Annotated in this window: 35 protein-coding genes and 1 pseudogene; 11 read left to right on the top strand and 25 right to left on the bottom strand. The window is 72.9% G+C overall.

What is annotated here, in order from left to right; translation table 11 throughout:
- Positions 1-171 precede the first annotated feature (171 nt).
- The 4 genes and pseudogenes from ACFYO8_RS28765 to ACFYO8_RS28750 all read right to left on the bottom strand — a co-directional run.
- Positions 172-438 carry a hypothetical protein gene (locus ACFYO8_RS28765; protein ID WP_357707618.1) on the bottom strand — a complete coding sequence of 89 codons (267 nt, stop codon included), beginning with the start codon at positions 436-438 and terminating at the stop codon, positions 172-174.
- Positions 439-560: 122 nt separating this feature from the next.
- Complete coding sequence (pglX, locus tag ACFYO8_RS28760) at positions 561-4052, bottom strand: BREX-2 system adenine-specific DNA-methyltransferase PglX (protein WP_357707616.1); 3492 nt, start codon at positions 4050-4052, stop codon at positions 561-563.
- Positions 4049-8158: a BREX system serine/threonine kinase PglW gene (pglW, locus tag ACFYO8_RS28755; protein ID WP_357707614.1), complete on the bottom strand. Its 4110-nt coding sequence runs from the start codon at positions 8156-8158 to the stop codon at positions 4049-4051. Before pglW ends, pglX begins: the two co-directional genes overlap by 4 nt.
- A 344-nt stretch (positions 8159-8502) precedes the next feature.
- Positions 8503-8646 (bottom strand): annotated as a pseudogene (locus ACFYO8_RS28750) (hypothetical protein); the annotation flags it as partial.
- Between ACFYO8_RS28750 and ACFYO8_RS28745 the strand changes: the two are divergent.
- A protein-coding gene (locus tag ACFYO8_RS28745; RefSeq protein WP_387189103.1) for an IS3 family transposase occupies positions 8634-9838 on the top strand; the annotation gives its coding sequence in 2 pieces (ribosomal slippage) (positions 8634-8868 and positions 8868-9838; 1206 coding nt in all). The pseudogene ACFYO8_RS28750 and the gene ACFYO8_RS28745 overlap by 13 nt on opposite strands.
- Here ACFYO8_RS28745 and ACFYO8_RS28740 read toward each other — a convergent pair.
- The gene (locus ACFYO8_RS28740) at positions 9813-11600 is read right to left on the bottom strand and encodes a DUF2075 domain-containing protein (protein ID WP_357711683.1); all 1788 of its coding nucleotides are present in this window, start codon (positions 11598-11600) and stop codon (positions 9813-9815) included. The genes ACFYO8_RS28745 and ACFYO8_RS28740 overlap by 26 nt on opposite strands.
- Positions 11601-11685: 85 nt before the next feature.
- Here ACFYO8_RS28740 and ACFYO8_RS28735 point away from each other — a divergent pair, with 85 nt between their 5' ends.
- The gene (locus tag ACFYO8_RS28735) at positions 11686-12408 is read left to right on the top strand and encodes a hypothetical protein (protein ID WP_387189056.1); all 723 of its coding nucleotides are present in this window, start codon (positions 11686-11688) and stop codon (positions 12406-12408) included.
- 116 nt (positions 12409-12524) lie between these two features.
- Here ACFYO8_RS28735 and ACFYO8_RS28730 read toward each other — a convergent pair whose 3' ends face one another.
- Complete coding sequence (locus tag ACFYO8_RS28730; RefSeq protein WP_355096751.1) at positions 12525-13226, bottom strand: TetR/AcrR family transcriptional regulator C-terminal domain-containing protein; 702 nt, start codon at positions 13224-13226, stop codon at positions 12525-12527.
- Positions 13227-13310: 84 nt separating this feature from the next.
- Here ACFYO8_RS28730 and ACFYO8_RS28725 point away from each other — a divergent pair, with 84 nt between their 5' ends.
- Positions 13311-13985, top strand: a complete 675-nt coding sequence (locus ACFYO8_RS28725; protein WP_355096749.1) for a DUF4386 domain-containing protein — start codon at positions 13311-13313, stop codon at positions 13983-13985.
- Here the strand turns inward: ACFYO8_RS28725 and ACFYO8_RS28720 are convergent.
- Genes ACFYO8_RS28720 through ACFYO8_RS28710 form a run of 3 tightly spaced genes read right to left on the bottom strand, consistent with a single transcriptional unit; the run spans position 13982 to position 18539 of the window.
- Entirely contained in the window at positions 13982-15682 is a 1701-nt protein-coding gene (locus tag ACFYO8_RS28720) for a SulP family inorganic anion transporter (protein ID WP_387187378.1), read from the bottom strand. The two genes, ACFYO8_RS28725 and ACFYO8_RS28720, sit on opposite strands and share 4 nt — an antisense overlap.
- Entirely contained in the window at positions 15679-16017 is a 339-nt protein-coding gene (locus tag ACFYO8_RS28715; RefSeq protein WP_184682872.1) for a helix-turn-helix transcriptional regulator, read from the bottom strand. The genes ACFYO8_RS28720 and ACFYO8_RS28715 overlap by 4 nt, the downstream gene beginning before the upstream one ends.
- A gap of 29 nt (positions 16018-16046) precedes the next feature.
- Positions 16047-18539, bottom strand: a complete 2493-nt coding sequence (locus tag ACFYO8_RS28710) for a glycoside hydrolase family 2 protein (RefSeq protein WP_355094414.1) — start codon at positions 18537-18539, stop codon at positions 16047-16049.
- A 262-nt stretch (positions 18540-18801) separates the two neighbouring features.
- Between ACFYO8_RS28710 and ACFYO8_RS28705 the strand changes: the two genes are divergently transcribed.
- The gene (locus ACFYO8_RS28705; RefSeq protein WP_354865937.1) at positions 18802-19827 is read left to right on the top strand and encodes a LacI family DNA-binding transcriptional regulator; all 1026 of its coding nucleotides are present in this window, start codon (positions 18802-18804) and stop codon (positions 19825-19827) included.
- A gap of 11 nt (positions 19828-19838) precedes the next feature.
- Here ACFYO8_RS28705 and ACFYO8_RS28700 read toward each other — a convergent pair whose 3' ends face one another.
- Complete coding sequence (locus tag ACFYO8_RS28700) at positions 19839-22055, bottom strand: EAL domain-containing protein (RefSeq protein WP_387189113.1); 2217 nt, start codon at positions 22053-22055, stop codon at positions 19839-19841.
- Positions 22056-22394: 339 nt separating this feature from the next.
- Here ACFYO8_RS28700 and ACFYO8_RS28695 point away from each other — a divergent pair, with 339 nt between their 5' ends.
- Positions 22395-22778, top strand: coding sequence for a PH domain-containing protein (locus ACFYO8_RS28695; protein WP_355094418.1), 384 nt, complete (start codon positions 22395-22397; stop codon positions 22776-22778).
- 7 nt (positions 22779-22785) lie between these two features.
- Here ACFYO8_RS28695 and ACFYO8_RS28690 read toward each other — a convergent pair whose 3' ends face one another.
- Positions 22786-23712, bottom strand: coding sequence for a 2-hydroxyacid dehydrogenase (locus tag ACFYO8_RS28690; protein ID WP_355094420.1), 927 nt, complete (start codon positions 23710-23712; stop codon positions 22786-22788).
- A 145-nt stretch (positions 23713-23857) separates the two neighbouring features.
- Here ACFYO8_RS28690 and ACFYO8_RS28685 point away from each other — a divergent pair, with 145 nt between their 5' ends.
- The 3 genes from ACFYO8_RS28685 (at position 23858) to ACFYO8_RS28675 (ending at position 28593) form a co-directional block, all read left to right on the top strand.
- Positions 23858-25663: a GAF domain-containing SpoIIE family protein phosphatase gene (locus ACFYO8_RS28685; protein WP_355094422.1), complete on the top strand. Its 1806-nt coding sequence runs from the start codon at positions 23858-23860 to the stop codon at positions 25661-25663.
- Between the two features lie 87 nt (positions 25664-25750).
- Complete coding sequence (locus ACFYO8_RS28680) at positions 25751-26926, top strand: PQQ-dependent sugar dehydrogenase (RefSeq protein ID WP_354865946.1); 1176 nt, start codon at positions 25751-25753, stop codon at positions 26924-26926.
- Positions 26927-26979: 53 nt separating this feature from the next.
- Positions 26980-28593 carry a metallophosphoesterase gene (locus tag ACFYO8_RS28675; RefSeq protein WP_355094423.1) on the top strand — a complete coding sequence of 538 codons (1614 nt, stop codon included), beginning with the start codon at positions 26980-26982 and terminating at the stop codon, positions 28591-28593.
- A gap of 515 nt (positions 28594-29108) precedes the next feature.
- On the opposite strand, the gene ACFYO8_RS28670 is transcribed toward ACFYO8_RS28675, so the two are convergent.
- The 7 genes from ACFYO8_RS28670 to ligA form a co-directional block, all read right to left on the bottom strand.
- On the bottom strand, positions 29109-31466 hold the full coding sequence (locus tag ACFYO8_RS28670; protein WP_354865950.1) for a pyruvate dehydrogenase: 2358 nt from the start codon (positions 31464-31466) through the stop codon (positions 29109-29111).
- Positions 31467-31562: 96 nt separating this feature from the next.
- A complete protein-coding gene (gatB, locus tag ACFYO8_RS28665; protein WP_355015004.1) occupies positions 31563-33056 on the bottom strand; it encodes an Asp-tRNA(Asn)/Glu-tRNA(Gln) amidotransferase subunit GatB in 1494 nt (497 codons plus the stop codon).
- A 123-nt stretch (positions 33057-33179) separates the two neighbouring features.
- Entirely contained in the window at positions 33180-34334 is a 1155-nt protein-coding gene (locus tag ACFYO8_RS28660) for a putative Ig domain-containing protein (RefSeq protein ID WP_387187373.1), read from the bottom strand.
- Positions 34335-34590: 256 nt separating this feature from the next.
- Complete coding sequence (gene gatA / locus ACFYO8_RS28655; protein ID WP_355015002.1) at positions 34591-36066, bottom strand: Asp-tRNA(Asn)/Glu-tRNA(Gln) amidotransferase subunit GatA; 1476 nt, start codon at positions 36064-36066, stop codon at positions 34591-34593.
- Positions 36063-36368: an Asp-tRNA(Asn)/Glu-tRNA(Gln) amidotransferase subunit GatC gene (gene gatC, locus ACFYO8_RS28650; protein ID WP_355015001.1), complete on the bottom strand. Its 306-nt coding sequence runs from the start codon at positions 36366-36368 to the stop codon at positions 36063-36065. Before gatC ends, gatA begins: the two co-directional genes overlap by 4 nt.
- Positions 36369-36473: 105 nt before the next feature.
- A complete protein-coding gene (locus tag ACFYO8_RS28645) occupies positions 36474-39074 on the bottom strand; it encodes a bifunctional diguanylate cyclase/phosphodiesterase (protein WP_354865960.1) in 2601 nt (866 codons plus the stop codon).
- Between the two features lie 152 nt (positions 39075-39226).
- Positions 39227-41362, bottom strand: a complete 2136-nt coding sequence (ligA, locus tag ACFYO8_RS28640) for an NAD-dependent DNA ligase LigA (RefSeq protein ID WP_354865962.1) — start codon at positions 41360-41362, stop codon at positions 39227-39229.
- 201 nt (positions 41363-41563) lie between these two features.
- On the opposite strand from ligA, the gene ACFYO8_RS28635 reads away from it, so the two are divergent.
- Positions 41564-42109 (top strand): type II toxin-antitoxin system PemK/MazF family toxin, encoded by a 546-nt coding sequence (locus ACFYO8_RS28635; protein ID WP_355015000.1) that lies wholly within the window; start codon positions 41564-41566, stop codon positions 42107-42109.
- Positions 42110-42121: 12 nt separating this feature from the next.
- On the opposite strand, the gene ACFYO8_RS28630 is transcribed toward ACFYO8_RS28635, so the two are convergent.
- The 7 genes from ACFYO8_RS28630 to ACFYO8_RS28600 form a co-directional block, all read right to left on the bottom strand.
- A complete protein-coding gene (locus ACFYO8_RS28630; protein WP_354865966.1) occupies positions 42122-43174 on the bottom strand; it encodes an ADP-ribosylglycohydrolase family protein in 1053 nt (350 codons plus the stop codon).
- 26 nt (positions 43175-43200) lie between these two features.
- Positions 43201-43569: a VOC family protein gene (locus ACFYO8_RS28625; RefSeq protein ID WP_216932406.1), complete on the bottom strand. Its 369-nt coding sequence runs from the start codon at positions 43567-43569 to the stop codon at positions 43201-43203.
- 36 nt (positions 43570-43605) lie between these two features.
- Positions 43606-44610: a methionine synthase gene (locus ACFYO8_RS28620; protein WP_354865968.1), complete on the bottom strand. Its 1005-nt coding sequence runs from the start codon at positions 44608-44610 to the stop codon at positions 43606-43608.
- Positions 44611-44640: 30 nt separating this feature from the next.
- Positions 44641-45717 carry a tRNA 2-thiouridine(34) synthase MnmA gene (gene mnmA, locus ACFYO8_RS28615; RefSeq protein WP_354865970.1) on the bottom strand — a complete coding sequence of 359 codons (1077 nt, stop codon included), beginning with the start codon at positions 45715-45717 and terminating at the stop codon, positions 44641-44643.
- A 37-nt stretch (positions 45718-45754) separates the two neighbouring features.
- Positions 45755-46930, bottom strand: coding sequence for a cysteine desulfurase family protein (locus ACFYO8_RS28610; protein WP_354865972.1), 1176 nt, complete (start codon positions 46928-46930; stop codon positions 45755-45757).
- A gap of 98 nt (positions 46931-47028) precedes the next feature.
- Positions 47029-47700 carry a class F sortase gene (locus ACFYO8_RS28605; protein ID WP_354865974.1) on the bottom strand — a complete coding sequence of 224 codons (672 nt, stop codon included), beginning with the start codon at positions 47698-47700 and terminating at the stop codon, positions 47029-47031.
- Entirely contained in the window at positions 47697-48530 is an 834-nt protein-coding gene (locus ACFYO8_RS28600; RefSeq protein ID WP_354865976.1) for a DUF4397 domain-containing protein, read from the bottom strand. The genes ACFYO8_RS28605 and ACFYO8_RS28600 overlap by 4 nt, the downstream gene beginning before the upstream one ends.
- 239 nt (positions 48531-48769) lie before the next feature.
- Between ACFYO8_RS28600 and ACFYO8_RS28595 the strand changes: the two genes are divergently transcribed.
- Both ACFYO8_RS28595 and ACFYO8_RS28590 read left to right on the top strand, forming a co-directional pair.
- Positions 48770-49375, top strand: coding sequence for a sigma-70 family RNA polymerase sigma factor (locus tag ACFYO8_RS28595; RefSeq protein WP_354865978.1), 606 nt, complete (start codon positions 48770-48772; stop codon positions 49373-49375).
- Positions 49329-50108: an anti-sigma factor gene (locus ACFYO8_RS28590; RefSeq protein ID WP_354865980.1), complete on the top strand. Its 780-nt coding sequence runs from the start codon at positions 49329-49331 to the stop codon at positions 50106-50108. Before ACFYO8_RS28595 ends, ACFYO8_RS28590 begins: the two co-directional genes overlap by 47 nt.
- The last annotated feature ends 193 nt before the right edge of the window (positions 50109-50301 follow it).

Below are 50301 nucleotides of genomic sequence, written 5' to 3'. Positions count from 1 at the left end.
ATCGATGGCTCCACGCCTGTTTCCACTGCCGCCCGACTCGCCGCCTTCGTCCGTGTCGCACCAATCAACCCTTACGCGTTGCTGAGATCACCTCAATCACTCGAGGATTTTAGCCAATGTCTCAGCGTGACTGAAGCAAGCGAGGTCCATGTTTCGCCGATTCTCTTCATCTCACTCGGCGTCAGAGAATCCGCCCACTTCATCGAGCTCCGCGCGGGACAGTCCTGTCAGAAGTGCGACAGAGCTTGCGACGGACCCATCTAGCTGACGAAGCGCATCAGTCACTGCGGATCGGATTTCCGTGCGGTGGTTCTCGATGTATTCACGCACTGCAGCATCTACGACATCCTTCTTAGAACGGCCGAGAAAGTGCGCTGCGTGCGAGATTAGCTGGTCAGTTTGCGTGTCCACCTTGATCGGCGTGGCGGCGGCAGCCATGACTCCCCTCCCGGTGGTCAGGTACCCGAGTACCAAAGTACCAGTGATCCGTACGCGTGGCATCCCTTACACGTCGGCGTCCCGAGGATCTCCCAAAAGGCTCGATCAGGCCGAAAAGTTCGCTACCGCTCATCCTTTCTGGCCAGAGCTTGGCGGTCCTTGCCGAGCTGGGCAACCTCGGCGTCGATGAGGTCGGTGAAGAACTGGGCTGGCGAGCCGGGGAAGTCGGGCCGCTCCTCGGTGTGCCACTGGTGCAGCCACGGCTCCAGCTCCGCGATGCCCGCCAGCAACGGCAGCAGGCGTTCCGCAGGCCACGCAGCCTGCAGCTTGCGATCCAAATAAACGGTCGCCAGCGCCTGGGCCTGGGCGAGGTGGTCCCACCCCGCCCAGCCGAGCAGTTCCGTACCGCCACCCTCGCGACCCGCCTTCGGGTACGAGATGAAGCGCTCCTTCGGCACGTCGAGCTTGCCGCGCGCCCGCCAGTAGGACGGCTTGGCGAAGTCTGCCGACGTGTACTTCGGCGGCACCTTGATGTCCACGTCCTCGCCCGCGTCCTCCAGCCGCTGCTGCGCCCAGGTCCGCTCCCACTGCGCGCGCTTTCGCAAGCCGGACGGCTTGTAGCGGTAGGCGGGCAGGAAGGGGACGTGCTCGTCCGCGACCAGCCTCGCCAGCGCCTTCGTCAGGTCGTAATCGTCGCGGCCGGTCCACAACTCCAGCACCGCGCGGAAGTCGCCGTCGTGGCGTACCCCGTCCGCGAGCTGCGCCACCGACTGCGGTATCGGCCGGTCGCCCCACAGCTCGGGTGCCTCCAACCGGTCGAGCAGCCAGTCTCGCAGCGCCTTGGCCTGCATGGCGTCCCAGCCTTGGGTGGCCCACCTCCGCTTGCACTCCGGCCGCTCGATCAATGCGATGTTCCGGTCGGACTCGATCGCCTCGATCCGCCGCTGCACCAGCGCCCGGTAGTCGTCCGGCCAGTGCGCCGGAAGCTCCGTGATCGGAGTCGACCCGTGCCGCGCGAACCACTGCGTCTCCACCTCACCGGCCGCCATCCGTCGCGCAAGCACGATCTCGAACGCCCGCTCCCCCAACGCGAGCCGCGGCGGCTCGGCGCAGGTCAGGTCGTCGTCACGCAGCCCGTAGAGCCGGTAGACCTCCCAGTCCAGCTCCTCCTGCAACGCGATCATCCGGGCCCGGGTCTCGTCGTAGTCGGTGTGCGCCGCCGCCAGTCGCTCCCGGGTCGGCACCCCGGACTCCGCAACCGCCGCTGGGGTCAGGCCGGCGAGCCGCTGCGCCAGCGAGTCGAGCAGCCGCGCCCGCTCCAACGGGTACGCCGAAGGCAGCGGAAACTCCTGAAGCTTCGTCCCGGTGAACTCGTAGCGATCGGACCATGACTCGGCGCTCACCCTTGCTCCATCAGCCCCTATTGGGTCCCCTCCCTTCGGGTAGCTGACCTGCTTGAGCCAGAAGCAGGCGGTGGAGCTGTTCAGCACCCCGAGCAGCCGCAGGTGGTCGTCCTCCGTCGCCCCCTCCGGCAACTTGATCACCGGCGCCGACCGGTTGAAGACCTTCCCACCCCGGTCCAGCACGAAGTGGTTATGCGTTGCCACAAAGGCAAAGACAACCGACAGTGGGGTTCGGTAGGCGGAAGCGGTGTGCTGGTGATAATCCCACCAGCGAAGTCCGGCATCAGCCATGCTGCCCTGAAACGTCCGCCTCGCGGCAAGCATGGAACGCCAAGGCCACAACTCGACCGCGAGCCCTGCCCCGTCCAGGGACGTGTCGTAGGGGTACCAGATCGTGTCCTCGGGAGAAGAGTCCCAGTCCCGCACGACCTCGCCGATCACTAGCGGACGCAGTGCTCGAGGGCTGGCGGCGGTTCGGAGCTTTCGACCTAGCGGTCGCATAAAGGCCTCATCAGCCCCGGCTCTGATGGCCCGTCCGACAGGCAGGTCGATGACGTTTGACATCTTGACCGTCCCCGCCTCGATGTCGGCGGTCAGGTCACCTGCCCCACCTCCGCTGAGGCTCCAGGGGTGACGAGCGAGCCTGTCGCGCGGCAGGTCGGTGACACTCACCCACTCGGAATGGACAGAAGGATCATCAACGCCTGCCCTGATCGCGGACCACACCAGCCCTGCAGCGGGATTTACCGGCTGGGCTGGTTCCCCTCGAACGCCCAGAACAGTAAGAACAGTCGAGGAAACCCCCCGGTCTCGGGGGCGGCCGATCAAGATGACGGTCGGCGTGCCGTGCCCAGGGATGTATGCGCCCGAAGTGTCGATGACCTCAGTCAGTTCGACTTTGGAAGCGAAGTAGTCCTCGACCAGCTTTTTGCCGAACTCACGCTTCATGAAGGCATTTCCGGTGATCTGGCCCACGTGGCCCGCCCCGTCGCCGTGCGCGTCACCTCGCCTGGCCAGATCAAAGAAGCGCTTGGCGAACGGCACCGTCAGCGCGTACTGCCGGTGACACACGTCGGGATAGGTGTCACGGTAGAGCTTGTTGCGGGCCGGATCCGCAACCGTGATGTACGGCGGGTTGCCGACCACCACCGTGTACTGCCCCTCGCGCAGATAGTCGGCGAGCAGGTCCGCGTCTTCGCTGACGTAGGCGAAGGCGTTCCGTCCCTCAAGCGCAGCCAGCAGATCGCCCTGCGCTCGGGACGAGCGCCCCCATTGCAGCAACGAATCACCGGTAGCCACTCTGACAGACCAGGAAGGAATTCGCTCCAGGGACGCCAGGCCGCACTCCTGCATCGCGGCGGTGAGCAGCCGGAACCGGGCGATCGCCACGGCGAACGGGTTGATGTCCACCCCGGTCACCTGGCCGAGCGCCCGCTCCACCAGCACTCGGATGTCGGTGGCGGGCTCGCGCTCCCGCCACTTGCGCACCAGCCGACCGAACGCGCCCAGCAGGAAGTGCCCCGATCCGCAGGTCGGGTCGATGACCGACGTCTCCGGTAGGCCGAACTCGCGCACCGCCGGCTCGAACGTGCGGTCGAGGATGAACTCCTCGACGAAATCCGGCGTCTGCAACAGGGCGTACGTCTTCTTGGCGTGCGTCGACAGATCCTGGTAGAGGTCGCCCAGGAAGCGGGTGTTGAGGTCGTCGACGCGCAGCGACACCAGACCCGGCCCTCGCCGGAAGAACTCCGACAGCTTCTCCGCCGCCGCGCCGGAGATGTCGAACCGCCACACCGGGTTGTGCTCGTCGAAGATCTTGCCGGTGGCGCGCAGCCCGCGCAGGTAGGTGAACGCCTCGCGCAACCAGTGCCGGTCGTTGTGCCGCGGGTTGTCGATCAGGTGCTGCTGGCGGTGCTGCATGGCCCGGCCGGCCGGCGCGACCGGCTCCGGGCCGCCGATCCAGAGCGGCTCGACCAGCTCGTTGTCCTCACAGAAGCGGACGAATACGCAGCCGAGCACCCAGGCCACCGCCGCCTGGTCCACGACGTCGTCCAGCCAGGTCTCGAATGTGCCCGCCGTACGCCGGGCCTCGGTCGCCTGGGCGTGTTCCTTGCGCAGCGACGACTCCAGCTCGGAGTCCGCGGCGACCTGCCCACGCAGGTTGTCGGTGAGCGCGGTGACCTGGGTCTGCAGCGCCTTCAGCGGAATCATCGGGGGGCGGTCCTCTCCAGAATGGGGGTGTCCCACTCGTCCGGCAGCCACAGCGACTGGCTGGCCGGCGAGGTGAGCGGAAGCTGCTGCCCGTCGAGCAGCAGCGGCTCGGTGCGGCGCACCGGCACCAGCAGCAACCGGGCGGCCGGACGGGGGCGGGTCGGGTCGGCCAACTCCTGGACCACCTGCAACTGCTGGTAGCGGGCCAGCGGCCCGGCCTCGGTGATCAGCACCGGGCGGTCGGTTTCGGCCAGCGCGGTCCGGATCGCCGGCATCACCTCGTGCTGGAAGAGCTCCACAAGAGAGCGGAAATCAGCGTCGGTCGGCGAGCCGGTGTCGGCGGCGACGATCGTCTCCCAAGGGAAGCCGAGCGCGCGGAACCGCTCCAGCATGACCGCCGTCACGTCGACCTCGGTGAGGTCGTAGCGGTCCAGCAGGGCCTGCCGGGCGCGGCCCGGCCGCCGGATCGACGTCAGCGCCACCAGAAAGCCGCGCCGGTCGATCACGTCGGCGAGACGGCGACGGGCCCGCGCGGCGGCGCCCGGCGCCAGGATCGGCCCGACTGTGCTGACCGAGCGGGTACCGGTCAGCGACGAGGTGCGGTCCGGCGGGACGTAACGGCCGGTGCTCGCGTCCCAGAACAGCGGGATCTCCCGCAGCAGTTCGTCCAGCTTCGGTCGTGGCGGTAGTTCCTGAGCACGCGGGAACCGGGCACGCACTCTGGCGCGTACCGTCTCGGGGTCGAGCTTCTGGCCCACGAGCGCGCCGGCGGCCAGGCGCAGCGCGCGCTCGGCGGCCATCCGCTCGGCCGGGTAGAGCTGGCCCTGCGCGTTGACCGCGGCCTCGCCGCCGCTGCCGGCGGCGGCGAGCTGAAGCAGCCGGGCCTCGCTCAACGGCGGCATACCGGCCGGGGGACGCTCCAGCGCCCGCAGTTCCTCCACGGCGCGACTCCGGCTCGGCAGTGGGTCCGCGCCGGCCAGCACCGCCGCCCGACGACCCAGGCGGGTGACGTATCCGAGCAGATCGTCGGCCGTGCGCTCGGTGGCGGGATCGTCCGGTTCGCGGCCGATGAGCACGGTGTCCCCACCGCGTAGCCGCTGCATCGCCAGCCGCGCGTCACCGCCCCGGGCCAGTTCCGTCTCGACAGCGGCGCGGACCAGGCCGATGGCCTGCGCGGTGCGCTTGGGCTCGGCGGTGTAGGAGCCACGGGTGACGTTCAGCGCCTCAGCGATCTCCTCGCTCGACGCCACCCCACCCCGCGCGTCCAGCAGCGCCACGATCTCGTCGCGGACCAGTCCGAGCGCCGGGTTGGGCAGCCAGTCGCGGGTAAGGATCCGGCGCGACAGGTTGGAGATCTGCGGCTGCTGTTTGCCGACCACCCGTGCCACATCCGCCTGGGACGGCCAGTGCAGGTAGTGACCGTCCTCGCCGGCGGCCTGACCGAGCAACACCTGAACCGCGGTGCGGTGCCAGGAGGTCCGGGCGGTCTCGGCAGGCAGCAGGGTGGCGCAGAGCGCCTCGACGTGCTGTGCGTCCGGCCGTCCGGGCACCGGCGGCTCGACGGTGGCGAGGAGCTCACGTAGCTCCCGGCTCCGGGCGAGGATCTCCTTGCGGGTGGCGTCCGGCACCCCCCGAGCCCGGGTCAGCGCGGAGGGCTCGGCGTCCAGCAACTCGCCGACGGTGCCGATGCCGAGGCGCTCCAGCGCCGACCGGGCGCGGGCGGTCAACTCGGCCGCCTCCAGCGACGAGGCTCGGCTCAACGGTGCGAGCCCGCCGGTGTCGCTGGCGAGGACCGCCGGTTCGGGAATCTCCCGGAACACCGCCCGCCACGCGTCGGTCATCTCGTCGAGGGTGTCGAACCGGTCTGCCGTGTCCCGGGCCAACGCCTTGGCGAAGTAGGCGACCAGACGGTCCGCGACCGAGGGATCGAAGGCCGCCGGATCGAGGGTGACTTCGTCGCTGATAGCGGCCGGGTTGGCGCCGTTGCCCCAGCGGGGCAGTGTCCCGGTGGCCATCTCGTAGAGCGTCACAGCGGCGGCGAACCGTTCGGCCGCGGCGTCGTAGCGCAGCCGGCGAGGCGGACCGAGGAACGGGTCCAGGTAGGCGGTGGTGCCGGCGGTGAGCTGGTCGGCGGGGACCGCCGCCAGCGAGAAGTCGAAGACGCACAGGTGGGGTTGCTTGTCCTTCGGACGAGGGCGGGACGCCAGGTTCGCCGGTTTGATGTCCCGGTGCCACACACCCTGCCCGTCCAGGAAGGCGACGATCTCCAGCAGGTCCCGGCCGTACCGTTCCAGCAGGTCCAGCGCCAGCCGACCACCGCGCAGGTCCTCGGCCAGAGTGCGCTCGCCGGCGTTCTCCAGCAGTAGCGCGGTCCGGCCGCCCACCTTGACCGGACCACGCACCAGCGCGGCAACTCGCGAGTCCCGCAGCTTGTCCACGGCGCGGGCCTCGGCGGCGAAGCGCTCCGCGTACTGCTCGTCCCTGGCGACCTTCAGCACCACCGGTCGCCGGTCCGGCCCGGCCTCTTCGGTCACCAGCAGGGCGACCGCCGTGGAGCCGCTGCCCAGCCGGCCGAGCACCGTCAACCCGCCGTCGAGCACGTCACCGCGGTGGGCGCGCAACGGATCCACCACCGGCTCCGGCTCCGGCGCGGTCAGCTCCTCCCAGACCAGCTCCAGGCCGGCGAGGAAGTCGGTGACCCGCCGCATCCGCGACCCCGGATCGCCTTTGGTGGCGTCGTAGACGATTTCGACGAGCGCCGTCGGCATGCCGTCGGCGACGGCGTCCAGCCGCAGGCCACCGCCGGCGACCGCCGCGACAAGTTCCTCCGCCGAAGCTGCCGGCTCCACGGCGGTGAAGATCCGGTACGCCAGCGCCCCGAGGGAGAACATGTCGAGCTGATGGCCCGGCAGGTCGTCCAGGGTTGCCGCCTCGGGTGCCTGGTAGCGCCGGACCGAGTCGTCGAAGAAGAGCTCCAGCGAGGCCGGGTCCGTGGGCGAGCCGAGGGAGGTCATCCGGGTGCCGGGCAGCCGCCCACCGGTCTGCCAGTCGGTGACCACCAGCGTGGGGCGGGCGCTGTCCGGGTCGCAGACGTAGACCGCCCGGGGGTTCAGCGAGCGGTGTGACAGCCGACGCGAGTGCGCGTGCCCCACGATCTCGGCGAGATCCTGCACCAGTTGCAGTCGCTGGGCCAGTTGGAGCCGGCCGTCTCGCTCGGCCAGCCACTGGTCGAGTCGCTGCCACTCGGGCCGGTGGTCGAAAACCACCGCCGGGCCCCAGGGGTGGTCCACCAGGTCCAGCGCGCGGGCGATACCCGGGTGGTGGATGCCCTGTAACAGCCGGAACTCACGTTCGGCGGCCCGCCGGATGGCCGGCACGTCCTCCTCCGCAGCGCGGCTGGTCAGATAGAACCGCACCCGTCGCAGCAGCGAGGTGTCCACTGTGTGGTCGGCGAGGAAGTCCTGCCAGCCGATGCCCTCGGCGAAGGGCCGCTGGTGCAGCATGAGTTGGTTGACCCGCCGCTCGGCCACCGATGGCCGAATCTTGGCACCGCGCACCAGCTCGACGATCTGGCGGCCACGTACCGCGTCGACGAGATGGCGGGAATCTGCCGGCGGCGCCAGCAGCATCTGCTTGAGACTCGGCAACTGGCTGTTGTTGTCGTCCAGGCCGTAGACGTGCTGACGCCCGATGTCGTCCAGCTCGCAGCGCATGTTGCGGGCGTGCAGGAATACCGCCGCGTGCACGAAGGGGATCCGGGCCCCGGGTGGAGCGTACTGGCGCATGACGCTGCGCAGCCGTTTGGCCTTGCGGTTGGTCAGGATCAGCGGGCTGTCCACGTGGGATCGGCCATGCCGCCACCGCTGGCCGTCGCCCGAGATCCGGCCCTGCCAGTGCTTGAGTTCGAGCACGTAGAGGCCACTGCGGGTGAGTACCAGGGCGTCGATCTCGTTGATGGAGCCGTCGGTGCCGACGAACTCGACGTTGGCCCAGACGTGATACGGCTCGGCGTCCGGCAGGTACGACGCCAACTCCCGCAGGCCGTCCTGTTCATGCAGGTAAGCAGTGGGGTTGATCTGTTGCCAGCGTGGTGAGTCCTCACGCATGATGCACCAGGCGAATCTGCGCAGTCATGACGGCCACTCCCCACGTATTCAACTGTGTTGGATCCGGTGCACGGTACCGGCCGCCGAACAGCGAAAAAGTCGAGAATCCGACACCTTTTCTCATCCTGCGCCGTGAGAGCCACCGGAGCCCGTACTCGAGGCGCGCAGATTCTGCCCGGACGACCGATCCGGTGCGGAGGAGGTTTCGTCGGCCGCACGCCCACCCGCTGTACACCGTCAGCCACGAGCGATCGCGGCACCTGCGCGGGAGGCACCAGCGAGGCCAGGAACCGCTGCGTCTCCGGGTCCGCCGAGTAGATCAGCGTCCCGCGCATGCCGCGGGTGAGCAGGACCTTGTACGTGTTACGGATGAGCCGATCTGCGTCCCGTGCCACGATTCCCCGCCGCCTGGGCTTCCCCCTGAGATGTGGACACCCTGAGACTGGATGTTGGTCCAGAGGAAGGGGTGTCCCCGTTGGGGCGTCCATCGAAGTACACGGAAGAGTTCCGGCGTGACGCGGTCGACCTGGTCCGTTCGTCGCAGCGGCCGATCAACCAGGTGGCTCGTGAGCTCGGGATGAGTCATGAGACGCTGCGGAACTGGGTCCGCGCCGCCGAACGCCGGACCGGGGCCGCTGCGACCGCCTCGGGTGGGGACGGGTTGTCGGTGGCGGACAAGGACGCCGAGATCGCCCGGCTGCGGCGTGAGGTGGCGGAGTTGCGGCAGGAGAAGGAGATCCTGCGCAAGGCAGCCGCCTATTTCGCCAAGGAGATGGATCGGTGACCAGCCGCTTCCGGTTCATCTCCACCCACCGCGCCGTGTTCGGCGTCAAGCGGCTGTGCCGGGTCCTGGCGGTCTCCCGCTCCGGGTTCTACCGCTGGAGCGCCAGCGAGCCGGCCCGGCAGGCACGCGCCGCCGCCGAGGACGCCCTCGCCGAGCAGATCAGCCGAGTGCACGCCGACTCCGGCGGCACCTACGGATCTCCTCGGGTGGCCGTCGAGCTGCACGAGCGGGGTGTGCGTGTCAACCGCAAGCGGGTCGAGCGGATCATGCGGCAACGCGACGTGGTGGGCCGGCACCTGCGCCGCCGCAAACGCACCACCATCCCGGATCCGACCGCTGCGCCGGTGCCGGACCTGATCGGCCGGGACTTCACCGCCGCCGCACCGGACCAGCGGTGGTGCGGCGACATCACCTACCTACGCGTCGGGACCGGCTGGCTCTACCTGGCCACGGTCATCGACATCGCCACCCGCCGGCTGATCGGCTGGTCGATCAACACCCACATGCGCGCGGAACTGGTCATCGACGCCCTCGACGCGGCTGTCGCCGCCCGCGGCGGCCGGGTCGACGGGGTGATCTTCCACAGCGACCGCGGAAGTCAATACGGCAGTAGCGACTTCGCCGACGCCTGCCGCCGCCACGGCGTGCGCCGCTCGATGGGGCGCATCGGCTCGTCGTACGACAACGCCCTGGCCGAGGCGTTCTTCGCCACCCTCAAACGCGAACTCGACGTCGACCACCGACAGTGGGCCACCGAGACCGACGCCCGCCGCGACGTGTTCCGCTGGATCGCCTTCTACAACCACCGACGCCGCCACTCCGCACTCGGCTACCTCAGCCCCACCAACTACGAACAGACCCTCGCACCGACTACGCTGCAACAGATCGCGGCATAACCCGGTGTCCACATCCCGGGGGGAACCTCAGCCGGTCGAAGATGGCACTGTCATGTGACTCTGACGGTTGACTGATCAGCCTGCCGTTCCGGAACACCAGATCGGGGCCGAGAATGACACCCGACCAGTCGTACTCGAAGCCTTGTGCCGTATAGATGCATCCCACCTGCTCGAAGCCGGCCCGCTCCATGGCCCAGAAGGAACTCGACGGAATGCCCCGGGGCGGGCGCTTACCGGCCGCGTTCCACGGCTTCGACCAAGATCCGATCCGAATGTGCGGGACGAGGTCTAGGCCGCGCGGCTTCTCCGTCCACGGCCAGCAGAAACCGGCCGAGATGCGCGCCGACGCCTGCCGGTTGTGGGTACGGCGTAGCAACGTCTCCATTTGACCCGGTGAGTCGGCAAGGGCGAGCCGGAAGGAGTCATCCCCGCTCCAGCGGTACGGACGACCTGCGGCAAGACCCAGCAGGTGGCACACCCATCGTTCGTAGCGTGGGCTGCCACCACAGCGAAACTGGGCCCCGAGATGAACGAAGTCGACCTCCAGGTCCAGCCGCTCCGCCGCATCACGGATCAGCGCAACGCTGCCCACCTCGTTAGGTCGCACCACCTGGTCGTCGTCGAGCAGGAAGACCGGCACCTTCGCCACTTCGATGAGTTCCCGAACCTGCGGCTTCCGCCCTCGGCGGTTGCCGCGAGAGGACTGGTCGCGGATCCGATGCGCCTCGTCGCAGATCAACACATCCAGGCTGTCTGCCGACTCATCCATGAAGTCCCTGAAGTAGTGGAACAACGGTGCGATGCGGCGGTCAGGGCTGTGCGGCTGGCTCCGGGCGTATTCCCGCAGGCTCTCCCGGAACGCCTTGGAGCCGGTCGCGTGGGCAACCGAACGGCCTTCCCGTGCCAGATCGGTGAGGAGCGTCAGCGCGATGGCGCTCTTGCCGCTGCCGGGCCCGCCCGCGACCAGCACCACCCGCTTCCGCCGGCCCTGGTCCGCCCAGCGCACGCCGCGCATGACCAGTTCGTATGCCGCGCGTTGCTCGTCGAGCAGGACAAGATGCCCTCGGCTGTCCAGTTCGTCCGCGCCGAAGGCGAGGAGTTGTCGACTGGGCTTCACTGTGGCCGTCAACAACGTTTGCGCGGCCGCCTCGTCCCGCCAGGGAGCGAACCGTCCGCTCAGATAGCGGCGCATCTCCCCGGTACGGTCCCTGGTGAACACCATCCGCCGGCGATTCCGGCCCTCATCGTCCTCGTCGGTCAGCGCCGGGATGTGCCCCTGCTCTGCGTTGTGCAGGTACGCCAGGCCGTGCACACGGTAAGGCGATTCGTCGAACATGGGCAGGAAGTCGGTCAGGTAGGAGCAGTAGTTCTCGACCTGCACCGCAGGATGCACCTGGGGCTCGGCCATGCCTGGCACCTTGACCAACTTCTCGACTTCGTCGTAGGTCGTCGCGGCGCTCCACTGTTTGAGTTCCACGACGAGATACGCCGGGCGTCGGGAGAGTGGCTCCATGCCAGCGAGGATGACGTCGGTTCGCCTGCTGCTGCGTGGCAATTGGCACTCCACGAGCACGTCGAGTTCCCCGAGGCCCGCGTCGACGAGTTGCGCGGACAGCGCTGGAAGGCTCTGCTGCCAGGACGAACGCTCACTGTCCGAGATCCGGAAGCCGCCCCCAGGCACGAAGATCTCGTGCGGTGGGGGCATGCCCCAAAGGGGAAGCCCGTCGATCCGCTGAACCGCCGCCACTTTAGCGACCTCCACCGGACAGGGGCCACCCATTCATCCGGCCAGATGCCGCATCCACTCGGTCACACGGCACGCCTCCTGGTCGGTAGGGTCCGGCGGCGTGGGGACGACGGTGAGCTACGCGCGACTGGTCCGGCCGGCGATCGACCGGGTCTACGTGGGCGCCCGCTGGGCAGCGCGCGCCCGGATGGAGGCGTTCTACGCCGAGCGGGGCTGCACACTCGGCGCGGAGAACAGCTTCTTCTCCGGCGTACTGGCCCGGCCGATGCCCGCCGAGGCGCTGGCCGACGGCCTGGTCTACACCTCCGGCAGCATGGATGAGGAGCTGACGCAGGGCATCGTCGTCCGGGACGGCGAGGGCGCCTGGCACCTCACCGACCTGGGCCGCGAGCTGACGCTGTTCGCGCAGCGGGCCACCGGCGAGGCCGCCGAGGAACTGTGGGCGATGCTGCCCGGGGTGCTGCCCGGCCTGGGCATCGTGCCCCGCCTCGCCGACCTCGCCGACCGGGTGCTGGCGCACGCGCAGGCCACCGGCGGGCCGGTGTTCCGGGCGATGTCCCCGCCGTACGAGCCGGAGGACGCCTCCCCGGCGCTGCTGCTCGTCACCCGGCTGGGCTCGCTGCGGCACCACCGCGCAGACGCCCACCGGGCCGCGTGGCGGGCCGCCGGGCTGACCGCCGACGAGATCCGGGCGCTGCCGGACGGACCGGAGCGCGCGGCGATCGAGGCGGACACCGACCGCCGCGACGAGCCGGCGTACGCGGTCCTCACCGAGGCCGAGCGGTGGGAGCTGCTGGCCGGCCTCGCCGCCCTGCCCAACTAGCGCCCGCCGCCCTGCCGACCAACGCTGTCGGGTGGAACGTCATGGGTGTCTACGGCACCGTTTGACACCCAGGGCGTTCCACTCACCGCCCTGGTACCCGCCCGAACCCGCCGGGGTCAGCGCGGCAGGTGACGTTCGAGGCCGTCGAAGAGCAGGTCGAGGGTGAACTCGAACTCGGTCTGAGAGTCGCACCAGCCGAGCGTCGGATCGGCCGCGTCGTGCGTCTCGGCGGCGACCATCGCGGCCAGGTGCGGCAGCCGTTCGGCCAGCGCCATCATCTCCGCTTCCGCGGCTGCGGCGTCGGCCGCCCCGCCCGCGTCCGGCCGGAACACCTCCTGCGCGAAGCCGAGCGCCATGCTGCCGAACGCGTGCAGCGCCCGGTGGGCGATCCGGTACGAGAAGCCGCCGTCGACGAGGGTGGCGAGAATGCCGTCGTAGTAGGCGTACACCCCGGCGGGGACGGTCGGGCGGGAGCTGAGCAGCGCGGGTGCCCACGGGTGCCGCAGCATGACCGCGCGCGCGGCGAGGAAGCGCAGCCGCAGCCGGGTTCGCCAGTCCCCGCCGGGCGCGTCCGACTCGGCCCGCTCGGCGGCTGCGGTGATCTCCGCGGCGACGGCGTCGACGAGGCCGTCGAGCAGTCCGGCCTTGCCGGGCAGGTGGTGGTAGAGCGACATGGCCTCGACGCCGAGTTCGGCGGCGAGTCGGCGCATCGTGAGCGCCGCCATCCCTTCGGCGTCGACAAGGGCGATCGCGCTGGCCAGCGCCCGCTCGCGGCTCAGCGGCTCCCGAGGCTTCCTCGCTCCCATCCGGCTCCCCATCTCCCCTTGACCTTACAACGTATGGTTGGCCTTACGGCGTAAGGCGACCAGCCACGGCACGTCGATCACCCTCAAGGAGCCGCCATGCACCAGCTGATCCGTACCGCCCGCGTGACCGGGCTGTTCTACCTCGGACTCGCCGTCACCGGCGCGCTGGGGTTCCTCACCGTCCGCCCGATGATCTTCGACGCGGACGACGCGGGCGCGACGCTCGCCAACCTGGTCGCCCACGAGTCGCTGGCACGCGTCGGCGTCGCCCTCGAACTGCTGGTCGTCCTCACCCAGGCGCTCACCGCGGTCTGGTTCCACCGCCTGTTCCGGACTGTCGACAGCACCGCCGCGGGCAGCATCGCCGCCTTCGGGCTCGTCAACGCCGTCGCGATCCTCGGCAGCGCGGCCGTGCTCGCGACGGCCCTGGGGGTGGCGACCGGCGGGCCGGGCGACGCCGGCACCGTCCAGCTTCTCTACCTGGTCAGCGGGAACCTGTGGGAGGTGGGCGGGCTCTTCTTCGGCCTGTGGCTGGTGCCGATGGGCTGGTGCGTGCTCCGGTCGGGCTGGCTGCCCCGCCCTCTCGGCTGGGTCCTCGTCGCCGGTGGCGTCGGCTACGTGCTCATGACATTCGTCGCGTACCTCGCCCCCGGCGCCGGCATCGCCGGTGACCTGCTGGTGGTGCCCGCCACCGTGGGCGAGGTGTGGATCCTCGGCTACCTGGTCGTCTTCGGCGTGCGCAGGCGGGCAATCGAAGGGACCGCAGCCTAGGCGGGGCTCGCGGCGAGGGCGACATCCCGGGCGTACCGGATCGCGGCCGGGGTGTCCGCGAACACCAGGCCCTCGCGGCGCAGCTCCTCGGCGACGCCGAGCGTGCTGAGCACCTGCTCGTGGCCCGGGGTGATGCCGGAGAGCAGCACCGTGATCCCCCGGCCGCGCAGCCGGGCGATGGCGTCGCCGAGCACCTGGGCGCCGGTGGCGTCGATGGTGGAGACGCGGGACATCCGCAGGATCACCACCCGCACGTCGGCCACCTCGGCCAGCTCCAGCAGGAAGGTGTGCGCGGCGGCGAAGAACAGCGGCCCGTCCAGCCGGTACGCCACGATGTGCTCGGCGAGCAGCTCGTGCTCCTCGGCGCTGTGCTCGCCGGTGTCCAGCGGCACCTGTTCCAGCCTGGCGCTGCGGGCGACCGCGCGCAGCGCCAGCACGACCGCGACGGCGAGCCCGACGACCACCGCTGTCACCAGGTCCCAGATCACAGTGACGGCGAACGTCAGCACCAGCACCACCGCATCGGCCCGGGTGGCCCGCATCAGCGCCAGCAGGGAGGCCGCCTCCACCATCCGGACGGTGGTGGCGAGCAGCACCCCGGCCAGGGCGGCCAGCGGGATGCGGCCGACGAGCGGGGCGGCGGCGAGCACGATCGCGGCGAGGGCGACCGCGTGGGTGAGCGCGGCGAGCTTCGAGGACGCCCCGGCGCGGACGTTGACCGCCGTACGGGCGATGGCGGCGGTCGCCGGGATGCCGCCGAACACCGGGGAGGCGAGGTTGGCCAGGCCCTGGCCGAACAGTTCCCGGTCGGGGTCGTGCCGCTCGCCCACCGTCATGCCGTCCGCCACAGTGGCGGAGAGCAGACTCTCCAGGGCGGCGAGCGCGGCCACGGCGAGGGCGCTCGGCAGCAGCACGCCCACCGCGCCGAAGTCGAGGAAGGCCAGCGACGGCGCGGGCAGCCCTTGCGGCAGCTCGCCGATCCGGGCCAGGTCGATCGGGGCCAGCTCGGCGAGGATCGTGGCGGCGGCCACCCCGACCAGGGAGAACGGCACGGCGGGCCGCCACCGGCCGCCGAGCAGCATCAGCGCCGCCACGCCGAGCGCCACCGCGATCGCGGTGGGCCGGGGATGCGCGGCGAACCGGGCGACCGCGTCGGCGGCCACCGCCCACACCTTCTCGCCGTGTGCCCCGGCGACGCCGAGCGCGGCCGGCACCTGTTGCAGCGCGATGACGACGGCGATGCCGGCGGTGAAGCCCTCGATCACCGGAGTCGGCAGGTAGCGGACGTACCGGCCGAGGCGGGCCAGGGCGAGCGCGATCAGGATCAGCCCGGCCAGCGCGCCCACCATCAGCACGCCACCGGCGCCGAACTGCTGCACCACCGGCACCAGCACGACGGTCATGGCCCCGGTGGGGCCGGAGACCTGGAGGTTGGAGCCGCCGAAGATCGCCGCGACGGCCCCGGCGACCACGGCGGTGACCAGGCCGGCCTGAGCGCCGAGCCCGGAGGTGACGCCGAAGGCGAGCGCCAGGGGCAGCGCCACCACGGCGACCGTGAGGCCGGCGAGCAGGTCGCGCCGGGGCGAGCGGCGCACGGCCGCCCAGTCGGCCCGGCCGGGCAGCAGCCCGCCGAACAGCCGGCCCGCCTGCCGCACGACCTCGGCGGCGCGAAGGCGACCGGCCGCCGCCGTGCTCACCGGTCCGCCCCGGAGGCCCGCAGCTCGTCCAGCAGGGCGTCCCGGTCGGTGAGGACCGCGCCGAGAATGCGCCGCCCGGCGGCGAGCAGATCGGCCACGTCGGGGGTGCTGAGCGCGTACATGACCAGGGGGCCGTCCCGGTAGGAGGTGACCATGCCGGCGCGGCGCAGCACGGCGAGCTGCTGGGAGAGGTTCGACGCTTCCACGTCGATGGCGGCGAGCAGGTCGCGTACCGGCTTCGGCCCGTCCTGGAGCAGTTCGAGCACCCGGATGCGGACCGGGTGCCCGAGGGTCCGGAACAGCTCCGCCTTCGCCTGGTACAGCGGCACCGACATGACTCAACCCTCCGACGACTCTGAAGACTTTAGCACTTGCAGAAGTCTTCAAATCGACGGAGATGGGCGTCGCCTCGGGTGAGGTCGTTGACGCAGCGCAGCACCGGTCGGGAGGTGAGCGCGGCGGCGTCGAGCGGGCGGGTGGCGCGCACGGTGAACGTCACGCTCTCCCCCGGCAGCAGCGTCACCAGCGCCCGGTCCACCTGCGCGGCCGGGTCGAGGCGGTCCGCGAACAGCGTCAGGTCGCGCAGCACCGTCCGCGCGGTCACCCGCACCCGCAGGCCGCCGTCAACCGGCTCGACACTCGCGTCCCACTCCGCCGCCGGCCACCGCACGTCGCGGTCCTCGGCGAAGAACCACAGCGCCCGCTCCGCGCCGTCCCCGGCGTCCGCGACGAGCAGTTCGGCGCGGCCGTCGTCCGGCCGCGCCACCTCCGCCGGCAGCGCCAGCACCACCGAGGAGTACGCCGGGACGTCGAGGTCGACCGAGGTCTTCGCCCTCGGCTCCCCGGTGACTGTCAGCCGGGTGACGGTGGCCGGACCGGTCCACGCGTCGGCCGTCTCGTTCACCGCGACCAGCGCCGGCCCACCGTCGCGCGGCTGCACGGTGAGCAGCCGGTCGGCGTAGGCGCGGCGCAGCGCGTACCACAGGGGTTTGCGGCGGCCGTCGCCGTCGATCGCCGACCAGGAGGTGACCGGCCAGCAGTCGTTCAGCTGCCACACGACGGTGCCGGCGCAGACCGGGCGGTGCGAGCGGAAGTGCTCCACGCCGAGTTGGATGGCGCGGGCCTGGTTGAGCTGGGTGAGGTAGTGCCAGTCGTCGAAGTCGGCGGGCGGCGGCAGGTGGGCGTCGAGCCCGCGCCGGAGTTTGCGGTCCCCGTCGGCGGCCTTCTGGTGGTGCGCCATGCCGGGCGAGTCGTGCGCGAGCGGGTCGTCCGAGAGGGCCCGGCGCAGCGTCGCGTACGCGGGCGGCGCCTGGTAGCCGAACTCGGCCACGAAACGGGGCACGTAGTCCCGGTAGCGCGTGTAGTCGTCGGTGTTCCACACGTCCCAGATGTGCGTGGTGCCGTGCGCCGGGTCGTTGGGGTGGAGCTCCTCGCTGCCGGACCACGGGCTGCCCGGCCAGTACGGCACCGTCGGATCCAGCTCGCCGACGATCGCCGGGAGCAGCTCCAGGTAGTAGCCGCGTCCCCAGGTGCGCCCGGCCAGGGGCTCCTGCCAGTCCCAGTCGTGCCAGCCCCAGATGTTCTCGTTGTTGCCGGTCCACAGCACCAGCGAGGGGTGCCCGGCCAGCCGGGTCACCTGCTCCCGTGCCTCCGCCTCGACCTCGGTGCGGAACGGCTCCTCCTCCGGGTACGCGGCGCAGGCGAACAGGAAGTCCTGCTGCACCAGCAACCCCGACTCGTCGGCCAGGTCGTAGAAGTCGTCCGACTCGTACCGGCCGCCGCCCCAGACGCGCAGCAGGTTGACGTGCGCGCCGGCCGCCTGCGCGAACCGCTGGGCCAGGCGCTCCCGGGTGACCCGGTCGGGAAACGCGTCGTCGGGGATCCAGTTGACGCCCCTGACGAACACCGGCACGTCGTTGACGTGCAGTGCGAACGGGGTGCCGTGGGCGTCGGGCGTGGTGTCCAGCCGTACCGAGCGGAACCCGATCCGCCGGGACGCGGCGTCCAGCTCCCGGCCGTCGGCGCCGTGCAGGCTCACGTCGAGGTCGTACCGCGGCTGGTCGCCGTACCCGATGGGCCACCACAGCGCGGGGTCCGCGACGGTGACCGTCACGACGGCGGGCCGCTCCCCCGCCGGTACGGCGATCTCGGCCGCGACCCCGGCGACGGCGGCGCGGACGGTCAGCGGCTCGTCGCCGGCCCGTTCGACCTCGACGTGCAGCTCGACCCGGCCGACGCCGTCGACCACCGTGACCAGCGGCCGGACCGACGCGAACCGGGCGGTCGACCAGGCGTGCAGGCCGATGTCGCGCCAGATGCCGGCGGTGACGAGCGTCGGTCCCCAGTCCCAGCCGAAGTTGCAGGCGGTCTTGCGGATGAACTGGAACGGCTCCTGGTACGCGTTGGGCCGGTCGCCGAGCCGCTCCCGGTGCGCCTCGGCGTACCGGTAGGGGGAGTCGAAGCGTACGGCGAGGGTGTTGCCGTCCGGGCGCAGCAGCGCGCGGACGTCGAAGCGGTACGAGCGGTGCTGGTTCTCGGTGCGGCCGACCTCGACGCCGTTGAGCGTCACTGTGGCGACCGTGTCCAGGCCGGCGCAGACCAGGTCGACCCGCTCGTCGTCGCCGGGCCGCCAGGAGAATGCGGTCTGGTAGACCCAGTCGGTGCGGCCGATCCAGGTGAGGCGGTTCTCGTTGTCGTCCCGGTACGGGTCGGGGATGAGCCCGGCCGCGAGCAGGTCGGTGTGCACGCAGCCGGGCACCGTCGCCGGCACCGCCACCCCGGCGATCTCCGGCGGCGCCGCCGGACCGGGCACGGCCCGCAGCGTCCACCCCTCGTGCAGCAGCGTTCGACGGCTCACGACTTCACCGCGCCTACCATGATTCCGCGGACGACTGAACCGGATAAGTGAAGCCACCGTACGGTTCTCATTCATGACTGTCAACGGGCGTCCGGTGATCGGCGCTCCAGGCTGAACCGCGCAAGCGGCGAGCGCCGGAGAGCCATCCACTGCCACCGCCGACGGCACCCCGGCCCGGCGCGGCGTGCAGTAGCGTCACCAGAGGCCGGTGATCCGGCGGCCGAGCGCCCGCGAGGGCCGGACACAGTGGAGGAACGCTTCGGTGAAGCGGCCGACCATCGCCGACGTCGCCCGGCGCGCCGGGGTCTCCAAGGGCGCGGTGTCGTACGCGCTCAACGGCCAGCCCGGTGTCTCCGAGGCGACCCGGCAGCGGATCCTCGCCATCGCCACCGAGATCGGTTTCCGCCCGAGCAGCGCCGCCCGCGCGCTGTCGGGCGCCACCGCCAAGGCGGTCGGGCTGGCGCTGTGCCGGCCCGCGCGGATACTCGGCATCGAGCCGTTCTTCATGGAGCTGATCAGCGGCGTCGAGGCCGAACTGTCGGCCCGCTCGTACGCGCTGACGCTCCAGGTGGTCAGCGACCAGGACGCCGAGATCGCGGTCTACCGGCGGTGGTGGGCCGAACGCCGGGTGGACGGCGTGCTCGTCTGCGACCTGCGCACCGACGACCGGCGCGTGCCGGCGCTGGAGGAACTGCGACTGCCGGCCGTGGTGATCGGCGGGCCCGGGCACACCGGCGGCCTGGCCAGCGTCTGGGCCGACGACGCGGCGGCTCTGGCCGAGACGGTGGAGTACCTGGTCGCGCTCGGCCACCGGCGCATCGCCCGGGTGGGCGGGCTGCCCTCGCTGCTGCACACCGAGATCCGCACCGAGGCGTTCACGGACGTGTGCCGGCGGCTCGGGCTCAACGAGGCGACCACCGTCTCGTCCGACTACACCGGAGAGGAGGGCGCGCGGGCCACCCGCCGGCTGCTCAGCTCCCCCGGCCGGCCGACCGCGGTGATCTACGACAACGACGTGATGGCGATCGCCGGACTCTCCGTGGCGCAGGAGATGGGCCTGACCGTGCCCGGCGACCTGTCCATCGTGGCCTGGGACGACTCGCCGCTCTGCCGGCTGGTGCACCCGCCACTCACCGCGCTGGGCCGGGACATCCCGGCGTACGGTGCGCACGCCGCCCGGCGGCTCCTCGCAGTCATCGCGGGTGAGCCGGCCGCCGTCGTGCAGGACGAGACGGCGCACCTGACGCCGCGCGGCAGCACCGCCCCGCCGCGGCCGACGAGCCGCTGAACCGATTCAGTTCAGCGGGTGGTGGACGGGTACTCCTCGAACCACGCCTCGACCCGCTCGGCGGTCGCCGGGCGGGCCAGCGCGAACCCCTGGCCGTACCGGCAGCCGGCCCGCCGCGCGCCGGCCACCTGCCCCTCCGACTCCAGCTCCTCCACCACCAGCTCCACGCCGAGGCGGTCGGCCAGGTTCGCCACCACGTCGATCAGCGGACGTCGCCCGTCCCCGCCCGCACCGACCAGGTGCGGCCCCACCTTGAGCATGTCGATCGGCAGCCGGCGGAGCTGAGCGAGCGAGGCGTGCTCGGCCCGGAAGTCGTCGAGCGCGATCCGCACGCCGATCGACCGCAGACCGGCCAGCCGGGGCACCACGGTGGACAACTCGGCGCCCACCACCGGCTCGGACACCTCCACCACCAGCCGGTCCGGCACCACGTCGTACGCGGCCAGCGCGGTGGCGGTACGCGCCACGAAGTCCGGCGCGACCAGCTCCCGCGGCGTCACGTTCACCGCCATCCACAACTCGCGACCGCCCTCCGACCACGCCGCGAGCTGGCGGCAGGCCCGGTCCAGCACCCACCGCCCGATCTCGCCGGTCAGATCGAGATCGGCCGCCACCGGGAGCAGCTCGGCCGGCAGCACGGTGCCCAGCGCCGGGCTGCGCCAGCGCAGAAACGCCTCGGTGCCCACCGGCATCCGGTCCGCCAGCGCCACCACCGGCTGGTAGACCAGGTCCAGCTCACCGCGCGCCACCGCGCCGGGTAGCTCCCGCTCGAGGTCCAGGCGGCGGACCAGTTGCTCCTCCAGGTAGGCGTCGTACCACTCGACCCGGTCCCGGCCGAGCTGCACCGCCCGGCGGCGGGCCAGGTCCGCCTGGCGCAGCACGTCCTCCGGATCGCCGCCGCTGGTCTCGGCCAGCCCGACGCTCACCCCCAGCCGGACGACCCCGCCGGGCCGGGGGTACGGCTCGGCCAACGCCGCCAGCAGCCGCAGGCCGAGCGCGTACGCGAGCACCGGACCGAGGTCGGTGAGGACCGCGTACTCGGTGTCGCCGAGCCGGGCGACCAGATCGTCCGGCTCGGCGCCCGCCCGCAGCCGGCGTACGGCCTCGGTGAGCACCGGCCCGCCCGTACCGTGCAGGTCGACGACGAGCAGGGCGCCGCCGCTGCGGTGCGCCATCGTCCGGACCAGATCGGCACGTGTCAGCAGCACGGGCCCGGCCGTCCCGGCGGCCGGGCCGAGCCGGCGCCGCAACCACGCCTCGCGGGCCGCGAACCGCTGCACCCGGCGGCGCTGGTCGGCGGCGGCGAGCAGCTCACCCACCATGATCGGCGGGATGACGGCCAGCCCCAGAGCCATCGCGCCGGTGCTGAACTCCCCGGCCGCACCCAGGTGGATCCCGGCGGCCAGCGCGGCGACCCCGGCCGGCGCGGTGAGGCGGGGCCACGCGGCCGGCGCCACGTCCCGGTCCGGCCGTTCACCGCCTGAGGTACGCCGGACGCCGGCCGCTGTGAGCAGCGCTCCGGCCACCAGCGGCGCCGCGACGATCGGCAGCGCCCGGTCCGGCGCGTCGTACGCGAGCAGCACCACGAGTAGCGTCAGCCCGCCGAGCGTCAGCGCGGCTCCGGCGTGGCAGCAGGCGGAGCCCGGCCGGCGGCGGCGTTCGGCGAGCGCCGCCACCGCCAGGACGGCGAGCACCACCGCGCCGACCGGCGCGGCGACCCCGGCGACGGCCGGCACCGGACCGCCGGGCAGCAGCATCCAGCCCGCGAAGACCAGGCTGACGCCGAGCGCGAGCACGTCGACGGTACGGCGCACCAGCTCCGGACCGGACAGCCGGGACCGACCGGGCAGGCGCAGTAGGGCCGTCACGTGCAGCGGACCGGTGAGGCAGAGCCCGGCCAGTGCGATCGGCAGCCGATGCGCGGGGTCGCTCAGCGGCAGCACCGCGACGGTGAGCCCGGCGACCAGGACGGCGGCGTCCAGGATCGCGGCGACCCGGCGCGACAGCGCGGCCCGGCGAGCCCGCCGCCCGGTCACCGGGGCGAGCGCCGTCGCGCCGTGCGTCACGGCGAGGTCCGGCGCTTCGTCTGCCGGGGCGGCTCCGGCCAGCCAGGCGAGCCGGACACAGGCGAGGGCGAAGCCTCCGGCGACGGCGAGCGCGGCGGCTGCCGGACCGGGCAGGGCACCGGCGACGCCGGCCAGGAGAAAGGCCGCGCCGGCGAGCGACACGGCGACATCGGGCAGGGCTGTCCGCAGGCGCAGGACGGCGGGAGGGGGGACGGGCACGGCGGTCGCCTTCGTGAGGGGGCACGGGGCGGTGCGGTTGCGGTACGCGGTACGACGTGCGGTGTCGGGCGGGCGAGGACGCATCGGCGGGGACCACTGCGGCCACGCCTAGAAACGATCCCGGAAGCACCCGGTGACGTCACCGCACCAGTGACATCCATCACATCAATAGTCACGCCAGCTCCCCGAGCCCGCGACGCTCTCTCCAAGATCACCGGCCGGAGGTCGGGGAGAGAGACGCCCGCGGGGCGGCGTGGGCTGGCCGGATGGGATCATCGGGGGGTGAGCCGCGCCGATACCGTCCGTTTCCGTCACAACCAGGCCATCCTGGTCGCCGCGATCGTCGCCACCATCGGCGCGCTGCCAGTGGCCAGTGCCCGCTGGTGGCTGCTCTGGGTGTTGCTCGTGCCGCTCGCCGTCGTGGTCTGGGCGTGGCGGGCCGGCACCGATGCCGACGCCCGCGAGCTGCGGCTGCGGGCGCTCGCCGGGCAGCGCCGGGTGCCGTGGAACCGGGTCGCCGAACTCGCCGGTGATCGCAGGGGAAGGGCCGTCGCCCGGCTCGACGACGGCGAGGTGGTGGTGCTGCCTGCGGTACGCGCCACCGAACTGCCCCGGCTGATCGCCGTCACCGGGCAGGAGCTACCGGACGCCGAAGGCGATCGGTAAGCAGAGTTCAGTAGCCGTCGACCACCCGGTTCGTCAGCTCCTCCCCGGCCGCGTACCGGCGCAACTGCTCACCCACCAGCCGGTACGCGCGGGGCAGCAGTCCGCGTACCGAGCCGGCGACGTGCGGGGTGAGCAGCACGTTCGGCAGCTCCCACAGGGGATGGTCGGCGGGCAGTGGCTCCGGGTCGGTGACGTCCATCGCCACGCGCAGGCGGCCCGAGGTCAGCTCGGCCACAAGCGCCGTCGTACTGGCCACCGGCCCACGGGCGGCGTTGACGAGCAGCGCGCCGTCCGGCATCGCGGCGAGGAAGCGCTCGTCGACCATGCCCCGGGTCTGTTCGGTCAGCGGCACCAGCAGCACCACCACGTCCGCCTCGGGCAGCAGCGCGGGCAGCTCGTCCACGCCGTGTACGCCCTGTTCGGGGCGCGGCGTACGGGCCACCAGCGTGAAGCTCACCTCGAACGGGGCGAGCCGGTCGCGTACCGCGGTGCCGATCGAGCCGGCACCGACGATCAGCACCCGCTTGCCGGCCAGCTCGTCGGTCGGAGCCACCTCGTCGTACGCCCACTCGCGCCGCGCCTGCGCGCGGGCCAGCGGCGCGAACCCGCGCAGCGAGGCGAGGATCGCGGCGACCACCCACTCGGCGGTGGGCGAGTCGTGCACGCCCCGGGCGTCGCAGAGCGTCACACCGTCGGGGATCCGGCCCACCCAGGCGTCCGCCCCGGCGGAGAGCAGTTGCACCACCTCGACGTCGGGCAGCTCGGCAAGGAGCGCGCCGGCGTCCGGGCCGGACAGGAACGGCGGCACCCAGAACCGCACCGCGGCCGGGGACGACGGAAGCCGCCGCGGGTCGTCCAGCACCTCCACGGTGACGCCGGGCGGCAGCTCGCCGAGCAGTCTGCGGCCCTCGGAGTGCGGGATCCATACCTTCACGACCGCCGACGATATCGGCCCCGGACCTCCCGGCGCGGCGTGACCCGTGACGAACACCGCGCCGGGAATGGAGTGGCGCCCCAGCGGGGTATAAGCGAGGACGGAATGCCGGTCGGGCGTTCCCGGTTGCTGAGGGCGGGTGGCGATGAGCGAGCACGGCCGGGGACGGGTGTCCGTGCCGATTCCGGCGCTCGCTGATCCCGACCGATTGCGCTCACTCGACGAGACCCGGCTCGACGCCGTACCGGACGAGGCCTTCGACAGGTTCGCGCGGCTGGTCGGCGACCTGCTGGACGTGCCCGTCGCGCTCGTCTCCCTGGTGGACGCCGACCGTCAGTTCTTCCCCGGCGCGACCGGGCTGCCGGAGCCGTGGGCGGCCCGCCGCGAGACGCCGCTGACCCACTCGTTCTGCCAGCACGTCGTCGACGTCGAGATGCCCCTGGTGCTGCCCGACGCCCGCCTCTCCCTCCAGGTGCCCCTCAACCTGGCCGTCGAGGACCTGGGCGTGGTGGCGTACGCGGGCATGCCGCTGACCGACCTGGACGGGCGGGTGCTCGGCTCGCTCTGCGCGATCGACAGCAAGCCCCGGGCCTGGACCGGGGAACAGTTGCGTACGCTCGCCGACCTGGCCGCCGCGTGCTCCTCCGAGCTGCAGCTGCGCATCGCGGTCCGGGGCGCCGAGGAGGCGCGCCGCCGCGCCGAGGAGGCGCACGACCGGCTCGCCATGCTGGCCGGGATGAGCGAGATGCTCGGCGGCACGCTCGACGTGGCCACCGCCGTCGACCGGCTCCGGCACGCGATGGTGCCGCTGCTCGCCGACTGGTGCCTGATCACGCTCGTGGACCCGGCCGGCCGGCCGCGAACTGTCACCGGCCTGCACCGGGACGCCGAGCGCGCGGCCGACCTGGCCCGTTTCGCCGAGCTGCTGACCACCGGGCTCAGCGCGGAGTCGCAGATCCGGTCGGTGCTGCGCACCGGGCGGCCGGTGGTGCGGGCCACGGCCGACCTGGACGACGTGGCGCGCGGCGCCACACGCCCGGAGCTGGTGCCGCTCGCCGACCGGCTCGGCGTCGGTTCACACCTGACCGTGCCGATCACCGCCGCCGGGGACCGGGTGATCGGGGCGGTCACGCTGGTCAACCGGCCCGCGCGGCGCGGTTTCGACGTCAGCGACCTGCGCACCGCGCAGGACATCGGGGTACGCGCCGGGCAGGCGGTCGGCAACAGCCGCCTCTACGGGGAGCAGCGCCACGTCGCCGAGGTGCTCCAGCACAGCATGCTGCCGAGCCTGCCGGCCGTGCCCGGGATGGAGCTGGCCGCCCGCTACCTGCCGGCCGCCGACCGGGTCGAGGTGGGCGGCGACTGGTACGACGCCTTCGTCCAGCCCGACGGCGAGGTGATCGCCGCGATCGGTGACGTCGCCGGGCACGACATCGAGGCGGCGGCCACCATGGGGCAGTTGCGCAACCTGGTGCGGGGCAACGCGTACGGCCGGGACGATCCGGTGGAGGACCTGGTGGCCCACCTCGACCGGGCCATGGGCGGGCTGCGGATGCCGACCGTCGCCACCGCCGTGCTGGCCCGGGTCCGCCCGGCCGCCGGCGGACTCCGCGTCTCCTGGTGCAACGCGGGACACCCGCCGCCGCTGCTGGTGCGCGCCGACGGCACGGTGTCGGTGGCGGAAGGTCGCGGACCGCTGCTCGGCCTGACCCGCCCGCCCCGGCGCACCGGCCGGACGCTGACGCTGGCCCCCGGCGACACGCTGCTGCTGCACACCGACGGGCTGATCGAGCGCCGGGACCAGCCGATCGACGAGGGGCAGGCCGAGCTGCTCGCCCACCTCGGCACCGCCGGGCCGGGCGTGCCTCTGGACCTGCTCTGCGACCGGCTGCTCGCCGCCGCGCACCGGCGCGAGGACGACGTCGCCCTGCTCGCGCTGCGGGCCGGCTGAACCGGCACTCCCCCGAACGGGCCGGGTGCGGGCCGCCGTCCACGCGACGCACCCGGTTCGCCGGTCCACCCGGCTAGGCTGGGGCGGGTGAGCCCGCGTCTTGCGTACCCCCGTGTCAGCCGCCTCCGGACGGCGCTGGCGGCGTCCTGCGCGGCGCTGCTGCTGGGCACCGCCGGCTGCGCCCTCGGCGAGCCCGAGCCGGACCCGGCCGGAGCACCGCCCAACCTGCCCACACCGTCGAGCACCGCGAGTTCCGGCGGGGCCGGCCAGCAGGCCGTCGCCACGGTGCTGGCCAAAGGACTGGAGGTGCCGTGGGGCATCGCGTTCCTGCCCGACGGCGGCGCGCTGGTGACCGAGCGGGACAAGGGGCGGATCCTCCAGGTCGGCCCGGGGTCCGGTCCGGAGGGCCTGACGGTGCGGCCGGTGCAGACGGTGCCGGACGTCGCCGCCGGTGGCGAGGGCGGCCTGCTGGGCATCGCGGTCTCCCCGGCGTACGAGCGGGACCGCACGGTATTCGTCTACTACACGGCCGAGAACGACAACCGGATCGCGAAGATGCAGCTCGGGCAGGCGCCGAAGCCGATCCTGACCGGCATCCCGAAGTCCGGCACGCACAACGGCGGCGGGCTGGGCTTCGGCCCGGACGGCCACCTCTACGCGAGCACCGGGGACGCCGGGCGCACCGAGAACGCCCAGGACGCCAAGAGCCTCGGCGGCAAGATCCTCCGGATCACCCCGGACGGCAAGCCGGCGCCGGGCAATCCCACCGCCGGGTCGCCGGTCTGGTCCACCGGCCACCGCAACGTCCAGGGCTTCGCCTGGACGCCGGACAAGAAGATGTACGCGGTGGAGTTCGGCCAGAACACCTGGGACGAGATCAACCAGATCAACAAGGGCGGCAACTACGGCTGGCCCCGGGTCGAGGGGCGCGGCGACGACAAGCGCTACGTGAACCCGATCACGCAGTGGCCCACCGCTGACGCGTCCTGCTCCGGCCTGGCGGCGGCGGACCGCGTGCTCGTCGCCGCCTGCCTGCGTGGCCAGCGGCTCTGGCTGGTGGAGCTGGCCGGCAACGGCACCGTCCTCGGTCAGCCACGCGACCTGCTCACCGGCCGGTACGGTCGGCTACGGGCCGTCGCGGCGGCGCCGGACGGCTCGCTGTGGGTGAGCACCTCGAACCGGGACGGCCGGGGTACGCCCACTGCCGAGGACGACCGCATCCTGCGACTCGTGTTCGCCGACGGGGGCGTCGGCCGGAGCTGATCCGGCCCGCCGGGTTTTGTCAAGATCGCTCAAGGGCAGGTCAGGATCTCAGCATGGACGGCCACGAGAACGAACCGCGCCGCACCGGGGACGAGACGTCTCCGGTGCGCGGGCGCGTCCGCCGTGCGGCGGGGTGGCGGCCCGGTCACCGGCTGCGCCGGCTGGGTATCGTGCTGGCTCTGCTCGCGGTCACGCTCGGCGGCATCGTGATCGGCACGTACGCGGGCGGCCACGTCGGCACCGACATCGGCCCGTTCCGGGCCGAGCTGAAGCTCAGTCCGTCGCTGAGCGGCGGCACCACCGTCGACATCCCTCCGCTGGGCGCGCTGCTGCTGGACAGTCACGACGGCCCGGCGTACCTGACCGTCGAGGTGGGCTCGCTGGACCAGGGGCGCACCGAGGCGCTCATCGACGACCCGGCCAGCATCAGCCGGGCCAGCCAGTCGGCGGTCCAGGACGTCCGCGACGGCGTGATACGGCTCGGGCTGCGTACGCTCGCCTCGGCGGTGCTGGCCACGCTGATCCTGGCGGCGCTCGTCTTCCGGGACGTCCGGCGTACCGCGTGGGCCGGCGGCATGGCGCTCGTCGTGACCGCCGGCAGCCTCGGGATGGCCGCGAGCACCCTGCGCCCGCAGGCCATCGAGGAGCCCCGGTACGAGGGCCTGCTCGTCAACGCGCCCGCGATCGTCGGTGACGCGCGGCGGATCGCCAACGACTACACCAAGTACGCCGAGCAGCTCCAGCGGCTGGTCGGCAACGTCAGCAAGCTCTACACGACCGTCTCGGCGCTGCCGGTGGTGCAGCCGTCGCCCGGCACCACCCGGGTGCTGCACGTGTCGGACATCCACCTCAACCCGACCGGCTGGCAGTTGATCCGGACCGTGGTCGAGCAGTTCGGCATCGACGTGGTGGTCGACACCGGCGACATGACCGACTGGGGCAGCGAGCCGGAGGCGTCGTTCGTCGGCTCGATCGGCCTGCTCAAGAAGCCGTACGTGTTCATCCGCGGCAACCACGACTCGCCGCGTACCGCCGCCGCGGTGGCGCAGCAGCCGAACGCGATCGTGTTGAACAACTCGGTCACCACCGTCGGCGGGCTGACCATCGCCGGCGTCGGCGACCCCCGCTTCACCCCGGACAAGGAGACCTCACCGGCCGGGAGCGGCCTCACCTCGGCCGTGGCCGACCAGGTGATCGGCACCGGCGAACAGCTCGCCGCCACGATCGAGAAGTCGCCGCGCAAGGTCGACATCGCGCTCATCCACGACCCCGCCTCGGCCGGCCCGCTCTCCGGCGTCTGCCCGCTCGTGCTCTCCGGGCACACCCACTCCCGGCAGGTGTCGAAGCTGCCGCAGGTGGACGGCAAGCAGCCGACCACGCTGATGGTGCAGGGCTCGACCGGCGGGGCCGGGCTGCGGGGCCTGGAGGGCGAGAAGCCGACCCCGCTGACCATGACGGTGCTCTACTTCGACCAGCAGAAGCTGCTCCAGGCGTACGACGACATCACCGTGGGCGGCACCGGGCAGTCGCAGGTCAACCTGGAGCGGCACGTCATCCGCGACCCGGCAAAGGGCGACCAGGTGCCGGTCACCCCGACCCCGACCCGCGGCCCCTCCGAGTCGCCGTCGCCGGGTACGACCACCCTGAGCCCCACCCCCACGAGCTGACCGTCCCGCTTTCTCGCCTGCCTTCGCGGTCAGACCCGAACGCTCTGCCGCACTGACACCGGTTACTCCACGTCATGAAGGCGTCCGGCACGGGAATGCACTGCCGCCGACTTTGCTCTGCACCCACCGGCGCAGCAGGCACCGAGAGTAACCGCCTGGGTGGGTGCAGAGCAGCGGCACACCCACTCGGCCCCAGCTCGGAGCTGTGCTGCGGATATGGCTGCAGAGCAAAGGGGCCGAGGGGTGATCCCTTGGATGGCCAGAGGCGGTTACTCCCCGCAACCAAGCCAGCCGTAACTTTCCGTAAGAACGACCGCCTACCGCACCACCCGGATCAGCAGGATGCGGCCCGCCGTGCCGGAGTCGAGCCAGGAGAGCGGGAGGGCATGAGGCGGATCAGCCGAGCGGGTGAGGCACGCTCGAAGGCCGGACCTCCACCGCGAGGGCCCGGGGCCGCCCGGGATGTCCGGCCGGCCCCCCGTGGCGGGGTGCGGTCAGCGCAACGGACGCGCGGCTCAGCGCAGCGCGATCGCGGCCAGCGCGGCGTTGACGATGCTGCCGGGCAGCAGGTCGTGCAGCTCGTACAGCTCCCGGACGCTGCCGGACTGGCCGAACTCGTCCACGCCGAGCGGCACCGCCGGTGCGCCGACCGCCGAGCCCAGCCAGGCCATCGCGTGCGAGGCCGCGTCGTGCACGGTGACCACCGGCACCCGGTCGGCGAACGCCGACCGCAGCGCGCCCGGGACGCTCGGCACGGTAGCGGTCCGCACACCCTGGCGCAGCGTCCGCTGCCACGCCCGGTAGAGCCGGTCCAGGCTGGTCACGTCGACGACGTGGGCGGCCACGCCCTCCTCCGCCAGCTCCGCGGCGGCGGCCAGGACCTCCGGCAGCACCGCGCCGGAGGCGGCGAGCTGCACGACCGGGGCGTCCGCCAGATCGGGGTACGCCTGGTGCGCGTCGACGAGCCGGTACGCGCCGGCCACCACCTGCCGCCGCAGCACCGCGTCCCCGAGCCGCGCCCGCGCCGCCTCGAACGGCGCCTGGTCGATCGGCCGGGTGCTGAGCCGGAAGTAGTACGCCCCGTCCTCGGCCGGCGCGGCGGTCGCGGCCGGAGCGGCGCCACCGGCGATCTGCCCGAGCGCGTCACAGAGCAGCCAGTCGAGGCTGCCGGCGTACGCGGGCTCCAGGAACGTCACCCCCGGCAGCTCCAGGCCGACCGAGGCGGTGATGGTGGACTGGTGCGCCCCGCCCTCCGGGGCCAGCGTGATGCCGGACGGGGTGCCGGCCACCACGAACCGGGAACCGGAGTACGTACCGTAGAGGAACGCGTCCAGACCGCGCAGCACGAACGGGTCGTAGACGGTGCCCACCGGTAGCAGCGGCTGGCCGGACAGGTCCCACGACAGTCCGAGCTGGCCCAGCAGCAGGAAGAGGTTCATCTCCGAGATGCCCAGCTCGATGTGCTGCCCGGCGGGGCTCTCGGTCCAGCGCAGCATCCGGTCCTCGGTCCAGGAACGCTGCTCGGTCGGCGCGAAGACGCCCGTCTTGTTGATGAACCCGGCCAGGTTGGTCGAGGTGGCCACGTCCGGCGCGGTGGTCACCAGGTAGGGCGCCACCTGCGGATCGCGGGCCAGGTCGACCAGCACCCGTCCGAAGGCCTCCTGGGTGGAGACCGGCTTGTTCGCGCGTACCCTCGTGGTCTCCGGAACGGTGACGCCCAGCGCACGCTCGCGCGGCGGGCGGGACAGCGCCTCCCGGCGCTCGCCGGCCCGGATGCCGGCCGGGGACGCCGGGTCGAGGCGGTCCCACTCGGTCTCCGGCGTCAGGCCGTGCGCGGCACGCAGCGCGTCGATCTGCTCGGTGGTGAGCAGCGCCGAGTGGTTGCGCGGGTTGCCGGCGATGGGCAGGCCCCAGCCCTTGACCGTGTACGCGAACACGACGCTGGGCCGGTCGGCGACCGCGTCGCACTGGGCGTACGCGTCGAGCATGGCCTGCGCGTCGTGCCCGCCCAGGTCGGTGACGAGCGGGCCCAGCTCGTCGTCGCCGATGTCGGCGACGAACGCGGCCACCTCGGCCGGGGCGCCGTCCAGGAACTGCTTGCGCAGCGCGGGGCCAGCCAGGCCGAACAGCGACTGGTACTGCTCGTTGGGCATCCGGTCGATCCAGTCGCGCAGCGCCGCGCCGCCCGGCCGGGCGTACGCCTCGGCGAGCTTCCGGCCGTACTTGACCTCCACGACGTGCCAGCCGGCCGCCTCGAACTGGCCGCGCCACTGGTTGATCCGGATGCCGGGGACCACCCGGTCCAGCGACTGGCGGTTGAAGTCGACCAGCCACATCACGTTGCCGAGCCCGGTGGTGGCCGGGTCGGCGACCGCCTCCCAGATGTTGCCCTCGTCCAGTTCGGCGTCGCCGATGAGGGCGACGAACCGGGAGTGCGGACGCGGACCGAAGTGCGCGTCGACGTAGCGGCGGGTGACGGCGGCGAACAGCGGCGCGGCGGCGCCCAGGCCGACCGAGCCGGTGGAGAAGTCCACCTCGTCCGGGTCCTTGGTCCGCGACGGGTACGACTGGAGCCCGCCGCGTGCCCGCAGCTTCGGCAGGTACGACCGGTCGAGGTTGCCGAGCAGGTACTGGATGGCGTGGAACACCGGCGAGGCGTGCGGCTTCACCGCGACCCGGTCCTCGGCGTCCAGGTGCTGGAACCAGAGCGCGGTCATCGCGGTCACCAACGAGGCGCTCGACGCCTGGTGGCCGCCGACCTTCACCCCGTCACCGGTGTCGCGGTCGTGGTTGGCCGCGTCGACGATGCGGGTGGCGAGCCAGAGCACCCGGCGCTGGATCTCGTCGAGGACGTCGAGGTCGTGCTGGTTCACGGTGACTCCATCCGGGCGTCGCCGTTGACGCCCTCTGCGGGGTGAGGAGCGGACGAAGGGCCCCTCCCCTGCCGGGAAAGGGCCCACACGACCGGGTCAGGCGCCGAGACGCGCCAGGATCAGCTCGCGGACCGTCTTCGCGTCCGCCTGGCCGCGGGTGGTCTTCATGACCGCGCCGACGAGCGCACCCGCCGCCGCGACCTTGCCGCTGCGGATCTTGTCGGCGACGTCCGGGTTGGCGGCGATCGCCTCGTCCACGGCGGCGGTGAGCGCGCCGGTGTCCGAGACGACCTCCAGGTTGCGGTTGGTCATGATCTCGGTCGGCGAGCCCTCGCCGGCAACCACGCCCTCCAGCACGGCACGGGCCAGTTTGTCGTTGAGCTTGCCGGCGTCGACCAGGCCCTGAAGCTCGGCGACCTGGGCCGGGGTGGCGCCCACGTCAGCCAGGTCCACGCCGGTCTCGTTGGCGCGGCGGGACAGCTCGCCCAGCCACCACTTACGGGCCGCGGCCGGGGTCGCGCCGGCGGCCACCGTCGCCTCGATCAGCTCGACCGCGCCCGCGTTCACCACCGACTGCATGTCGAGGTCGGACAGGCCCCAGTCCTGCTGGATCCGCTTGCGGCGCAGGCGCGGCAGCTCCGGCAGGGCGGCCTTCAGCTCGGCCACCCACGCGGTGTCCGGGGCGAGCGGCACCAGGTCCGGCTCCGGGAAGTAGCGGTAGTCGGTGGCGGTCTCCTTGGACCGGCCGGACGTGGTGTCGCCGGTGTCCTCGTGGAAGTGCCGGGTCTCCTGCGTGATCCGGCCGCCGGCCTCCAGCACCGACGCCTGGCGCAGCATCTCCGAGCGCACCGCCCGCTCGACCGAGCGCAGCGAGTTGACGTTCTTCGTCTCGGTGCGGGTGCCCCACTCCTCACCCGGACGGTTCAGCGACGTGTTGACGTCGCAGCGCAGCGAGCCCTCCTCCATCCGCACGTCGGAGACGCCGAGCGAGCGGACCACGTCGCGCAGCTCGGCGACGTACGCGCGGGCGACCTCGGGCGCGAGCGCGCCGGTGCCGGGGATCGGCTTGGTGACGATCTCCACCAGCGGGATGCCGGCCCGGTTGTAGTCGACGAGCGACTCGGTGGCACCGTGGATGCGACCGGTGGCGCCACCGACGTGCAGCGTCTTGCCGGTGTCCTCCTCCAGGTGCACCCGCTCGATGCCGATACGCACCAGCTCGCCGTTCACCTCGACGTCCAGGTAGCCGTCGAAGCACAGCGGCTCGTCGTACTGGCTGATCTGGAAGTTCTTCGGCATGTCCGGGTAGAAGTAGTTCTTCCGGGCGAACCGGCACCATTCGGCGATGGAGCAGTTCAGCGCCAGCCCGATCCGGATGGTCGCCTCGATGGCGGCCTTGTTCGCCACCGGCAGCGAGCCGGGCAGGCCGAGGCAGACCGGGCAGACCCGGGTGTTCGGCTCGCCGCCGAAGTCGGTCGGGCAGCCGCACCACATCTTGGTGTTCGTGCCCAGCTCGACGTGGGTCTCCAGGCCGATCACCGGTTCGAAGCGCGCGACGACCTCGTCGTACGCGGGCAGTGTCGTCGTCATCTGAGCTCCAGGCGCGATCCGGACAGAACCGTTCCAGACTAATCGGCTGGCCCGGCCGGCCCGCTGCCGGGCTTCGAGATCACCGCGCAGGGCCCGCCACGAGGAGCGGGCCCAGGCCGGGTGTCACTCGGGTGTGGTGAAGGTCCGCCGGCGGTTGTACGCCAGCACGAGCAGGATGCCGCCGACGGAGAAGGTCACGACGCTCAGCAGCAGCAGGACGAGCGGTGAACCCGGCCCGGTGATCGGCAGCCAGGCGCCGCTCACCTTCGACGGCGAGGGCGCCGGCTGGGGCGCCGTGGTGTTGCTCTCCGACGGCGTGGCGGCCGGATCGTCCGGCGTCGGCGTAACAGTCGGGTCGGCCGGGGTGGCCGTGGCCGTCGGGTCGGCCGGGGTCGCCGTGGGAGTGCCCGGGGTCCGGGCGACGACGGTCAGCGACACCTGCTTCGTGGCGCTGGTGCTGTGCCCCTTCGCCGCGACGGTGAAGGTGAACGTGCCGGCGCTGCCCGGCGTGCCGCTGAGCTTGCCCTTCTCGTCGAGGGTGAGACCGTCCGGCAGGGCCCCGGCGGCCAGGGAGAAGACGATGTCCGAGTCGCCGTCGGCGGTGAACCGGAAGGAGTACGGCTTGCCGACGGTGGCGGCGGGCGGTTCGCCGGAGGTGAAGGCGGTCGCGGCCACGGCGACGACGATCGTGGCGTCCTGCTCGTCGAAGAGGTCGTTCTTGTCGGTCATCCGCAGCGTGAAGGTGTACGTGCCGGCTGCGGTCGGCGCGCCCCCGAGCGACGTACCCACCACCAGCATCCCCGGCGGCAGGCTGCCCGAGGTCACCGACAACCCGTACGGCCCGGTGCCACCTGTCGCCTCGACCGTGTGGATCGCGTACACCCGGCCGAGGTACATGGGCGACCGGGGCTTGCCCGACGTGATGACGACCTTCGGCTGGCGTACCTCGATCGTCGCCGTCTGCTCGTCGAAGAGGCCGTTCTGGTCCGTCATCCGCAGCGTGAACGTGTACGAGCCCGGCGTGGTCGGCGCGCCCCCGAGCGACGTACCCACCACCAGCATCCCCGGCGGCAGGCTGCCCGAGGTCACCGACAACCCGTACGGCCCGGTGCCACCTGTGGCCTCGACGGTGTGGATCGCGTACGTCTGCCCGATGTACATGACCGACCGGGGCTTGCCCGAGGCGATGGTGACGGTCTCGGTGGCGGCGGTGGCCGGTTGCGCGGCGGCCGGCTGGGCGGCGCCCAGCAGCAGCGCGACGGCCATCGTCAGGGCCATGACCGGGCGAAGTGTCCCCATCGCACATCCAGTCTCGATCGGAGCCGCTCGCATCCGCCAGCGGACCACAGTCCAGTCGATCCAGCAGCCTCGGAGCTTATTCGACCAGCGCCAGTGACAGGTGACAATCCGCTGTTCGGTGATCACGGTGTCGCCGCGACGACAGCCGCGCCCGGCGCGGTCGTGGTGACCGCACCGGGCGCGGGACGTTTCCCGGTACGGAGACAGGCGGGCGGCCCGTCTCCGTACCCCTGCTTCAGAGCGCCGGCGGGGTGAGCGTGCCGACGGCGTTCTCCAGCGCGGCGGCGACCCGGTACATCCGGTCGTCGGCCATGGTCGGCGCCATGATCTGGAAACCGACCGGGAGCCCGTCGGACAGGCCGCACGGCACCGAGATGGCCGGGCCGCCGTAGAGGTTCGTCGGGATGGTGAACAGGTCGGCCAGGTACATCTGGTACGGGTCGGCGGTGCGCGACCCGATCGGGAACGCCACGAACGGCGTGGTCGGCGAGATCAGCGCGTCGACCTGCTCGAACGCGCTGGTGAAGTCCCGCGTGATCAGGGTGCGGACCTTCTGCGCCTGCCCGTAGTAGGCGTCGTAGTAGCCCGAGGAGAGCGCGTACGTGCCGATCATGATGCGGCGCTTGACCTCGGGGCCGAAACCGGCCTCGCGGGTCAGCGACATGACCTCCTCCAGCGACCGGTTGCCGTCGTCGCCGACCCGCAGGCCGAACCGGACGCCGTCGAACCGGGCCAGGTTGGAGGAGCACTCGCTCGGCGCGATCAGGTAGTACGCCGGCAGCGCGTACTTGAAGTGCGGGCAGGAGATCTCGACGATCTCCGCGCCCAGCTTCGCCAGCGCCTCGGCCGCGTCACGGAACGCCGCCATCACGCCCGGCTCCGCGCCCTCACCGGTGAACTCGGTGACCACGCCGAGCTTGACGCCGGCCAGGTCGCCGGTGGCGCCGAGCCGCGCGGCGGCCACCACGTCCGGCACCGGGGCCGGGATCGAGGTGGAGTCGCGCGGGTCGTGACCGCCGATCACCTGGTGCAGCAACGCGGCGTCGAGCACCGTACGCGCGCACGGGCCGGGCGTGTCCAGCGACGAGGAGAACGCGACCAGTCCGTAGCGGGAGGTGCCGCCGTAGGTGGGCTTCGCGCCCACGGTGCCGGTGACCGCGCCGGGCTGGCGGATCGAGCCGCCGGTGTCCGAGCCGATCGACAGCGGCGCCTCGTACGCGGCCAGCGCCGCCGCGCTGCCACCGCCGGAGCCACCCGGAATGCGCTCCAGGTCCCACGGGTTACGGGTCGGCCCGTACGCGGAGTATTCGGTGGAGGAGCCCATGGCGAACTCGTCCATGTTCGTCTTGCCGAGCATCACCGTACCGGCGGCGCGCAGCCGCTCGACGATCGTCGAGTCGTACGGCGGGCGCCAGCCCTCCAGGATCTTCGACCCGACTGTGGTCGGCACGCCCTTGGTGGTGAGCACGTCCTTGACCGCGACCGGCACACCGGCGAGCGGGCCCAGTTCCTCACCGGCGGCGCGACGCTCGTCCACGGACCGCGCGGCGGCCAGCGCCCCCTCGGTGTCGACGTGCAGGAACGCGTGCACCCGGTCGTCGACGGCGCCGATCCGGTCCAGGTGCGCCTGGGTGACCTCGACGGCAGAGGTCTCGCCGCTCGCCACCAGCCCGGCGATCTCGACGGCGCTCAGCTTCGTAAAGTCGGTCACGATGCCACATCCTCGTCCAGGATCCGCGGGACGCGGAACCGCTGCTCCTCGGCGTCGGGGGCGCCCGCCAGCGCCTCCTGCGGGGTCAGGCCCGGCCGCACCACGTCCTCGCGGAGCACGTTCGTCAGCGGCAGGGAGTGGGACGTCGGCGGGATGTCCGCCGCGGCTACCTCGCCGACCTGCGCGACCGACTTGAGGATCACGTCCAGCTGGCCGGCGAAGGTGTCCAGTTCCTCCTCCGTGACGGCGAGCCGCGACAGTCGCGCGAGGTGCGCGACCTCCTCGCGGGAGATGGCGGCCATCAGTGCCCCCTTCGTGGCTGTCCTGAGACGTCTGCGGTGGGCCGGCCGCGCGTGCGGGCGTGCTCGATGACGCGCGGTGACCGGAGCGAGTCTATTGTCCCGCCGTCACGACGACGCCTTCGACTCCCCCTCCGACGCCGGAGCTCCACGGCCGCCCGCCTCGGCCGGGCGCACCGGGCGGTAGCGGGACAGCCAGGCGACCAGGTCCCCGGCCGGCATCGGCCGGGCGTGGAACCAGCCCTGCGCCACGTCGCACCCGGCGGCGTGCAGCAGCCGCCAGGTGCGCTCGTCCTCCACGCCCTCGGCCACCACCCGCAGCCCGAGCGCCCCGGCCAGCTCGATCATCGAGCGGACGATCGCCGCGTCGTCCGGGTCCTCGGCCATTCCGAGGACGAACGAGCGGTCCACCTTCACCTCGGACAGCGGGAGCCGGCGCAGGTGCTGCAGCGACGAGTAGCCGGTGCCGAAGTCGTCCAGCGCGATGCCGACGCCGATCCGGTGCAACTGCGTGATGCTGGCGAGCACCCGCCGCGGGTCGGCCATCAGCGCGCCCTCGGTGATCTCCACCTGGAGCCGCTGCGGCGGCACGCCGTACCGGGTCAGCCGATCGGCGATCTGGTCGGCGATCTCGCCGGTGTGCAGGTCGCGGACGCTGACGTTGAGCGCGGCACGCAGCGTGAGCCCGGCCGCCGACCACTTGGCGAGCTGCTCCACCACGTCGTCCACCACGCGGCGGGTCAGCAGCCGCATCACCGCGCTCTGCTCGGCGACCTGGATCAGCTCGCCCGGGTCGACCATGCCCCGGCGCGGGTGCCGCCAGCGCAGCAGCGCCTCGACGCCCACCACCTCGCCGGTGGCGATGGCGATCTGTGGCTGGTAGTACATGGTGATCTCGCCCGGGTGCCCGGCCTGCTCCTCCGGCCAGACGGCGGCGCTCCCGTCTGCGGTCGGCCCGATGACGCCCGGCGCACCGGCGCTGACGGCTACCTGCGCGTCGTGCGCGGCGGCGGTCCCGTCGGCACGGTCCGGCGCGGCGGTCCCATCGGCACGGTCCGGCGCGGCTTCCCCGCCACCGGCCACGAACGGCGTGACCACCGCCCCGGCGGCGCCACCGGGAGCGGCCCGGCGGCGGATCGGATCGGCGCCGGTGAGGATGCGCTCGATCAGGTCGTCGTCGGGCCGCTCCTGCGCACGGTCCCGGCGGCGCCGCAGCCACCGGCTCGACCCGTCGCCGGACCGTCCCCCGCCCGCCCGCCCGCCGCCCTGGCCTCCGTCGCGCGCCGGGCGCTGGTTGCGCGACGGCCGCTCGGCCCGCGCCGGGCGCACACCCGACATCGCCGGCTCCAGCGCCGCGCCGTCACCCCCGCGTACGCCCACCGTCTCCCCGTCCGACGCGGACGGGCCGGACTCCAGCACCCGGCGCAGGTCGGCCAGCAGGCTCAGCCGCTCGGCCGAGTTGTGGTCGGACTCCGGCGCATAGACCGCCACCGTGTCGTTGCGGTGCTTCGCGTCGTACATGGCCACGTCGGCGTGGCGCATCAGGGTGGCGAAGTCCTCGCCGTGGTCGGGGTAGAGCGCGATGCCGATGGCGCCGCCCACGTCCAGCGGCAGCCCGTCCAGCGGCACCGGCTCGGCGAGCGCGGCGACCACCCGGTCGGCCCGCTCGCGCGCCTGGTCGATGTCGGTGAGCCGGGGCACCACGATGGCGAACTCGTCGCCGCCGAGCCGCGCCACCATGTCGCCGCCGCCGATCGCGCCCATCAGCCGGGCGCTCACCTCGACCAGGAGGCGGTCCCCCACCGCGTGCCCGAGCGCGTCGTTCACGTGCTTGAACCGGTCGAGGTCGAGCAGCAGCAGCGCCAGGTGCGCGTCCGGCGCGCCCCGAGCGGCCCGCTCGCCGTGCAGGTGCACCTGCTCGGCCACCTCGGTCAGCAGCGCCTTGCGGTTGGGCAGCCCGGTGAGCGGGTCCACGTCGGCGAGCTGTTCCCGTTCGTCGGAGAGCCGGGCCATCCGGTAGACCGCGAACAGCGGCACCAGCACCAGCGGGATCAGCGCCGCGCTGGCCCGGGCGGCGGCAACCAGGACCGGGGCGAGCAGCAGCAGCGAACCGGTGGCCAGCAGCTCGTAGGCCAGGCCGCTGCGGAAGCTCGGCCACCACCGGTCCCCGAAGCGCAGCCGGACCGCGGAGCTGACCAGCCCGTAGTTGACCACGAACCAGGCCACCGTCGCGCCGCCCACCGCCGCCACGTCGGTCCAGCGCAGCCGGCCGTCGTCGAACAGCTCGCCCGGACCGAACCAGGTGACGGCGTACGCGGCGGCGAGCGCGCACGCGTACTGGGCGGCGTTGAAGCCGGTGCGCCAGGGGGCGTACCCGAGTCGCCAGCCGCTGACCGCGACCGCCACGGCCTGCACCGCGACGGCCGGACCGAGGCCCCAGCCGAGCAGGATCGCGAAGGTGAAGCAGGTCGACGGGAACACCGCCGAGGTCTGCCGCCGGCCGGGCGGGACGAACGGGCGGGCGTCGCAGGCGACGGCGAGCGCCGCCATTGTCCAGAAGGCCGCCGGCAGCTCCGTCAGCCGATCGGCGAGCGTGACGAGCGGCCCGGCCGAGACCAGCAGCGCGACCGCGCCGATCGCGCCGACGAAACCGAAGAACGGCCCGCTCCGCCCGGTCGGGACGGAGTTACGCGGGTCGCCGGTCTCCATCGCACCTCCCGGGGGAACGTCTTGGCGCGCGCCGTCACGCGTCGTACGCCAATGAAACGCCCTCCGAGGCGGTTTCCCCGACACGACAGCCACGAATCGGTTCTAGTCGTAATTAACTTGGTATGCGCCGCACGGTCGCCGTGACCAGCCCGTCAGCCCTCCACCCGGGCGACCTCGCGGGCGGCGTCGGGGCCGGCGTCCAGCAGGACGCGGAAGCCGTCCTCGTCGAGGACCGGCAGTTTCAGGGTGGCGGCCTTGTCGGCCTTGGAGCCGGGGTTGTCGCCGACCACCACGAAACCGGTCTTCTTGGAGACCGAACCGGTCACCTTGCCGCCCTGGGCCTGGATCGCCTCGGCCGCCTGGTCGCGGCTGAACCCACTCAACGTGCCGGTGACCACCACCGTGACGCCGTCGAGTGGTCGCGGCCCCTCGTCGGCGGCCTCCTCGGCCATCCGTACGCCCGCCTCGGCCCACTTGCGCACCACTTCGCGGTGCCAGTCGACGGCGAACCACTCCTTCAGGCTGGCCGCGATCGTCGGGCCGACGCCGTCCACGGAGGACAGTTCCTCCTCGCCCGCGGTCTCGATCGCGGCGATGGAGCGGAAGTGCCGGGCGAGCGCCTGCGCGGCGGTCGGGCCGACGTGCCGGATGGAGAGCGCCACCAGCACCCGCCACAGGTCGCGTTCCTTGGCCTCGGCGAGGTTGTCGAGCAGCTTGGTGGCGTTGCTGCCGAGGCTGCCGTCCTTGTTGACGAAGAACGGCGACCGGCTCAACTGCTCGGCGTCGAGCTGGAACAGGTCGCCCTCGTTGGTGATGATCTCGGCGTCCAGCAGCGCCGCCGCGCCCTTCTCGCCGAGCACCTCGATGTCGAGCACCTTGCGGCTGGCCAGGTAGAAGACCCGCTCGCGGATCTGCCCCGGACAGGCCCGCCCGTTGGGGCAGCGGATGTCGACGTCGCTCTCCTTGGCCGGCGCGAGCGGTGTCCCGCAGGCCGGGCAGGTGGTCGGCATGACGAACGGGCGGGCGTCGGCCGGACGCAGCTCGACCACCGGGCCGAGCACCTCGGGGATCACGTCGCCGGCCTTGCGCAGCACCACCGTGTCGCCGATGAGCACGCCCTTGCGCTCGACCTCACGGGCGTTGTGCAGGGTCGCCAGCGCGACTGTGGAACCGGCCACCCGGACCGGTTCGAGGACGGCGAACGGGGTGACCCGGCCGGTGCGCCCGACGTTGACGTCGATGTCGAGCAGCTTGGTGTTGACCTCCTCGGGCGGGTATTTGAAGGCGATCGCCCAGCGGGGCGCCCGGCTGGTCGAACCGAGGCGGCCCTGAATGGAGACCGGGTCGACCTTCACCACCACGCCGTCGATCTCGTGCTCGACCTCGTGCCGGTGCCTGCCGTAGTAGGCGATGTATTCCGCCACTCCGGCCAGGTCGTCCACCACCTTCCACCTGTCACTGGTGGGCAGCCCCCACGCCTTGAGCGCGGCGTACGACTCGGACTGCGCGGCCGGCCGGTAGCCGGTGCGGGCGCCGATGCCGTGCACCACCAGGCGCAGCGGGCGGGAGGCGGTCACCCGTGGGTCCTTCTGCCGCAGGCTGCCGGCGGCGGCGTTACGCGGGTTGGCGAACGGCGCCTTGCCCTGCTCGACCAGGCTCGCGTTCAGGTCGGCGAACGCGGCCACCGGGAAGTAGATCTCGCCGCGCACCTCCAGGAGCTCCGGCACGTCGGGGAAGTCACCGGCCGGGGTCAGCCGGGCCGGCACGCCCTTGATGCTGCGCACGTTGGCGGTGACGTCCTCGCCGGTGCGGCCGTCACCCCGGGTGGCGGCGCGCACCAGCCGGCCCTTCTCGTAGGTCAGGTTGATGGCGAGCCCGTCGACCTTCAGCTCGCACAGATAGGGCACCGGGCCGCCCGCGTCGCGCTCGACCCGCTCGGCCCAGGCGGTCAGCTCCTCGTCGGCGAAGGCGTTGTCGAGCGAGAGCATCCGCTCGGCGTGGGCGACCGGAGTGAAGTCGGTGGAGAAGGTGCCGCCGACCCGCTGGGTGGGCGAGTCGGGGGTGCGCAGCGCCGGGTATTCCGCCTCCAGCGCCTCCAGCTCCCGCAGCTGCCTGTCGAACTCCGCGTCGGTGACGGTAGGCGCGTCCAGCACGTAGTAGCGGTATTGGTGCTCGGTCAGCTCCTGGCTCAGCGTGGCGTGCCGCTCCCGCGCAGCCGGGGTCGGCTCGGCCCCGGCCGCCGCCTCCTGGGCCGCGTCGGCCGCCGTGGGAACCGCTTCTTCGGACACGCCGTCACCTTCGGACACCGCTGTCGACCTCCCGTGTCGGTGCTACCCGAGAACCGTAGCGGTCGGGGGTGACAGTCGTCCGGCCACCCGCGCCGAGCAGGGCGGACCGGCACCCGTCGCGCCACCCGGGCGGGTCGGCCCCGGCCGTGCGACGATCGCGTCGGCGGCACTGGGCGACAACGGTCGGGAGGCGGGCGGCGGATGCGCGACGGGGTGATCTGGGCGCTGGTGATCGCGGCCTGCGTCGCGGCCGGCTGGCTGTGGAACGAGTGGCGCCGCCGGTCGGCCGAACGCGCCGCCGGCACGCGCGACCGCACCGACGGGCGGCGCCCGGGCAGTGGCCGCGGCAGCCGGGCCGGCGGCGGGCCACGGGGTGGCCGCACCGCAGCACCGCCGAGGCCGCGGGGTGCCGGGCGGACCGGCCGGGACGAGCCCCGGCCCGGGGAGATCTGGTGGGCCGACGTGCCCTACGCCGACGGAACCGGTTCGAAGGTGCGCCCCTGTCTGGTGCTGCGGGTCGACGGCCAGGACGCCGAGGTGCTGAAGATCACCAGCCAGGACAAGTCGGACCGGGACGACCACCTGCCGATCCCGACCCGGGACTGGGATCCGGACGCCGACCACGACAGCTACCTGGACGTCAGCGAGCCGATCCCGGTGCCGCTGAGCGCGTTCGCCGACCGGGCCGGCACCTGTGACCCGGCCCTGTGGCGTGGTGTCCGGCGGCTGAGCCACCCGACCGGCTGAGCGCGGGCGGCGTCACCCCTCGTCGCGGGATGCGGCGCCGCTCGCCTCCCCGTCGAACGCGGCGGCGAGCGCGGTGAGCTGGCCCGCGTACTCGATCCGGCCGGCCCATCCGGCGGGCCAGGCGGCCATGCCGTACGCGGCACCGACAAGCGCGCCGGCCAGCGCGGCGATGGAGTCCGAGTCACCGGCGGTGGTGGCGCCCCGGGCCAGCGCGCCGACCGGGTCGTCGGCGTGGCGTAGCGCGCAGAGCAGCGCGGTGGCCAGCGCCTCCTCGGCGATCCAGCCCTCGCCGGTGAGCCGGCACAGGTCGCCGCCGTCGTCCGGGCGGGCCAGCGCCGCCTCCAGCCGGCTTAGCACGTGCAGGCAGTCGTCCCAGCCCCGGGCGACGAACTCGGCCGCGCTGCTCTGGCCGGGGCGCTGCCACAGGTCACCGAGCCAGTCGTCCCGGTAGACGGTGCGCTGCTCCCGGGCCCGCTCGGTGAGCAGGCCCGGCAGCTCCGGCAGCGTCGCGCCGTCGCGCAGCAGCCGGACCGCGTACGCGGTCAGCTCGCTGGCCGCCAGCCCGGTCGGGTGGCCGTGGGTGAGGCCGGCCTGGAGCTGGGCCAGCCCGGCCATGGTGTCCAGGTCGACGTCGAGCAGCCCGACCGGGGTGACCCGCATGTTCGCGCCGCAGCCCTTCGAGCCCGCCACGGTGGCCTCCTGCCAGCGGGTGCCCCGGGCCAGCTCGGCGCAGGCCCGCAGGCAGGTCATGCCGGGTGCGCGGTTGTTCTCCGGGCTGACCGACCAGTCGACGAAGCGCTGCCGCAGCAGCGGCTCCACCGCCCCGACCGTGTACGCGGGCGCGTCGTGCAGCGCCCACGCCACGGCCAGCGCCATCTGGGTGTCGTCGGTGACCAGGGCCGGATCGCCGGTCAGCTCGCGCGGACCGGCCGGACCGTAGCGCCGGACGATCTCGGTGACGGTGAGGAACTCGGTCGGCTTGCCCAGGGCGTCGCCGTAGGCCAGGCCGAACAGCGAACCGGCGGCACGGCCGGTGGCGGTGGAGGCGGTCACGCTGGCGATCATGCCTCCGCCGCGCAAGTTGCGGAAGATCAGTCCCAGCAGAGGCAGAACGGGTGGCCGGCCGGGTCGGCGTAGACCCGGAAGCCCTCCCCCTCGCCCGGCAACCGCCGGGCGCCCAGCGCCAGCACCGCCTTCTCGGCCGCCTCGATGTCGTCGACTGTCACATCGAGGTGGAACTGCTGCGGCCGGGCCGGGTCGGGCCAGTCGGGGGCGCGCAGGCCCGGCGCCCGCTGGAAGGCCACCCGCGGCTGGTGCCCGGGCGGACCACCGAGCACCACCCACTCGTCGCCGTCGGAGTTCTCCTCCACCAGGGGCAGGCCGAGCAGCTCGGAGTAGAAGGCGGCGAGCGCGTGCGGATCGGGGCAGTCGATCACTGTGGAACGCAGTCGTCCAATCATGCCGGTCATGGTGCCCGGCGGGTACGACGGAAAACGTCAGTCCTCGGCGAGCCGCCGGCCGGCGTCGCGGCAGGCGGTGAGCACCGCGCGGGCGTACTCCGGGGTGGCGCCGGCCAGGCCGCACGCGGGGGTGACCACCACCTGCTCGGCCAGCCGGCGGCGGGGGAAGCCGAGCCGGTCCCAGACCCGCAGGACCCGGTCGGCGACCTCGGCCGACGTGGGCGCCCGGCCGGAGGCCGGCGGCAGCGTCGGCGCGGCGCCGGCCAGCAGCCCGAGGCCCGCGTCGATCGCCTCGCCCAGCGGGTCGAGGTCCTTGACCAGCGACAGGTCCAGCGCGACGCCTGCCGCGCCGGCGGAGCGGATCAGCTCCAGCGGCACGTCCGGCGCGCAGCAGTGCACGAGCGCCGGTACGCCGGCCGCCTCGATCACGTCGCGCAGCAGCGCCCGCGCCACCTCCGTCTCCACCGGACGGTGGGTGCCGAGGCCGCTCTCGGTGCGCACCCGGCCGGCCAGCACCTCCGGCAGCGATGGCTCGTCGAGTTGGAGCAGCACCGAGGCGCGGGGCAGCCGCCGGGTCACCGCCTCGACGTGCCCGCGCAGCCCTTCGCCGAGCGAGCCGGCAAGGTCGCGTACCGCGCCCGGGTCGCGCAGCATCCGGCCACCGATCGGCAGCTCCAGCGCGGCGGCCAGGGTGAACGGGCCGGCGGCCTGGACCTTCACCGGGCCGGCGTACTCCTCGGCCTGCTCGGCGAGCTGGTCGAGGTCGCGTTCCATCAGGTCACGGGCGCGGCGCAGATCCCGGCCCGGGCGCGGGGCGATCCGCCAGCGGGCGGCGTACAGCTCGATCGGCAGTTCGACGAGCAGGCCGCCGGTCCGGCCGACGAGGTCCGCGCCCGGTCCCCGGGCGGGCAGCTCGGGCAGGTGCGGGAGGGCGGGCAGCTCGCCGAGCACGATCCGCTGCGCCTCGGCGATGTCGGTGCCGGGCAGCGAACCGATCCCCGTCGCCGCACCGGTGGGCCAGGGCCATGCCTGCTCAGTCACTGCCGCAGCCTATCCGCTGCCGGTCCGTGGTCAGGCGGCGGTGATGGTGGCGGAGCCGAGGACCACGTCGCCGGCCGGATCCGGCCGGTAGGCCACTATCGCCTGGCCGGCGGCGACACCCCGGAGCGGGCGGCGCAACGACGCGCGCAGGCCGTCGGCGTCCACCTCGACGGCGGCCGGCACCACGTCACCGTGTGCCCGCAGCTGCACCTCGCACTCGACCGGCCCGTCCGGGCGCGGCCCGCCGGTCCACACCGGGCGGGTGGCGCGCACGTCGGAGACCTCCAGCGCCTCGGCCGGGCCGACCGTCACCGTGTTCGTGGTCGGGGTGATGGACAGGACGTAACGGGGCCGGCCGTCCGGCGCCGGGCGGTCCAGGTGCAGCCCACGCCGCTGCCCGACGGTGTACTGGTAGGCGCCGCTGTGGCTGCCCACCACCGCGCCGGTGAGCGCGTCCACCACCTGCCCCGGGGCCTCGCCGAGGCGCCCGGCGAGGAAGCCGCGGGTGTCGCCGTCGGCGATGAAGCAGATGTCGTGCGAGTCGGGCTTGTCGGCCACGGTGAGGCCGCGCCGGGCGGCCTCCGCGCGCACCTCGGCCTTCGTCGAGTCACCGAGTGGGAAGATCGACCGGTCGAGCTGCGCGCGGGTCAGCACCGCCAGCACGTACGACTGGTCCTTGGCCGCGTCGACGCTGCGCCGCAGCAGGCCGTCCGGGCCGAGCCGGGCGTGGTGGCCGGTCACCACCGCATCGAAACCCAGGGCCACGGCCCGGTCCAGCACCGCGGCAAACTTGATCTTCTCGTTGCAGCGAAGGCAGGGATTCGGAGTACGCCCGGCGGCGTACTCGGCCACGAAGTCGTCCACCACGTCCTCGTGGAACCGGTCGGCCATGTCCCAGACGTAGAACGGGATGCCGAGCACGTCGGCGGCCCGGCGGGCGTCCCGGGAGTCCTCCAGCGTGCAGCAGCCCCGGGCGCCGGTGCGGTACGTCTGCGGGTTGCGGGCCAGCGCGAGGTGCACGCCTGTCACGTCGTGCCCGGCCTCCACCGCCCGTGCCGCCGCGACGGCGGAGTCCACCCCGCCCGACATCGCCGCCAGAACCCTCACCGGCCCACTCCCCTCGTCCGCACCGAGCGTATCCGGGTCAGCGGGGCGTACGGAGAGCGGCCGCGCGGCGGGCCCGCTCCACCGCGCCGGGCAGCGCGGCGATCAGCGCGTCCACGTCCGCGCCGGTGCTCGTGTGCCCGAGCGTGAAGCGCAGCGAGGACCGGGCCCGGTCGTCGTCGGCGCCCATCGCCAGCAGCACGTGCGAGGGCTGGGCCACGCCGGCCGAGCAGGCCGAGCCGGTCGAGCAGGCGATGCCCTGGGCGTCCAGGAGCAGCAGCAGCGCGTCCCCCTCGCAGCCGGGGAAGGAGAAGTGCGCGTTTCCGGGGAGCCGGTCGGCCGGGTCACCGTTGAAGATCACCTCGGGGACCGCCTGGCGCACCCGCTCGACCAGCTCGTCGCGGAGCGCGGCGACGCGTGCGGCGTACTCCTGCTGGCCCTTCACCGCGGCCTCGACGGCGACCGCGAACGCGACGATGCCGGCCGTGTCGAGCGTCCCGGAGCGCACGTCGCGCTCCTGGCCGCCGCCGTGCAGCAGCGGCGTGGCCGCCACGTCGCGGGCCAGCAGCAGCGCGCCCACGCCGGTCGGCCCGCCGAGCTTGTGCCCGGTCACGGTGAGCGCCGACACGCCGGCTGCGGCGAATTCGACAGGCACCTGCCCGACCGCCTGGATGGCGTCGGTGTGGAACGGCACACCGTGCTCGGCGGCGACGGCGGCCAGCTCGGCCACCGGCTGGACGGTGCCCACCTCGTTGTTCGCCCACATGGCGGTGACCACCGCGACGCGATCGCCGTGCTCGGCCAGTTCGGCGCGCAGCCGTTCCGGATCGAGCCGGCCGGCCGCGTCGACCGGAAGCCGCCCGGCCTGCGCGCCCTCGTGGTCGACCAACCAGTCCACCGCGTCCAGTACGGCGTGGTGCTCGACCGCGCTGGAGACCACCCGGACCCGGTCGGCCCGGTCGGCGCGACGAGCCCAGAAGATGCCCTTCACGGCGAGGTTGTCGCTCTCCGTACCGCCGCCGGTGAAGATCACCTCGGAGGGGCGGGCACCCAGCACGGCCGCCACCCGCTCGCGGGACTCCTCCACCCGCCGCCGGGCCCGGCGACCTGCCGCATGCAGCGACGACGCGTTGCCGACGTCGCGGGCGACGGCGGCGTACGCCTCGAGTGCCTCGTCCAGCATCGGGGTCGTCGCCGCGTGATCAAGGTATGCCATCACGGTTCAGCCTAACGGCCCGCGGGCGCGCGGCCGGGGGCCGGACCGCCCCGTCCCACCCGGGGCGGTCCGGCCCGCTCACGCGGGAACCTCCATGATCATGCGGGAACAGCCGTGACCACGATGTTGTCCCGGTAGCTGCGGGTCTTCGCGTCGAACGGCCCGCCGCAGGTGATGAGCGTGAGGCGGGGCTTGCCGTCGCGGGCGAAGTACCGCTCCAGCGGGATCTTCGACTTCCGGTACTCCTCGCGGGCGACCACCCGGTATGCGCGCTCGCGGCCGTCCGAGCCGGTGGCGGTGAGCGTGTCCCCCTCGTCCAGCTCACGCAGCCGGAAGAACGCCCCCTTGCCCTGCTCGGCGCTGTCCACGTGCCCGGCGATCACCACCGAGCCGGCGCCGGCCTCCAGGCCCGGGCCGTACCGGTACCAGCCGACCCGGTCCACGCTGGGTGGCACCTCGAACTCGTCGGTGCGTTCGTTCACGCCCACCGGTTTGACGGTGGCGGTGACCCGGATCGGCGGGATGCTCAGCTTCACCGGCGGCACGATCTCGCCGCCGGCGGGCAGCGTGCCCGGGTTCACCGGGACCGAGCCGCCGCCGCTCGCCGAAGCGGCCGGTGTGGGCGTCGGCGTCGCGCTCGCCAGGGCGGCCACCTGGTCGCCGCCGACGTCCTCGGCGCTGTCGGATCCGCACGCCACCACACCCGCCAGGATGAGCGCGGCGGCGCCGGCGGCCATCGCCGCCAGCGCCCCGCGGTTGCGCACCGTCACCGGCGACCGGCCCGGGCGGTTGCCGCCACCCGCGCCGAGCCGCCGACCAGGAGCAGCACGCCGGCCCCGGCCAGCACGTACCACCAGGTGTCCACGCCGGTGTCGGCCTGGCCGCCGGTGCCGCTGGGCACGCCGCCCGGCGCCGAGTGCAGGCCGTTGATGGTCTGCGCGACCACGCTCAGGTTCTTGGCCTCGGCCGAGCCGATGGCGTAGACGATGGTGGCGGTGCCCTCCTTCAGGTTCAGGTCGGCCGGGCCGATGGCGACGGTGTCGGTGCCGGCGAGCACCACGTCCGCCTCGACCGAGCCGGCGGCCACGTCGGCCTTGGCCTCCTTCGGGTTGGTCAGGTTCTCAAAGACCGGCTTGCCGCCGGCCCGCACGTCGACGGCCGGGGCGGCGGCGGTGTGCCGGACGACCAGCCGGGCCTTGCCGGCGCCCACCTTGGACACGTCGTTGACGAACGGGGTGATCTGCGGCTTGCCGTCGGCGCTCAGGTGGGCGGCGAGGCTGATGTTGGCCCCGCCCGGCACCTCGGCGTCGTCCACCTTCAGGATCGCCTTGTCGATCGCCTCACCCGGCTTGGTCAGGGCGATGTCGTACTCCCCCTCGGGCAGGGTGAGCGGACCGGCGACGTCGCCGGGCTTGAAGTTGTTGAGCGTCTTCTCGCCGTTGACGTACACGTCGACCGGGGTGTCCGGGATGCCGTGGACCACGGAGACCTTCGACGAGGCGGCGTAGGCCGGGCTCATGGTGGCGGCGCCGACGCCGGCGAAGGTGAGGGCGGCCACCGCGCCGCCCGCGGCGACCCGACGGAACATCGCGTACTGCATTGTCTGCCTCCTGGTGGTTGATGCTGATTCGTCAGGCCTGGCTTGCAGAACGGGTTACGCCGGCTCCGTCATCCCCGGATGCACCCGGATCCGATTTCTTTTTCCCGTCTCCGGGCGCATCCGCCGGACCCTCCGGCGACGAAGGAGAGGTGACGAGGGTCGTGACGACACACCGGGAGGGTGGGGCGAGGGCTGTGAGAGTTACAGTCGGGCATGCCCCACGGAAGGCGAGCCGCCCGGTGACGGCGGCGAAGCAGGGCCCCGAACCGCCGGGCGAGGACGACCTCGCCGTCCGGTTCCGCGACGGCGACGAGGCCGCCCTGCGAGAGGCGTACGACAGGTTCGGCCGAGCGGTGCTGCACCTGGCCACCACGACGCTCGTGAACCGCAGCGACGCAGAGGACGTGACCCAGGCGACGTTCGTCGCCGCATGGCTGGGCCGGGAGACGTTCGACCCGGCGAAAGGCTCACTGGTCGGCTGGCTGCTCGGGATCGGGCGGCGCAAGGTGGTCGACCGGATCCGGGCCGCGGCCCGGGAGACCCGGGTGGTCGAGACGGTGAGGCAACTGCCCGAGCCGGTCTCCACCGGCCCCGACCCGGACACCGTGGTCGACCGGCTGGTGGTCGCCGACGAACTGGCCCGGCTCCCCGACGACCAGCGGCGGATGCTCGAACTGGCCTTCTACGACGACCTGACACACCAGCAGATCGCGGCCGTGACAGGAGTGCCGCTCGGCACGGTAAAGAGTCACATCAGACGCGGCATGCAGAGCCTGAAACGCAGATGGGAGGTGGACGGTGCAGCACCTGGACCACGACCGGCTGGTCTTTCTGGCGCTCGGTGAGAGCGAGGCGGCTGACGGTGAGACCACCCATCTGGACGCCTGCGACCACTGCCGGGGCGAGATGGAGACGCTCCAGCACGTCGCCGGGCTCGGCGCGGGCACCCAGGGCCTGGCCGACCTGCCAGACCCGCCGGAGCACATCTGGCAGGGCATCGTCGCCGAGATCCGGGCCGCCGAGGAGCTGCCGGCGCTGACCGAGCGGCGCCTGCCGCGCCCGGCCGACCCGGTGGAGCCGAGCGCCGTACCCGCCGTACCCGCCGCGGCACGTCGTTCGCGCCGGAACCGACGCTGGCCCGGGTGGGCGACCACCGCGGTCACCGCCACCGCCGCCGCGGTGATCGGCGTCGCCGGCACCGCCGCGGTGCTCGGCGGCGGCGGCGAGCAGGCCGATCCCCAGCCGCAGGTGGTGGCCAGCGCGCCGCTCGCGGCGTTCGGGGCGACGCCCAAGGACGCCGCCGGCGACGCCCGGGTGCTCGGCGACAACAGGTTGCATCTGCACGTGACGAATCTCCCGAGCGTTCCGGGGTACTACGAGGTCTGGCTGATCGATCCGAAGACGATGGAGATGCTCTCCGTGGGTACGCTGAGCAACGGTTCGGGGGACGCGCTCCTGCCGATCCCCCGCAACATCGACCTGCGCACCTACACCGTCGTCGACATCAGCGCGGAGCAGTACGACAACAACGCCCGTCACTCCGGCGACAGCCTGCTGAGGGGCACCCTGACGGGCTGATCGGCGGGCCGGCTCAGCTCCCCGGCCCGCCGATCAGCTCCCTGCGAGAAAAGGCCGCCGCCCGGATCACCGGGCGGCGGCCTTTTTTCACGCGACACTCACTTGCGCTTGCGGATCTCCTCGGCGGCCTGCGGGACGATCTTGAACAGGTCGCCGACCACGCCGTAGTCGGCCAGTTCGAAGATCGGCGCTT

The sequence above is a fragment of the Micromonospora sp. NPDC005257 genome, from assembly GCF_042872445.1.
GTDB lineage: Bacteria > Actinomycetota > Actinomycetes > Mycobacteriales > Micromonosporaceae > Micromonospora.
The sequence above is the reverse complement of the archived record's forward strand: the minus strand, read 5'-3'. Positions and strand labels throughout refer to the sequence as shown.

Coding starts and splice junctions, on each gene's coding strand:
- ACFYO8_RS28765 (WP_357707618.1), bottom strand. CDS start 438: ATGGCTGCCGCCGCCACGCCGATCAAGGTGGACACGCAAACTGACCAG.
- pglX (WP_357707616.1), bottom strand. CDS start 4,052: ATGATTCCGCTGAAGGCGCTGCAGACCCAGGTCACCGCGCTCACCGAC.
- pglW (WP_357707614.1), bottom strand. CDS start 8,158: ATGCGTGAGGACTCACCACGCTGGCAACAGATCAACCCCACTGCTTAC.
- ACFYO8_RS28730 (WP_355096751.1), bottom strand. CDS start 13,226: ATGGGGAGCCGGATGGGAGCGAGGAAGCCTCGGGAGCCGCTGAGCCGC.
- ACFYO8_RS28725 (WP_355096749.1), top strand. CDS start 13,311: ATGCACCAGCTGATCCGTACCGCCCGCGTGACCGGGCTGTTCTACCTC.
- ACFYO8_RS28715 (WP_184682872.1), bottom strand. CDS start 16,017: ATGTCGGTGCCGCTGTACCAGGCGAAGGCGGAGCTGTTCCGGACCCTC.
- ACFYO8_RS28685 (WP_355094422.1), top strand. CDS start 23,858: ATGAGCGAGCACGGCCGGGGACGGGTGTCCGTGCCGATTCCGGCGCTC.
- ACFYO8_RS28675 (WP_355094423.1), top strand. CDS start 26,980: ATGGACGGCCACGAGAACGAACCGCGCCGCACCGGGGACGAGACGTCT.
- gatB (WP_355015004.1), bottom strand. CDS start 33,056: ATGACGACGACACTGCCCGCGTACGACGAGGTCGTCGCGCGCTTCGAA.
- ACFYO8_RS28660 (WP_387187373.1), bottom strand. CDS start 34,334: ATGGCCCTGACGATGGCCGTCGCGCTGCTGCTGGGCGCCGCCCAGCCG.
- gatC (WP_355015001.1), bottom strand. CDS start 36,368: ATGGCCGCCATCTCCCGCGAGGAGGTCGCGCACCTCGCGCGACTGTCG.
- ACFYO8_RS28645 (WP_354865960.1), bottom strand. CDS start 39,074: ATGGAGACCGGCGACCCGCGTAACTCCGTCCCGACCGGGCGGAGCGGG.
- ACFYO8_RS28635 (WP_355015000.1), top strand. CDS start 41,564: ATGCGCGACGGGGTGATCTGGGCGCTGGTGATCGCGGCCTGCGTCGCG.
- ACFYO8_RS28630 (WP_354865966.1), bottom strand. CDS start 43,174: ATGATCGCCAGCGTGACCGCCTCCACCGCCACCGGCCGTGCCGCCGGT.
- ACFYO8_RS28625 (WP_216932406.1), bottom strand. CDS start 43,569: ATGATTGGACGACTGCGTTCCACAGTGATCGACTGCCCCGATCCGCAC.
- ACFYO8_RS28610 (WP_354865972.1), bottom strand. CDS start 46,930: ATGGCATACCTTGATCACGCGGCGACGACCCCGATGCTGGACGAGGCA.
- ACFYO8_RS28600 (WP_354865976.1), bottom strand. CDS start 48,530: ATGCAGTACGCGATGTTCCGTCGGGTCGCCGCGGGCGGCGCGGTGGCC.